This window comes from Sphingomonas sp., from assembly GCF_004799495.1.
Taxonomy (GTDB): domain Bacteria; phylum Pseudomonadota; class Alphaproteobacteria; order Sphingomonadales; family Sphingomonadaceae; genus Sphingomonas.
The window spans coordinates 1-41,498 of sequence record NZ_SSMY01000013.1; the positions used below are offsets into that span (position 1 = coordinate 1).

Sequence of the window (41,498 nt, forward strand, 5' to 3'; positions counted from 1 at the left end):
CCAACAGCTCGAACGCGACCGGGTTCGTGTTCAGCGGCGGCAAGGTCTATTTCTACGCCGACGACGGCGTGCATGGCGCGAACGAGCTGTTCGTCACCGACGGCACCCCGGCGGGCACGCACTTGCTCAATGATTTCAACGGCACGGGTGGCACGAGTTACGGCTCGAACTTCGCGTTCGGCGGCAAATTCTATTTCGCGGCGTACGACGGGAATGACGGCGGCTGGCACACCTATGTCACTGACGGCACGACCGTTCACAAGATAGCGCCGGGCGACAGCAGTTCGACCGGCGGTGCGGGCAATTTCATCGCCGCCGACGCGACGCACTTCTTCTTCACCGGCGACAGCGGGCTGTTCTATTCGGACGGTACCGACGCGGGGACGCATCTGGTCGGCGACACGGCCGGGTTCGCCAACGCCAGCGTCGTCAACGGCGTGCTCTATTACCAGCATTACGATTCGACCAACGGCTACGAGCTGTGGGAATCGAACGGCACGGTCGCGGGCACGATGCGGCTGACCGACACGCAGGTCCCGAACAGTTCGAACCCGGGTAGCTTCTCGCCGATCGACAATTCGCCGCCGACGGTGGCCAACGCGGCGGCTTCCGCGATCACCGATCAACAGACCAATCATCCGTTCCAGAACGTCGTCATCGGCGACGTGGACGCACCGGCGCAGACGCTGACGGTGACGATCACCCCGGACGATCCCGCGAAGGGCGGGTTCACCGCCGCGTCACTGACCGCGTCGGGCTTCGTCGGCGGCGGGATCAACGGGTCGTACACCTTCACCGGTACGGCGGCGCAAGCCACCACGGCGATCGACGCTTTGGTCTATCAACCGACCCCCAACCGCCTTGTCGTCGGCGCGAGCGAGACAATGAACTTCACCATTGCGGTGAACGACGGCGCGGGCGGGTCGGTGGTCAACCACCTGGCCTCCATCACGCAGACCTCCGCCAACGACGCGCCGGTCGGCGCCAACGACGCCGCGGCGGTCAACGAGGACGCGACGGTTACCACGGCGACGCGCGCGGCGGGCGTGCTCGCCAACGACAGCGACGTCGACGTCGGCGAAACGCCCGGCCTTACCGTGACGGGCGCGCATGTCGGTGCGGCCGCCGACACGGCGGTCGCGACGAGCGGCAAGACCACGATCCACGGTCTGTACGGCGATCTGCACATCGCCGCCGACGGCACCTACGACTATACGCCGAACAATGCGACGGCGCAGATGCTGGCGGTCGGGCAGACCGGGACCGAGGTGTTCAGCTACACGGTGACCGACGTCCACGGCGCCAACGGCACCGCGACGCTGACCTTCACCATCGCGGGCCAGGAAGACGGACCGGTCGCGGTGGCGGATGTTCGCTCGACCCTCGAGGACGCGACCTCGTCGTCGGACACCCGCGCGGGCGGGCTACTCGGCAACGACACCGACGTCGATAATGGCGAGGCCGCCACGCTCACGATTACCGGTGCGCACTTCGGCGCGGCAGCCGACACGGTCATAGCCGCGTCCGGCAAGACGACGATCCACGGCGCCTATGGCGATTTCCACCTCGCTGCCGACGGCACCTATGATTACACGCCGAACACCGCGCTAGCCGAGGCGTTGCCGCAGGGTCAGTCGGCGAGTGATGCCTTCTCGTATACGATCGTCGATGCGCAAGGGCAGAGCTCGACCAGCAGTGTCACGTTCAATATCACCGGTACGAACGACGCACCGGTCGGTGCCAACGACAATCGCTCGGTCAACGAGGATGCGCCCGTCAGCGCCAACGCCGCGACGGGCGTGCTCGCCAACGATAGCGATGTTGACACCGGCGAAACCGCGACTCTCCGCGTGATCGGGGCGCATTTCGGTGCCGCCGCCGACACCACCGTCGCCGCATCGGGGAACACGACGATACACGGTGCCTATGGCGACCTCCACATCGCCGCCGACGGCAGCTACGATTACACGCCCAACAGCCCGGCAGCCGAAGCGCTTGCGCTCGGCCAGACCGCGAGCGACGTGTTCAGCTACACCGTCGCGGACGTGCATAACGGCACCGGCACCGCGACGCTGACGTTTAACATCACCGGCCAGAACGACGCGCCGACCGCGACACTGGCCAGCGGGATGAACGCGACCGAACAGGTGACGTACGACCTCAAGGGCAAGGTCGCGATCGGCGATGTCGACAGCGGCAACCCGATAGAGACGGTGACCCTGTCGGTCGGCTATGGGGTTCTGCACCTCGATGCCGGCACCAGCGGCGCGACGATCACCGCCAACGACGCGGCCACCGTGACGGTCAGCGGCACGATCAGCCAGCTGGCGGCATTGTTCGGCAGCGACCCGACCAGCGTGGCGACCTATTATGCCGACACCGACGCCCCGCCGGCGTCGGTCACGCTCAATGTTTCGGTGACCGACGATCACAATGCGAACGGCGCGAGCAGCGCGACGATCGTCATCACGCCGGTCGACGATCCGGCGGTGGCGATGAACGACACCAATGCGGTGATCGCCGATCAGTCGATCATGGCGGCGAGCGTGTTCGGGAACGACCATGATGTCGACGGACCGGCGCTGCAGGTCGCGACGGTCAATGGTGTTGCCGGCAACGTCGGGTCGCAGATCACGTTGCCGTCGGGCGCGTTGCTGACGCTCCGTGCCGACGGAACATACGATTACAATCCGAACCACGCCTTCGATTCGCTGACCGCGATCGGCGGCGCGACCAACCGGACCGGGACCGACAGCTTCACCTACAGCCTGGTCAACGGCAACAGCGCGACGGTGACGATCACCGTGACGGGATCGCCCAACTCGACCGCGCCCGGCTTTGGCAGCAGCGGCAACGACACGATGACGGGCACGACGCACGCCGATATGTTCGACCTGCGCCAGGGGGGCAGCGACACCGCGTCGGGGCTGGACGGCAACGACACCTTCTACATGGGCGCGGCGTGGAACGCGGGTGATGCGATCGACGGCGGCACCGGCACCGATCAGGTGATCGCGCAGGGCAATACCACGCTCACGCTCGGCGCGACCAGCCTGACCGGGGTCGAGCAAGTGACGCTGCTGACCGGTTCGGACCCGAGCTACGGCGATGTCTTCGGCTTCCCCTACAGCTACAACATCACCACCAACGACGCGAACGTCGCGGCGGGCCAGCAACTGATCGTGCAGGGCGGCTCGCTCCACGCCAACGAGACGCTGACCTTCAACGGCGCGGCGGAACTCGATGGTTCGTTCCTGGTGTATGGCGGGCTCGGCAACGACGTGCTGACCGGTGGACACCAGGCCGACACGCTTTACGGCGGCGGCGGCAACGACCAGATCGACGGCGGGGCCGGCGCGGACACGATGTATGGTGGCGCCGGCAACGACACCTTTATCGTCGACGATGCCGGCGATGTGGTGACCGAGAACGCGAATGAAGGCACCGACACGGTACTGAGTTCGGTCAGCTACGCACTGAGCGCCAATGTCGAAAACCTGACGCTGACCGGTACTGGCGACACCGCCGCAACCGGCAACGCGCTGGCCAATGTGATCACGGGCAACAGCGGGAACAACGCACTGGTCGGCGGTGGCGGCGCGGACACGCTGATCGGCGGGTTGGGCGACGACATCTATACGGTCAGCGATGCGTCGACCGTGATCGTCGAAAACGCCGGCGAAGGGAACGACACGGTGAAGTCGTCGGTGAGCTACGTGCTGACCGCGGGCGCCGAGATCGAGACCGCGCGGCTGATCGGGACGTCGAACATCGACCTGACCGGGAACGGCATCCACCAGATCCTGATTGGCAACACCGGCAACAACGTGCTCGACGGCGGGGGCGGCGGCGACCGGATGAAGGGTGGGGCGGGCGACGACACCTATGTCATCCGCAGCGCGTCGGACGTGATCGTCGAGCTCGCGGGCGACGGCGACGACACGGTGAAGGCGGCGGTGAGCTACACGCTGGGCGCGGCCGCGCAGGTCGAGCATCTGTATACGATCGACGCCTCGGCCACGACCGGGATCAACCTGACCGGCAACGATTACAGCCACGACATCCAGGGCAATGCGGGCGTGAACGTGCTGACCGGGGGTAGCGGCAACGACTCGCTGGCCGGGAACGGCGGCGCGGACACGCTGATCGGCGGGGCTGGCGACGACATCTATTCGGTGACCGATGCCGCGACCACGATCGTCGAGGCGGCCGGCGGGGGCAACGACACGGTCAAGGCGTTCGTGAGCTATACGCTGACCGCGGGGGCCGAGATCGAGACCGCGCGGCTGATTGGGAGCGCCAACCTCGACCTGACGGGGAACGAGCTCCACCAGGTGCTGATCGGCAATACCGGCAACAACACGCTCGATGGCGGCGGCGGCGGCGACCGGATGAAGGGCGGCGCGGGCGACGACACGTACATCATCCGCAGCTCGGCCGACGCGATCGTCGAGATCGCCGGCGACGGCAACGACACCGCGAAGGCGGCGGTCAGCTACACGCTAGGCGCGGCGGCGCAGGTCGAACACCTGCTCACGATCGATACGAGCGCGACGACCGCGATTAACCTGACCGGCAACGACTACAGCCACGACATCCAGGGCAATGCGGGCGCCAATGTGCTCACGGGCGGCAGTGGCAACGACGTGCTGCAGGGCTTTGCCGGCAACGACACATTGTTCGGCGGTGCTGGCGCGGACACGTTCGTGTTCGACCATGGCACGGGCCAGGACAGCGTCGGCGACTTCGTCTCGGGCACCGACAGGCTCGACCTGTCGGCGTTCGGGTTCGCGAGCTTCTCCGACGTACAGGCAGCGACGCACGACGTCGGCGGTAATGCGGTGATCGATCTCGGCGGCGGCGACACGGTCACCCTAACCGGGTTCCTCAGTTCGCAGCTCCAGTCGGGCGACGTCATCCTGTCGAACAGCAGCCAGTCGCATCCGCTGCTCAAGATCGGCAGCCTCGTTGAGCATGACGGCCACGGCCACTTCACGGACCTTATTGGTCCGATCTTGCCCTCGGCATACGAACACAGCCTTTGATCGCGGCGCCGGTCGGCAGCTGCAACCTGCCGGCTGCCGCAGCCGCGTCGCGGCTTTTTTCGCCTGACAAGTCGTGCCGTCTGGCGATGGCGCGTTCGCGGGAACCGCGACGCACATCGCTCGTTCGGCAATCCTAACGCGACAATAGTTGGAGGAAGAGGCTGTGGGAAAAGGCATCTTGTTGTGGCTATTGGGCATTCCGCTGCCCATCATCATTCTCCTGCTGCTGTTTTGGCACTGATCATGGCGACAGGATCTTACAGTCAGGTCGATCCCGACCTCTACCCAGCCAGCGCCAGTCCCGGACCATCGGTCTCCGCCGTGGCGTGGTCGGCCGTCACCGCGGGAACGGTCGCGGCCATCGCGCTGACGATCGCGCTGCTGACGCTAGGCACCGCGTTCGGGTTGGCGTCGGCGTCGCCATGGCCCGGGGTTGGGGCGCACCCCACCACGTTCACGATCGGAACGGGAATTTGGCTGATCGTCACGCAATGGGTGTCGGCTGCGGCGGGCGGCTATCTCGCCGGCCGGCTGCGGACGCGGTGGCATGGCCTGCACACCGACGAGGTGTTCTTTCGGGACACGGCGCACGGCCTGCTGACCTGGGCGACCGCGACGGTCATCATGGCAATCGTTGCCGTTGGAGCGACAGCGCTGTCTAGCCTGGCGACCGGGCCAGTCGACGTCGCGTCGTCGAAGGAGGCCGTTGACGAGGCGCGCAAGGTCGCCGCGACGTTCGCTGCCTTCACTGGCCTGTCGTTGATCGTGGGGGCTTTCATCGGCAGCGTCGCCGGCGCGATCGGCGGCCGGCTTCGTGACAGGCATCCGTAATCGGTCGGCCGGGTTCAGGCGACTGTGGCTAACGGCACCTCGCCCGAACCGCGCGGCTCGAGCGACGTCGGTCAGCTGCTGCAAGGCGTTTTCGAAGCGGACAACATTGTTCCGCCGGACACCGCGATCATTCGCCTGATGCTCGAATTGTCGCGGTCGCCCGACAGTGCCCGCCAGCAAGAGGTGGTACTTCCGACGCCCAGAAAGCGATCCTTGCTACTGCTTATGGCGAAGCGAATCCGCTTCAGGCGCCAATAGCCGCGACCAGGCGATCATCCGCCGCCAGCCCGCGCGGCGGCGACCTCGGCATAGCCACCGCAATATTTGGCGCGGGCCGGGTCGCCGCCGACTTGCGCGCCACAATAGGCCCGAGGGCCCATGACCACGTCGTGAAGAACCAGCACACGCCCGTCGTGCAACTCCACCGTCAGCTGTCCGTCGGGCCCCACCCTGACGAAGGCCGTGGAAAGGATACGGCGCCCCAGCGCCTCCGCGGGCGAATCGGTCAGCGGGCGTGGCGCGGTTCGCTCCGCGCCAGACCGGCCAGAACCTTGGACGGCCGTCCCCGAGACCGCGCCGGACATCGCGGCTTTCTGCGGCGACGGAGTGCATGCAGCGAGCAACGACGAGGCTGATAGCAGTAGGCGAAGCATCGCGCGCTCCGGAAAAAACAACACAACTCGTGATACCCGAACCATGGTCCCGTGTCATGAGCCGGGTGGCCATCGCGGTCGAGTCGACGCATCGCCGGTGTCCATGGCGCGGGACTTTCACGACGGCTGCCGTCCGGAACTGCCCAAACCGCAACTTTGAGTATGCAGCACGGTCGCCGCTCGCCCGCGCTGCTGTTATCGTTCGGATAAAAAAGATAATTTCGATACCGAACTGACCGCGCTTTGCCTCTTGACCATAGTCAACGCACCGTAAATACATAGGGTAACAAGCCAATTATCGAGTCTATGCGACGGAAGGGTGCACGGCTTGGCGCGTGCATGTCGCAATTTAGGGGGGAATATCAATGAGCACCTATAATCTCGGCGCGGGCGCGTCGCTCGACGACATGGTTTCGGGCCTGCTGAATCAGATGGCGGATACGCGCGCGTCGACTGCCGTGAAGGAAGTGGCGGCAAGCAGTGTCACGGGGGCCGACTTGAATGGCCTTACTGCCCTCCATACGGGATCCGGCCTTGCCGATTTGCCCCCGATCGCGCCGACCGTGGGCACCTCCACCGGGGTCGCTGTTCCGGAAGCGGCAACGGGTGGTGTCGCGGCCGCCAATGGTTCCGACTCGGACAGTAATCTGGATTTCGGCCCGCTCGGTGCGGGGATCGACATTCCCACCCAGGTCGGCGTGACCGACGACGACGACGTCATTGGCGGCAAGGGTTATATGGGTGGCGGCAGCGACCCGACCGGTGCGAACCCGAGCACGGGCAATATCGGCGTTTTGCTGAACCTCGGCACGAACCCGGACGGTACGCACTTCTTCACCGGCAACCGCAACATCGATGCGACGCTGATCGGTTCGAAGTGGGGTACCACCGACCTGACCTACAGCTTCCCGACCTCGGGTTCGAACTATAACGGCAACAATTACGACCCCAACGGCGTCAGCCTCTACCACGTCGACCTCGGCCCGCAGCAGCAGGCGGCGGCGCGCGCGGCTTTCGCGCAGCTGTCGGCGCTGACCGGACTGACCTTCACCGAAATCACCGACACGGACACCGTCCACGCGGACATCCGCATCTCGCAGACCGCGGACCAGGACGACGTTTCCGCCTACGGCAACTTCGCGTCCGACACCAAGGGTATGGCGGGCGACATCTGGTTCAGCCGCAACAACCAGCCGTATTACGACCTCGCCTATAAGGGTACGTGGGGCTACGCCACCATGATGCACGAGATCGGCCACACGATGGGGCTGAAGCACGGGCACCAGGATTACACCAACAGCGACTTGTCGGGCTATCTCGGGACGTTCCCGCGTTACGGCACCCAGTCGCTGACGCCGGACCGCGACGGCCAGGCCTGGTCGCTGATGACCTATACGCCGGCGCCGTTCACCAACAGCAACTTCGCCGGCGAGAAGATCAACCAGCCGCAGACGTACATGCAGTACGACGTGGCCGCGCTGCAGTATCTGTACGGCGCGAACTACAACACGCATTCCGAGGACACGACCTACACCTTCAGCCAGACCACCGGTGAGGAGTTCATCAACGGCGTCGGTCAGGGCGCGCCGGCGGGCAACAAGATCTTCATGACCATCTGGGATGGGGGCGGCAACGACACGATCGATGCCAGCAACTACACCACCGGCGTGACCATCGACCTGCGTCCGGGCGAGTTCTCCACGTTCGACCAGAACCAGCTGGCCAACAACCTGGCCTATCAGAACCTGACGAACCTGGCGCCCGGCAACATCGCCATGTCGCTGCTCTACAACAACGACACGCGCTCGCTGATCGAAAACGCCAAGGGCGGCGTCGGCAACGACATCTTCATCGGCAACACCGCGAACAACACGTTCGACGGCGGCGCCGGCAGCGATACGGTGCTCTTCACCAACCCCACGGGCGTGACCGTCGTGCTCAACAACACGGCGGCGGACGTCGTCGTGAACCACGACGGCGAGACGGACACGCTGCGCAGCATCGAGAATATCGGCGGCACCGCCGGTAACGACACGATCGTCGGCAACACTCAGAACAACACGCTGACCGGCGGTTCGGGTGGCGCGGACAGCCTGTCGGGCGGCGACGGCGACGACCGCCTCATCGGCGGCACCTTCTCGGTCGTGAACAACGCGATCATCACCAAGGCGCAGGCCACCGCGAACACGAGCGTCGGGACGGCGATCGATCCGCAGGCGCTCAACGCCTATACGTTGCTCTCCGACCCCAACACGACGAACTCGACGACGACGCCGCACGCGACGATCAATGCGACGTCGGCCGGGGGCGGGCTGGAATATTATCGCGTCGACGCCAGCGCGGGCTCGACCGCGATCTTCGATATCGACGGCAGCAGCATCGACACCTGGATCGAACTGGTCGACAGCACCGGCACCACGATCCTGGCGCAGAACGACGACAGCATCACCGATCCGGGCAGCAACACCGGCAACAGCTATCTGACCTACACCTTCGCCAGCGCGGGCACCTATTACCTGCGCGTCGGCCGGTGGACGCAGAATTCGGATACCGTCGCGCAGCCGCTGGCGGCCGGCACCACCTACACGCTCAACATGTCGCTGAGCACGGCGACGGTGAACGCCACGCCGCTGTCGGCCAGCAACACCAGCAGTGCTACCTTGAAGGGCGGCAACGGCAACGATTACCTGCAGGGCACGCTCGGCGACGACATCCTGAATGGCGGCGCCGGCAACGACACCGCGTCGTTCGTGACGGCGTTCAGCAACACTGCGACCGGCGTCACGGTCGATCTGCACACCCAAGGCGTGGCCCAGAACACGGGTGCGGCGGGTAACGACACGCTGATCGGCATCGAGAATCTGGTCGGTTCGCAATATAACGACACGCTCACCGGCGACGCCAACAACAACGTCATCGAAGGCGGCCTGGGCAACGATACGCTGGTGGGCGGCGGCGGCGTCGACACCGCGTCCTACGCCGGCGCCGCGGCGGGCGTGACCGTCAACTTGGGCGGACAGGGCTTCGCGCAAAACACGGGCAGCGCCGGTACCGACACGCTCACCGGATTCACCAACCTGCTGGGCTCTGCTTACAATGACACGCTGACCGGTGACGACAACGCAAACACCCTGTCGGGCGGCGATGGCAACGATACGCTTCTCATTGGTACGACTGCGGGCGGCGGCGCAGACCTGCTAGACGGCGGCAACGGATCGGATACGGCGTCCTTCGCGGCCTATTCGAGCGGCGGAGTAATCGCGACGCTGAATGGCGCGACGGATGGATCGGCGATCAATAATTTCGCCGGCGCGCAGGTCATCGCAACCTTGCACAGTATCGAAAACCTGACCGGGTCGCAGTATGCTGACGTCCTGACCGGTGATGCGGGCAACAATGCCATCGAAGGTGGCCTCGGTGACGACACGCTCGTCGGCGGCGGCGGCATCGATACGTTGGTGTTCAGCGGCTCGACCGCGGTGACCGTCAACCTGGCCACCACGACGGCGCAGGCCACGGGGTGGGGCAACGACACCATCTCCGGCTTCACCAACGTGCGCACCGGTTCGGGCGCGGACAACGTGACCGGCGACGGCAACGACAACACGTTCTTCGACGGCGGCGGCAACGACACCTACAACGGTGCCGGCGGCAACGACACGGTCGACTATAGCAACATCGCGACCGCGGTGACGGTCAACCTGAATACTGCAACGCAGACCGTCAGCACCAGCAACATCGACACGCTGACCAGCATCGAAAATGTGGTCGGCTCGCTGACGGCGAACAACACGTTCACCGGCAATGCCGTGGCCAACGTCTTCACCGGCGGCGCCGGGATCGACACGATCCAGGGCAACAACGGCAACGACACGATCTACGGCGGCGCCGGGAACGACATCCTGCTGGGCGGCACGAGCGCTGCGCTGGACGATGGCAGCTCCGACACGATCTATGGCGGCGCTGGCAGCGACTATATCGCCGGCGGCATGGGCAACGACTTCCTCTACGGGGGCGACGGCGACGACGTGCTCGTCGGCGGCGTCGGCAACACGTCGAAGCAATATTATTCGGGCATCGACGCGGGCATGGACACCTATGACGGCGGCGACGGCAGCGACACGGCGATCATGGTCTACGACACGACCGTCGTGCCGGTCGGGCAGACTGCCGGTATCGCGTTCGATCTCCGCAGCCTCGCCGGGAACAGCGCGATCACCTACGGCGGCGTCAACGTCGGCTCGCTGACCAGCATCGAAACCGTGATCTTCCGCGGCACCACCGCCAACGATACGGTCGGCGGCACGGGCAACGCCGATAACCTGTTCGGCGGCGCCGGCGACGACGTGCTCGACGGCTGGTACGGCAACGACCTGCTCGAAGGGGGTGCGGGCAACGACACGCTGATCGGTGGCGAAGGCGTCGATACCGCGAGCTACTCGACCGCGACCGCCGGGGTGAACGTCGATCTGCGGATCGACGGCATCGCCCAGGATACCGGCGGCGCCGGCATCGATACGCTGAGCGGCATCGAATATCTGACCGGCTCGGCCTATGGCGACACGTTGCGCGGCACAGACGACTTCAACCTGATCGTCGACAGCGGCGTCGGCGCCGGCGCCACCGCGCTCAGCCAGACCGACTCGCTGTTTGCCTACGGCGGCAACGACACCATGTTCGTAACGCGCGCCGCCGGTACCGTGGCGACCAACATCAACATGGATGGTGGCGACGGCGACGACGTGATCGAGCTGCGGTCGGGCACGCTGACCGGCTATACGGCGGCGACGCAGACCTTCGGTCTGATCGGCCAGACCTATGAGCCGCTGGGCGCGACGTCGGCCGATCGCAACCTTGATGTCGTGAATGTCACCGGCGGCAACGGCAACGATCGCATCATCCTGACCGGCGTCGCCAGCGCCACGGTCGATGCCGGGGCCGGCAACGACACCGTCAGCATCAGCATGCGCGGGGCGACCACCGTCAACAACTACAACATCACGCTCGGCGCGGGTGCCGACATCATCCAGCTCGGCGTGGGCGCGACGGCAGCGACGTCGACCGACGTGGCGGCCACCGCCCGCACCAACGTGGTGACCGACTTCCAGGTCGGCGACGCGGGGGACAAGTTCGAGATGACGAGCTTCCTGAACCTCGGACTGACCGGCTACACGGCGAACAGCAACCCGTTTGCCGACGGGCATATACGGCTGGTCCAGTCGGGCACCGACATGCTGCTGCAAACCGACCGCGACGGTGCCGGCGCGACCAACGGCTTCGTGACCATCTTCACGCTGAGCAACACCTACACCGGCGGGTTCACGGCGTATAACTTCGACGGCTTCATGGGCAATTTGACGCTGACGGGTATCGGCGCCGCCAATGAGAAGATCATCGGGGCGACCGGCAACGACACGCTGAGCGGGATGGACGGCAACGACACGCTGGTCGGGAACGACGGCGACGACGTGCTCGACGGCGGCAACGGCGCCGACCTGCTGCGCGGCGGTAACGGCAACGACACGCTCAAGGGCGGCGCGGGCAACGACACGCTGTCGGGCGGCGCCGGTGTCGACAAGTTCGTGTTCGACCATGGCACCAACCAGGACACGGTCACCGACTTCATCTCGGGCACCGATAAGCTCGACCTGTCGGCGTTCGGCTTTGCCGACTTCGCGGCGGTTCAGTCGGCGACGCACGACGACGTCAACGGCAATGCCGTGATCGACCTGGGCAGCGGCGACACCGTGACCTTGACCGGCGTGCATTCGGCCCAGCTACAATCGGGCGATGTCATCATTGCGGCCGGTCCCGCCCAGGTGGAGTCGAAGGGCGTGGATGCTTTGCAAAGTCTGCTGGGGAACGACCATATGATGGCCGGTGTCGGGGCGACTCATTTCCTCGACCATATCGGGCTGAGCGTAGTGCCGGCGTACGAGTACATGCTCTGACGGCTCGATGAAGCCGGCTATTCGATCGAGCGGCGTGCGCTAGGTTCGCACGTCGCTCGATTGGATGGCGCCATTTGTCGGTTGGCGCACGCTTCACGATGGCCGCTTCGGACCTTGATGGCCGGAGCGGCATCGTTGCGTGCCGACCTTTCGCTGTTTCGCCGATTGCCAAGCGTCGGTGACTTCGCCACGGTCGCGTCCCGATGAGGGGCACCGCCCGCCTTGCCCGAGCATTGCGGCCAGGCCATCGCTGGTTGTTGCTGGCGATGGCGTTCATGGCGCTGGCCTGCGTCGATTTCCTGGCGCTCGATACCGGACGGATCGCCGATCGTGCCGGTGATGTCCTGCTGAAGGTGAACGCGCGTCAGCGGCCGGTGTCCGACCGCGTCGTGATCGTCGATATCGACCAGCGCTCGCTCGAGGCGATGAACGACCAGGCGGGTAGCTGGCCGTGGCCACGATCGGTGCACGGCGAGCTGATCGACGCGATCGCCGTGCAGCACCCGCGCGCGATCGTGTTCGACTTGCTGTTCAACGAGCTCGACGTCTACCGCCCCGAGGACGACCGCGCGCTTGCGGACGCGGTCGCGCGGCATCCCGAAACATGGCTGGCGATGACGCTCAACCAGGACGGCCAGGGCGCGTGGATCAGTAAGATGCCGCCCGCGGTCGGCGCGATTCCGCTCAAACGGCCGCCGGTCGACGCGCGCGTGCCGCTGATGCTGCCGCTCGCGATTTTGTCGCGGCCCGAAGCGATGCGCGGCGGGTTGATAAACTTCACCCCCGACGGCGATGGTGTCGGGCGGCGCTACCCGCTCTATCTCGACCGCAACGGCTGGCGCTTCCCGTCGATGGCGGCGCGCGTCGCCGGGCGGTCGCCGCCGGGCCAATCGTCGATCCTGCTCAACTGGCGCGAAGGATGGCGGCACGTTTCCTACGCCGACATCTATCTCGACGCGCTGCGCCAGCATCCGATTCGCCCGCGCGACGAGTTCAAGGACAAGATCGTGCTGATCGGCACGTCGGCGCCGGGGCTGATGGACCTGCGCGTGACGCCGCTCGGCAGCACCTATCCGGGTGTCGAAATCCTAGCGACGGCGATCGACAATCTCGCCGCCGGCGATTGGCTGCGCGAGGTGCCGCGCCCGTGGATGCTGCCGCTGGCGCTCGCAATCCTCGCCGGTCTGGGCATCGGGTTCGCGCGCAACGTCAGTGCCAACCGGCTCGGCTATGCGATGCTCGGCCTGACCGCGATCGGCATCGCGGTCGGCTGGCTGGAACTGCGCTCGGGCTGGTTCGTGCCGCTCTACGCGCCGCTCGCGTTCGGCTGGGTGTTCTACCTCACTGCCAGCGCCATCGCCTATTTCGGCGAGCGCCGGGCGCGGCTGCGCACCGCCATCCTGTTCCGCCGCTTTCTCGACACGCGGATGGTCAACCGCCTGATCGAACGCGGCCAGGTCGATTACCGCAACGAAGCCGAACTGCGCGAGATCAGCGTATTGTTCTCCGACATTCGCGGCTTCACCTCGCTGTCGGAGGAATCGCCACCCGAAGCGGTCGTCGCGATGCTCAACGTCTACTTCTCGAAACAGGTCGACCTGATCTTCGCGCACGGCGGCACGCTCGACAAGTTCATGGGCGACGGCATCATGGCGTTCTGGGGGGCACCGGTCGCGAACCCGACCAGCGCACGCGACGCGGTGAGTGCCGCGCTGGCGATGGCCGATTCGCTCAGCGATTTGCGCGACGAACTGGGCGATCTGGGCAAGGACCTGGCGATCGGGATCGGCGTGCACACGGGCAACGCCGTGGTCGGCTTCATCGGCTCGAACGACCGGCTCGATTACACCGCGATCGGCGACACCGTGAACCTCGCCAGCCGGGTGGAAGGGCTGACCAAGGGTGTCGCGCGCATCCTGGTGACCGAGGCGACGCGCGAGGCGGCGGGCGACGCCTTCGTGTGGCGCGACTGCGGGCTGCATCAGGTGCGCGGGCGTGACCATCAGGTTCGCCTGTTCGAGCCGCTTGCGCCCAACGCGGCATAGCCCGAGGCCGCGACGCTTTTCGCCAATCCCGAACGCGCTGAAGTGTTTACGCCATACCGGTCCGCCGTGTAGGATGGCGGTGTCGGGAGGGATCCCGGCGCGAGAGGGCGAACCGGCGCATGCGCTTGAAATGGACGCTTCCGCTCCTGATGCTCGTGACGCGGCCGGCGACGGCGGCCCCCCCCGAAAGCGCGCTGGTGATCCGCGCGGGCGACCTGATGGCGCAACCGTTCATCGATGCCGCGAAGGTCGCACCGGTGACCGCGAACCAGCCGGTCGTCATCCTCCAGCGGCGCGGCGGCTGGGTCAACGTTCAGGTCGGCGGCAAGACCGGCTGGCTGCGCGCGCTCAACCTGCGGCTAGCGCCCGGCACGTCGGGATCGCTCAGCCGCTCGGCGGCCAACCTTCGCACCGGCAGCTCGGGTCAAACGGTCACCACCGGGGTGAAGGGACTCGACGAAGAGCAGATTCGCAACGCGTCGGTGGATCCCGTGCAGCTTGCGAAGCTCGCCACGCTCGCGGTGCCCGAAAGCACGGCACGCGGCACGGCGGCGCGCAAGAAGCTGGTCGAGAGCAAGGTCGACTATCTCAAGCCGGGCAAGAGCAAGGGTAAGGACAAATGAGCCCCGCCCCTCGCTTCATCCGGCGCTTCGTGGCCGTCACGGCCGGCACCGCCGTCATGCTGGCGCCCGTGCCCGTCGCCGGTCAGTCGGTCGATATCGGCAATATCCTCGGCAAGGCGCGCTCGCTCAAGAAGGTCGGCGACAGCTTCCGGCGCATCGGACAGCCCGAGGAAATCCGCATCGGCAGCGATCTTGCGGGCATGATCCTCGGCGCTGCACCGCTGATCGACGACCCCGCCGAGCAACGGTACGTCAACGATCTCGGGATGTGGCTGGCGCTGCACAGCGAACGGCCCGAACTGCCATGGAAGTTCGGCATCATCGAAAGTCCGGATTTCAACGCGCTGTCGATGCCCGGCGGCTATGTGCTGATCACGCGCGGGCTGTTCGACCGGATGCGCAGCGAATCCGAGCTGGCCGGCGTGCTCGCGCACGAAATCGCGCATGTGGTGAAGCGGCATCACATCGAAGCGCTGCAAGAGGCACTGCGTGGCCAGGGCGCCAGCGACATGCAGAAATATTTCAGCATCGGCGGCAGTGGCCTCGGCGGCACGTTCGCCTCGGCGCTGCTATCGGCGGGAAAGACGCTCTACACGCGTGGCCTCAACAAGGATGCCGAGTTCGAGGCCGACCGGATGGGCGTGGTGATCGCCGCGCGGTCGGGCTATTCGCCCTATGGGTTGATCGGCGTCCTCCAGACCCTCAGCGGCGCCCCCGCCACGCGCGAATATGCGCTCGAGCTCAAGACCCACCCGTCACCGCTCGACCGCATCGAGCGGCTCGATGCTGCGATGGGGACTCGGTTCGACGCGATGACCGGCCTGGCCGACGACGAGCCGTCGTTCCAGGCGCTGTTCGCCGCGCCGCCACCGCCGGCCGCCACGGCGCCGCAGCCGGCGAAGCGCCCGCATCGCAAGCGGCGATAGCGGTTATTCTCGTCACGTCAGGCGCCAAGCGATTCGAGATCGGCGGGGCGGTTCACGTTGATCGGAACGGGCAGGTCGAGCGAGTCGGCGTCGATGTGCCTTGCCCAGGCGCGCATCGCTCGATCCTCGCTGCCGGCAAGATAATCGTCGAGCAAATGGCTCAGACGTGCCGGCCAGAGGCCGATGACGGGGCACGACTCCACGAAGGCGGGGCCGTCGGCCGCGACGAGCGTTTCGAACACCCGCCGATCGATGAACGGCGTATCGCACGGGGCGGTCAGCACGCGGGCAAAGCCTTGCGCGTCGGCGAAGTGCAACGCCGCCGCCAGACCGCCCAGCGGGCCGAGGCCGGGCGCCGGTCGATCCGATAGCATCAGCGGGCTGCCGTCGTTCCTTCCGCACACCGCCACCCGGTCGACCCAAGGCTCCAGTGCATCGCGCACATGATCGATCAGCGCGCGGCCCTGCAGCCGCGCCATCGCCTTGTCGCTGCCGAAGCGTCGCGCCGCGCCTCCGGCCAGGATAGCTCCGAGGATCATGCCGGCACCTTGAGCATGGCGTCGGCACGCACGACCGCGCGTAGCGCCAAGCCCGCTTGTTCTGCCCGGCGAACCGCCAGCGCGGTGGGGGCGGACACGCAGGCCAGCATCGGGCAAGCCGCCAGGGCGGCTTTTTCGACCAGCTCATACGAACAGCGCGACGACAGCAACGCGAACCCGCCGTCCCAGCCGGCGCCACTACGCGCCATCGCCCCGATCAGCTTGTCGAACGCGTTGTGCCGGCCGACATCCTCGCGCACCATGACGATATCGCCCGACCGCGTGCAGCACGCCGCGGCGTGGACGGCGCGCGTCGCCTTGTTGAGCGGCTGGCACGTACCCAGCGCGGACGCGGCGGTGAATACTGCGGCGTCGTCGCCCTGCCATTGCGGGACACGCGGCAGCGGCCGCATCGCCTGCTCGAGATTTTCGATCCCGCAGATGCCGCACGACGAGTCCGAGGTGCGATGGCGCGTTCGTGCCACGATGCGATCGGCGACGTGATCGGCCAGCGTCAAGCGCAGGATGATGCCGTCGGGGACGTCATGAATGTCTGCGTCGATGAGATCGTCGGCCCGGTCGATCAATCTTTCGCTCCGGCAGAAACCATAGCCCAGATCGACCAGGTCGGCGGGCGTCGCCATCAGCACGGCGTACCCGATGCCGTTGAGCTCGATCGCGACCGGGCATTCTTGCGCGAGGATGCGATCTTCGACCTTCCTGTCGCCCACTGCCGCGATCCGTTCCACCGCAATGGCGCACGTCGCGCGGTCGGGCGCGCCGCCAATCAGGGCTCGAGCCTCTGGGACATTTGCCCGTGCATGTCGGCCTCAACGTGTGCACCGCGACGGAGTTGCCATCAACCCGATTGAGCAGGCCATAGCGTAAGCGTCGCGCCGATCGTGGGCTCGGCCGACGCACCGACAAAAATACGCCGCGATAAGTGAACATGCGCTGCTCTCCCTGCGTTGGCGCAGTGGCGTCGGGTCGTTAGGCTAGCTGGGCTTAACCCAGGTGAATGCTGGCCGGCCCTTTGGGGCAATAACATTGTCCGACTCCGCGGTGTCCGACCGAAAGGTATGCTCGATGGCCGACGAAGAAGAGACCGTTCATTACGATGGCGCCGAGGGCGGCTGGGGCTCGCTTCGCGGGATCGTCGAAACCGCGTGGCGCGAACGCTCGACGCCCGCCGCGCTCAACACGCTACGGCGACAGAACAAGGTCAAGGGGTTCATGTGCGTGTCGTGCGCCTGGACCAAGCCGGCGCACCCGCACACGTTCGAATTCTGCGAAAACGGCGCCAAGGCGACGTTGTGGGAACTGACCACGCGGCGCTGCACGCCCGATTTCTTCGCCAAGCACACGGTCACCGAGCTCAAGACGTGGAAGGATCATGATCTCGAGCAGCAGGGCCGGCTGACGCACCCGATGCGCTTCGACCATGCCAGCGACACCTATGTTCCCTGCTCGTGGGAGGAAGCGTTCGAAGGCATCGGTCGTGAATTGAAGGCGATCGATCCAGGGTCGGCGGTGTTCTACGCCTCGGGCCGCGCCAGCCTCGAGACGAGCTACCTCTACGCTTTGTTCGCGCGGCTCTATGGCCACAACAACCTGCCCGACAGTTCGAACATGTGTCACGAGACGACCTCGGTCGCCTTGAAGAAGGTGATCGGGTCGCCGGTCGGCACGTGCGTGCTCAACGATTTCCACCTGTGCGACGCGATGTTCTTCTTCGGCCAGAACCCCGGGACCAACAGCCCGCGGCTGCTCCACCCGCTCCAGGAAGCGGTGCGCCGCGGGGTCAAGATCGTCACCTTCAATCCGATCCGCGAAAAGGGCCTGGAGGTGTTTAAGAACCCGCAAAGCCCGACCGAGATGCTGACGCCCAAGGAGACTAAGATCTCGACGCTCTATCTTCAGGTCAAATCGGGCGGCGACATCGCGGCGATCATGGGGATGATCAAGCATGTGCTCGCCGCCGAGGAGAAGAAATGGGCGGAGGAGAAGCTCCACGTCCTCGATGTCGATTTCATCAAGCAGCACACGATCGGGTTCGAGGAGGTCAAGGCCAAGGCCGATGCGACGAGCTGGGACGAGATCGAGCGCGAGAGCGGCCTGGCGCGCGCCGATATCGAAGCGGCGGCGCAAATCTACATCGAGGCCGAACGCTCGATCTGCCTGTACGGCATGGGCCTCACCCAGCACGTGCACGGCTTCGACAGTCTTGCGATGCTGACCAACCTCTGGCTGCTCAAGGGCAATATCGGCCGCGACGGTGCCGGCATCTCGCCGGTGCGCGGTCATTCCAACGTGCAAGGCCAGCGTACCGTCGGCATTTCCGAAAAACCCGAACTCGTCCCGCTCGACAAATATGCCGAGCAGTTCGGGTTCGAGCCGCCGCGCGAAGAGGGGATGAACACCGTCAAGGCGTGCGAAGGCATCCTGTCGGGCGAGGTCAAGGCGTTCGTCAGTCTGGGCGGCAATTTCGTCCGCGCGATCCCCGAGCGCGAGAAGATGGAGGCCGCGTGGAGCAACATGCGGCTGACCGTCCAGATCGCGACCAAGCTCAACCGCAGCCACCTGATCAACGGCGAGGTCGCGTACCTGCTTCCGTGCCTCGGCCGGTCCGAGGAGGACAGGCAGGAAAGCGGCGCGCAGGCGGTGACGATGGAGGATTCGCTGTCGTGCATCCACGGCTCGCTCGGCAAGAACAAGCCGGCGTCGAAGGATCTCAAATCCGAAGTCGCGATCGTCGCGGGGATCGCCAAGGCGACCTTGCCGCCCAACCCCAAGGTCGACTGGGATGGCTGGACCGCCGACTATGCCAAGGTCCGCGACTTGATCGAGCAAACCTATCCCGAGCAATTCCACGACTTCAACGACCGGGTGTTTACGCCGGGCGGGTTCTACCGCGGCAATGCGGCGCGCGAACGTGTGTGGAAGACCGAGAGCGGCAAGGCGCAATTCACCGTGCCCAAGACGATGCGATCGATCGGGTTCGCGGACAAGGAAGGCCGCTATCGCCTGATCACCTTGCGGTCGAACGACCAGTTCAACACGACGATCTACGGCTATTCGGACCGCCTGCGCGGGATCGAGGGCACGCGCGACGTCGTGCTGATGAACCCGGAGGATATCGCTGCGGCGGGGCTGTCCAAGGGTCAGGTCATCGCGCTGGCCAGCGACGCGGACGATGGTGTCGACCGCCGGGTCGGCGGGCTGACGGTCACGCCGTTCCTGCTGCCGCGCGGCTGCATCGGGGCCTATTATCCCGAAATGAACCCGCTGATCCCGCTCTGGTACCACGACGAGGAGTCGAAAACGCCCGCGGCCAAGGGCGTGCCGGTGCGGATCGTCGCCTGAATGGCGCGCGGGCCGGCTATCCTACTGGTCGCCGCGTGCCTGGGCGGGTGCACCAACGAAGCGCGCACGCTGGGCCCGTCGCTTCCGCAGACCCGCCCGGTGGGTGACGACGACCCGCGGATTACGGCGTACCAGGACAATTATAACCAGGTGTCGCAGGGCGGACGTTATTTCTCCTGGTATGGCTGTTCGGGCTGCCACACTGAGAATGCGAAGGGCGCCGCGAATTTGCCCGACGGGCGCTGGCGATATGGCGGCGGGTTCGCTCAGGTGTTCGGATCGATCGCCGACCGGCACGGCCGGCTGGCTTACGGATCGCGCGTTCCGATCGAGCAATTGTGGCAACTGACGGCCTACGTCCGCGACTTGCCGCAGCATTACCCCGAGAAGCGCCGCCGCGTTCAGAAGGACGCGCAGGCCGAGCCGCAGGGGTTGACCTGGTCGGGGCCGCAATGAAGCGCTCGGTCCTCCTGCCGCTCTTCCTGCTCAACGGGTGCGTCGGCATCCAGTCGCCGCTCGCGCCCGCCGGCGATCAGGCAAGTGCGCTCCACCAATTGCTGGTGCTGATGACGGTCGTTTGCGGCGCGGTCTATCTGATCGTGCTCGGCGGGATCGGTTGGGGCCTGTGGCGCGCGCGGCGGCGGATTCGGTCGGGTGACGAGCAAGCCGCGAACGATCAGGTGCTCGACCGCGGATTGTGGGTAACCGCGGGCGTGATCGTCGTCGGCCTGACGGTGCTGATCGTCGGCAGCTTCGTCGCCGATCGCGCGCTGTTCGTGTCGCGCAGCCAGGAAACGCTCGAGATACGGATCACCGGCCATCAATGGTGGTGGCGGATCGAATATCGCGATCCGGCGAGCGGCCGCTGGATCGAGACCGCGAACGAGCTTCATTTGCCCCGCGGGCGCACCGCGCGCGTGCTGCTCGGCTCGGCGGACGTCATCCACAGCTTCTGGGTGCCCAATGTCGCCGGCAAGATCGACATGGTGCCCGGACGCCGCAACGTCGTCGACCTTACGCCGCGCACCGACGGCTGGTTTCGTGGCCAGTGCGCCGAATTCTGCGGGGCGCAGCACGCGCACATGGCGTTCGACGTCAAGGTCGAGAGCCCAGCCGTGTTCGACGCGTGGCTGGCGGCGCAAGCTGCCAACGCCACCGCGCCCGCCGACGCGGCGGCTGCGCGCGGCCAAGCGGTGTTCGCGGGTCCCTGCGCCGAATGCCATGTCGTGCGCGGCACCGGCGCGGCCGGGCGCGCCGGGCCCGACCTAACGCATTTCGCTTCGCGGCGTTCGATCGCGGCGGGAACGCTGACGATGTCGCGTGGCGGGGTGCAGGGCTGGGTGGCGCAGCCGCAGGGGGTCAAGCCGGGCACATCGATGCCGACCGTGGTCCTCGCCCCAGCGGATCTCAATGCGGTCTCCCGCTATCTGATGACGCTCAAATGACCCCCGACCGGAACCAGATCGAGCGGCTGTCGCTCACGTGGCGCGATGCGCCGGGGCTGTGGGGCTTCCTGACCACGGTCGATCACAAAAGGATTGCCGCGCGCTACGTCGTGACCGCGCTGTTGCTGCTGTTCCTCGCCGGCATGGTGGCGGTCGACATGCGCTTCCAGCTGGCGATCCCCGAAAACACGCGGATGACGCCGCAGGTCTTCAACGAAGCCTTCTCGCTGCATGGCTCGACGATGCTGTTCCTCGTGTCGGTGCCGCTGATGGAAGCGATGGCGCTGTGGCTCGTCCCGCTGATGCTCGGCGCGCGCAACATGGCGTTCCCGCGGCTCGGCGCGTTCAGTTTCTGGCTCTATCTGGGCGGCGTGCTGACGCTGTGGATCGCGCATGTGATGGACATCACGCCCGATCTCGGCTGGTTCGAATATCCCCCGCTCGCCGGGCCGACCTATTCTCCCGGCCACCGTGCCGACATCTGGGCGCAGATGATCACCTTCACCGAAGTCGCGGCGCTCGCCGCCTCGGTCAACGTCGCCGCGACGATCCTCAAGATGCGTCCGCCGGGAATGACGCTGGCGCGGATGCCGGTGTTCCTGTGGGCGATGCTGATCGCGTCGATCATGACGATCCTGTCGATGCCGGCGATCATGCTGGTGACCTCGATGCTGATTGCCGACCGGATGGTCTCGACGCATTTCTTCTCGCCCGCGGGCGGCGGCGACGTGATTCTGTTCCAGCACCTCTTCTGGTTCTTCGGTCACCCTGAGGTCTACATCATCTTCATACCCGCCACGGGGTTCGTGTCGTCGATCGTCGAGACCTTCTCGCGCCGCAAGCTGTTCGGGCACAGCGTGCTCGTCCTGTCGATCATCGCGATCTGCGCGCTCGCGTTCGGGTTGTGGGTCCACCACATGTTCGCGGTCGGGTTGCCGCGGCTCGGCAACGATTTCTATACCGCGGCGAGCATGGCGATCGCGGTTCCGGCGGGGCTGCAGATCTTCTGCTGGACCGCAACGATGTGGAACGGGCGGCCGTGGCTCGCGACGCCGATGCTGTGGGTGATCGGGTTCATCGCGACCTTCGTGATCGGCGGGCTGTCGGGGGTGATGACTGCGTCGGCAGCGCTCGACCTGCAACTGACCGACACCTATTTCATCGTCGCGCACCTGCACTACGTCCTGATCGGCGGCGCGCTATTCCCGTTGTTCGGCGCGTTCTGCTACTGGTACCCGAAGGCGACGGGCAGATTGATGTCCGAAGGATGGGGCCGCATTGCGTTCGGCCTGATCGTCGGCGGGTTCAACCTCGGCTTCTTTCCGATGCACTTCCTCGGGCTGATGGGGATGCCGCGGCGAGTCTATACCTACCCCGCCGGGATGGGGTGGGACACGCTCAACCAGGTCGCGACGGCGGGGAGCGTCATCGCGGTCTTGGGCGGGCTGGTGTTCGTCGGCAATGCGGTGATCAGCTACTGGCGCGGCAAGCCGTCGGGCGCCGACCCGTGGCGCGGATCGACGCTCGAATGGGCGAGCGAGTCGCCGCCGCCGCCCTGGAACATCGCCTATACGCCGGTGGTCGACAGCCTGACGCCGATGTGGGACGACCGGCCTGCGTTGCGTGCGATGGACGGGCTGTCGGCCGATATGCGCGAAGTGCTGGTGACGTCGGTCACCGATGCGGCGCCGCTCTATCGCCAGAAGAGCGTCGAACCATCGGTCTGGCCGCTGGTCACCGCGCTCGCCGTGTCGGCGATGTTCATCGGCAGCATCTTCACGCCCTGGGCGATCGTGGCAGGCGCAATCCCGATCGGCGCGGCGCTGACCGGCTGGTTCTGGCCGGCGCCCCGGCCCGAGGCCGGCTCGCAGCGGGAGGCATCATGACGGCGCCGCGCGAATTCGAGCTGGTCGGCGACCTGAAGAGCCTGCCCGTCAGCGAGACCGGCGCGCGCCACCTCGTGTGGTGGGGCAATATCGGCTTCATGGTGATCGAGGGCACGGGGTTCCTGCTCGCCGCAGCGGCGTATCTCTATCTGATGACTCAAGCGCCGGCGTGGCCGCCCAAGGGCGATCCGCTGCCCGGGCTCACGTGGAGCGGTGTCCTGACTGCGATGCTGTTGCTCAGCGAGATTCCGAACCTGTGGGTGCTGCGTTGCGCGCGCGCCAAGAAGTTGGCGGGGGTGCGCTGGGGCGTGCTCGCGATGGCAGTGATCGGCGTGCTCATCCTGATCCCGCGCGGGCTCGAGTTCGCGACCATCGGCCCGCCTTGGTACGCGGACGGCTACGGGTCGATCCTGTGGGCGCTGCTGATCCTCCACACGACGCACATCGTCACCGACCTGGGCGATACGATCGTGATCAGCGCGTGGCTGTTCACGCATCATGTCGACGACGACCGCTTCGCCGATGTCGAAGACAATTCGAACTATTGGACCTTCGTCGTGCTGGTCTGGGTGCCGATCTATGCCCTGATCTATTGGGCGCCGAGGCTGGCATGAGCATCCGCGGGCGTGCCTGGACCGCATTGCTGCTGCCGCCGGTCAGCTGGTTCGTGTTCGAACAAGGGCTGTCGACCCTGCTCCATGCCGATTGCACGCAATGGGGCATCGGCTTGGCCTGGGGCATCGTCAGCTTGACCCTGTGCGGCGTCGCGTTCCGCATCGCCTGGCCGTTGCGGCAGCCGCGCGAAGGCCTAGCCGACATCTGGCTCGCGCGGCTGGCGCTGGTGACGGCGGGGCTGTTCGCGCTCGCCATCGCGTTTCAGACGCTGGCGATTTCGATGGTGCCGGCATGCCTGCGCTGAGGTGGCCGGCGGGGCTGGCGCTCGGCCTCGGCCCGGCGGGCGCCGCATGGGCGCACGATACCGGCGCCAGCCATCAGGAGCCGCCCGGTTGGACCTTGGATCCATGGATCGTCGTTCCGTTGCTGATCGTGCTCGCGTTATTTGCGATCGGTTGGAAGCGGCTGAGCGCGCGAGCGAACCTAGGCGCCGACCGCCTCGCGCATCGGGCACGGCTGTTCGGTGCCGGGTGGCTGGTGCTCGCCGCCGCGCTGGTTTCCCCGCTCCACGAAGCAGGCGAGCGGTCGTTCGCCGCGCACATGTTCGAGCACGAACTGATCATGCTTGCCGCCGCGCCGTTGCTGGTCCTGTCGGAACCGCTGGCGATCATGCTCTGGGCGTTTCCTGCGGGCGGGCGCCGCGGTATCGGCGCGGTCACCACTGCACGGCTGGTTCAGGCGACGTGGCACTTCCTGTCCGCGCCGCTCGTCGCCACGCTGGTGCAGGCCGCTGCCTTGTGGCTGTGGCATGCGCCCCCGCTGTTCGATCTCGCGCTGGCGAGCGACGGCTGGCACGCCGCGCAGCATCTGTCGTTCCTGGTCAGCGCCCTGTTCTTCTGGAGTGCGATGCTGAGCCGGCGCACCCCTGTCGGCGTGGCGGCGCTGTGCCTCGTCGCGACCTCGGTGGTGTCGGGCGCGCTCGGGGCGCTGATGGCGTTAGCGACCAGCCCCTGGTATGCCGGCTATGCGCGGCTCGGCCTGTCGCCTTATGGCCTGACCCCGGCCGAGGACCAGCAAGTCGCGGGGCTGTTGATGTGGGTGCCCGGCGGGCTCGTCCACGCGGGCGCCGCGCTTCTCGTCATGCGCCGTTTGTTGAGGCCTGCTCATGCCTAGCCGCCCGCCGTCATCCAGCATGATATTCCTGGCCGGTTTGATCGCGCTGTCGGTCGGGGCGGCGATCGTGTCGGGTATGGTCCTCTACACCGAAACCAGCCGCAAGACGGAGACGCAGGCCGATGCGATCACGCGCGGTGACTGGCGCGCGGGCAAGCAGGTCGTGACGCGGTACAATTGCGGTAGCTGCCACAAGATCAGCGGGATCGATGGCGCCAGCGGGATGGTCGGGCCCGATCTGGCGGATATCGGCAAGCGCGTGACGATCGCCGGCAGCCTGCCCAACGATCCCGAGACGATGGTGCGCTGGCTGATGCACCCGCAACAGCTTCACCCCGGGAGCGGCATGCCGGAAATGGGCCTGACCGAAAAGGAAGCGCGCGATGCCGCAGCGTTCCTGTACGCGAAACAGTGAGCGCTACGCCTTGGCCTCGTCGGCGGCGGGGCGTGGCGCTCCAGAAGCGGCAGGCCATCTCGCGACCGTAATCATTTGCCGCGATCGGCAATGATCCGTTCTTTTTCGACACGCCTCACTTGAGCCCAAGGCAGACGCTTGCCCCGCCCCTTGCCGGTAAACCGTTCCAGCAGGGTACCGCGGCCAAAATAGAGCGCATCCACGACCCCGTCCGCCACGCGGATTTCGTGAACAACGCCGAGTTTTTGTCCGGAGATGTCGTAGATGGGTTTGCGGTAGAGATCCGATGCGTTGATCATAATGCTCCTCGGCGCGGGACATACGAACGGGCTCTATCCTCGGCCGTGGTCAGCCCGAGACTTCGCCCCGAAGCCCGGAGCTTGACGACGCTGGTGACGCTTTCGACCTGCGCCCAGGGAACGCGCACCGCGCGTTCGCCCGCGAGCGCTATGACGATCTTGTATATCCAGGCGGAAAGGCGCGAGCGTAGCGCACCGGGGCCGACGACAAGGTTAGCGATCGCAAGCCGCTTACCCGGCTCGCCATCGAACTCGATCTCGTCGACGATGCCGCATTTCACGCCATCGGCATCGACGATTTGAAGATCGCGAAGCCCGCTGAGGAGCTTGAGCGAGCCGCTGGCCTTCACAGCTGACCTCCCTTGGTGAGAAGAAACAGGGGAAGCGCGGCAATCGCGGCGATCACGATGATGCAATAATATGCCCACCCCAGCGTTTTCGCGATCGATCCGTTGGAATGCTCGCGCATGTAGGCCTTGTCGCTGGCGAGCAACAGCAGCGGCAGGTACGTCATCGGCAGCACCAGGATGGAAAACAGGACGGCGTATTCGACGAGTTCGATCGGATCGATGCCCGTCAGGACGATCAGGAGCGACAAGAGGAACACGGCGATCCACGCGATCGTGAAGCGCGGCGCGGCCCACGGCTTTTCGTACCGTCCCCATTCCCACCCGAAGAACTGGGCAAGACTGTAAGCGTTCGAAAGACAGGTTTCCACGGCGGCGCCCCCGATCGCGAACAACATGCCGAGCAATGCCAGCAACAGTCCTGTCTGACCGAAGGGTATCGCCGCTTCCATGGCGACGGTCCCCGGCATCCGAGGGTCGATGTGGAGCGGGCCGAAGAGTTGCGCCGAATTGGCCAATAGCGAAATCGCGAGCAGCGACCCGAGCGCCATACCGACGATCGTGGTCAATCGATTGATGCCGAGGTCCTTCGGTCCCCATTTCTCCTCGATCCCACCCGAGGAATAGAAATAGGTTTCGTAGGGAAACATGACCGCGCTGACGATGGCGACGGCGAAATAGGCGAAGGCCAACGTATCGCGGGCGCTCATGCGTTGGGGGATTTGCGGAATCGCGCCGCGGGCGACATCCGCCCAGGTCGGATGGATTGCCACCAACGCGGCCGCGAAGACGAGCATGAACAGGCCGAGAAGTCCGTATGTCCGCTCGATCCACTTGAAAGGCAAGACCCAGACGGACGCGATGAGCACGGCCGTCGCGATCACGGCCAGTGGCGCGTAGCCGATCCCCGTCAACAGATGGAGGACCAAGGCGATCCCGCCAATTTCCGCGGCGCAGGTGATGAGGTTGCTCAACAGCGAGGCGAGCAGCGTGAAGAGGCCAGTCCGCAGACCAAGCCGATGCCTCATCAGATTGAATACGGGTTGCTTTGCGATGGCCGCGACCCTGCCGCTCATTTCCGCGAACACCATGATGCCGATCGTCGAGAATACGAATACCCAGATCAGGGCATATCCAAATCGCGATCCGGCTTGAGCGGCAAAAACAAGCTCGCTGATGTCGACGAAACCGCCGACCGCAGTCATGATGCCGAGGGTGAGCTCAACGATCTTCAAGTTGATGTTCTAACCGGATTAGGGTGGCTACGTCCTTTCGGAGCGGGCCCGGTTCGGAACGCCGCAACACCCCTGCCACCGCTGTCGCAGCAGGGGAGTGCGGATCGGCGAAGGCATGCAGCGTGGTGGTCAGCTGCGTTCGCGCTTCGCGCTGCATCAGCGCGGCGTACCGCTTCGAAACGAGGCCCGCGGCGACGCTTCGATCGATCAGATCCCACTCCGCGACAACCGAGCGCGCGGCCTTGATGTTCGCCAGGTCTTCTGGTCTGTCGGCAGGAACAGTGCCGCTCGACAGCAGTGCAGATGCTAAAAGCGCGGCGGTTCGCATAGGCCCCATTTGCAATGCGGCCTAACGCTGGCCGAGCTGCCGGGTTCCCGTCTGAAATCGTGGCCTCGCTCGTGACCATTCCACTGCCAACGCGGACGAGTGCCGCACAAACGATCAAGCGCCGATACTGCGCCCCTCGATCATCTCGACGATCTTGTTCGCCAATTCCGTCATGACGAAAGGCTTGGTGATCACGGCCGTCCCCGCGTCCAGCTGACCATTCCCCACCGCTGCGTTCTCCGCGAAGCCGGTGACGAACAACACCTTCAGCGCTGGTCGGCTCAGCCTGGCCGCGTCCGCGACCTGACGGCCGTTCATGCCGCCGGGCAGCCCGACGTCGGTGATGAGGAGATCGACCCGCGCGTCCGACTGAAGCAGTTTCAGGCCGGACGGGCCGTCTTCGGCCTCAAGCGCAACGTAGCCGGCCTCCCGAAGCACCTCGACGATCAGCATCCGCACGGTCGGCTCGTCATCGATCACCAGGACTGTCTCGCCCGCACCCATCTCGGTAACGCCCCGCTTTGCTGGTCAGGCCGTGGAACTGCAGACCGGATGGCGGTGCTGTCAGTCTAAAGTGAACTCGTCTCTCCACGATGGAGCTCGCTCTTTGAGAGCGGTTGCCTAGCTCGCGGCCATTTGCACTCGGCCAGTGCAGCCGAGCGGCGTTCCTTGTCGATGCCGCGTTCGAACAGCAGATCCTCGACGTTTCGCAGCGACAGCGGGAACCGGACGTACATCATCACCACCAGGCGGATCATCTCAGGCGATGAGTTGAAATAGCGAAATGGGCTTGCTGGCTTACGAGGGCGAGGCATTCCCGCGCGCTATCGCTGAGTTCCTAAGGAGCGGTGCATTTGGTCTGACAGACATCGTGGCCTATGGCGCGGGCGAGCTTCCGCCACTCTGCTCAATCCGATTAGCACGCTCCCAAAGGATCAGGCGAACTTACGACTTTGAGTCCATTGCGCAGTCGGGTCGATAGGATCAGCAACGTTCAGCAGCATAACAAGAAGTCCGGCATCAGCGACAGATCTCCAGAAACCCCGCCGCCATGAACGACGCCATGCGTTCCTTGACCGCGCCGAAATCTTCCGACCGGCAAATCCCGCCCGACAATTTGTCGATCCGCCCGGTGCGCGCGAGCGTCAGCATCAGCGCGCCGGTGACGAAGTGATAGCCCCAGAAGATGTCTGCCTCGCGCGCATCGGGCAGCGCCCTTTTGAGCAAGCCGATCAGCCGCAACACGACGGGGTCGAAATGCTGATCCATCATTTCGGCGCCCCAGGCTGGAGTGTTGGCGACTTGCGCGCCGAGCGCGGCGTAGTTTCGCCAGCCATCGCCGCCGGTGATGTAGAGATCGAGGTCAGTGTCGAGAAACGCGCGTAAGGCCCCCTCGACGGTCGGCTTGCCGTTCGACGCCTTCTCATAATCGTCGAGCGCCTTCATCCGCCGTTCGTTGGTCACCGCGGCGCGGCGCGTGAACACCGCGTCGAACAGCGCCTTCTTGTCCGCGAAATAGTAATTGAGCAACGTATGATGGACGCCGACGCGCTTGGCGACTTCCTTCAGCGTGACGCCGTACAGCCCGTGTTGCGAAAACAGTTCCTCGGCGGTGTCGAGAATCTGCTCTATCGTTTCGGCGCGTTGTTCGGCTTTACGCGATTTTACTGGCTTGGTCACGCCTGCGTCTTCCGGCTTGAGTGGCCGAGCGTCAAGCCAGTACCGTGGCTCCAAAGACATTCACACTCGTGAGAGTGTCAATTGACAGCTTCGCGTTTTTACCCGCATTGTCCGGCTCGGCGATGTCGAAAAATCGACGCTGGGAGGATGCATGCAGAGCTTGGCGGCTAACGGGTCGAATGTGCCGCGCGGCGCTGGAATGCGCGGCGGCGTGGTGCTGGTCGCGCTGACCTTCGTCTACGTCCTGAATTTCCTCGACCGTCAGTTGCTGGGTATTCTCGCCAAACCGATCCAGGACTCGCTTCACATTACCGACGGCCAGCTCGGGCTGATCGGCGGGCTGTATTTCGCGTTCTTCTATTGCTTCATCGCGATCCCGGTCGGCTGGTTCGCCGACCGCACCAACCGCGTGACGGTGGTATCGCTGGCTTGCGCGATCTGGAGCGGGGCGACGGTCGCGTGCGGGCTGGCGGTGACCTATCCGCAGCTCGTCGTCGCGCGCATGACCGTGGGCTTCGGCGAGGCGGGGGGCGTGCCGCCGTCCTATGCGATCATTACCGACAGCTTTCCGCCGGGCACGCGCGGGACCGCGCTCAGCATCTATAATTGCGGGCCGCCGATTGGCGCGGCGATCGGCATCGCGTTCGGCGCCGCGATCGCGGCGAGGTTCGACTGGCGCGACGCGTTCATCGCGATCGGCGCGGTGGGCATCGTGACGGCGATCCTCGTGCGAGTGGTGCTGCGCGAGCCGGCGCGCGGCGCGCTCGACGCGGCCGCTGGCGCACCGCCGGTGGAGAAGGCTGAATTCTGGCCGACGGTCGGCGCGTTCATCACCAACCCCGTGCTGCTGCTCGCCGCGCTCGGCAGCGGCGCGACGCAGTTCGTGACCTATGGCCTCGGCAATTTCGCGGTGCTGTTCCTGATTCGCGAAAAGCATATGACGCTCAATCAGATCTCGGTCTGGTACGCGATCGTCGCGGCGGTCGGGATGGGCGGCGGGATGCTGATCTCGGGGCGCGTGATCGACCATTTCGTCAAGCGTTCGCGCCAAGTCTATGCGATCGGTCCGGCGCTGTCGCTCGCACTCGCGCTGCCGTTCTACCTCGCCTTCGTCTGGGCGCCGGCCTGGCCGCTGGCGCTTGCGCTGCTCACCATCGTAATGCTGCTCAACTACTTTTATCTCTCGGCTTCGGTCGCGCTGGTGCAGGAGGAAGTGCAGCCGAACCGGCGCGTGCTGTCGGGGGCGCTGCTGCTGCTGGTGATGAACTTCATCGGACTCGGGCTCGGTCCGACCTATGTGGGGGCGGCGAGCGACTGGTTTGCCGCGCACGGATCGGCGCATTCGCTCCAGGTCGCGCTCTATACGCTCGCGCCGGCCTACCCGGTCGCCATTCTCCTGTTCCTCTGGCTCGCCCGCGTGCTGCGCCGGGATGACCCCTCAGCCGCAAAGGGTTTCGCATGATGCTCCGCCACCTCACCGCCATCGCCGGTCTGATGCTCGCGCTGCCGCTGGCAGCGCAACCGGCCGATCCCGGGCCGGTCGTCGCGGCGCCGTCCGGCTCGGTAAAGGGGACGACCGACGGAGGCGTCCGCATGTTCAAGGGCATTCCCTACGCGCAGCCGCCGGTCGGCGGATTGCGCTGGCGCCCGCCGGTTGCGCTGCCGAAATGGCTTGGCGTGCGCACGGCCAGCGATTTCGGCTCGGCCTGCGTCCAGCCGCAGAGCAAGACGCCCACCTCGGTCTATTCGCCCGCATCTCCGATGCCGGTCAGCGAGGATTGCCTGACGCTCAACATCTGGACCCCCGCCAACGCGAAGAATGCGCCGGTGTTCGTATGGATCCACGGCGGCGCGCTGGTCGGCGGGTCGAGCCGCGAGCCGATCTACGACGGCAAGCGGCTCGCCGATCGCGGCATCATCGTCGTGTCGATCAACTATCGTCTCGGCGTGCTCGGCTGGCTCGCGCATCCCGGGCTGAGCGCCGAATCGAAGGCGCACGTTTCGGGCAATTACGGCCTGCTCGACCAGATCGCGGCGCTGCAATGGATACGCGCCAATATCGGCGCATTTGGCGGCAATCCCGGCAACGTCACGATCGCCGGTGAATCCGCGGGCGCGCTCAGCGTCATGTACCTGATGGAATCGCCGCTCGCGCGCGGTCTCTATGCCAAGGCGATCGCGCAGAGCGGGTACATGGTTTCGATGGCCGAACTCAAGAAGAGCGTGTTCGGCGCGCCGTCGGGCGAGGCGCTGGGCCAGATGGTCGCGGGTGGTCTCCAGGCGCCCGATGTCGCCACGCTGCGCGGGATGGATGCGCAGACGATCACCGACAGCGCGGCCAAGCTGGGGTTCGCGCCGTTCGGCAATGTCGACGGCCTCGTGCTCCCGCAACAGATGACGACCGCGTTCGATCAGGGGAAGCAGGCGCCGGTGCCGCTGCTCGTCGGGTTCAACCAGGGCGAGATCCGCTCGCTGATGATCCTGGCGCCCAAGCCGCCGGCCAGCGCGGCGGATTATGAGAAGGCGATCCGCGACCGCTACGGCGACCTCGCCGACGAGTTCCTGCGGCTCTATCCCTCGGCCGATTACAAGCAGAGCATCCTGGCTACGACACGCGACGCGCTGTACGGCTGGACCGCCGAGCGCATGGCGAGGAAGCAAACCGCGATCGGCCAGCCGGCGTTCCTCTATATGTTCGATCACGGCTATCCCGCGATGGACGACGCGGGGCTGCACGCGTTCCACGCCAGCGAATTGCCGTTCGTGTTCGGGACCTACGACCGCACGCCGCCGCTCTGGCCGAAGGTGCCCGACGCGGCGTCCGAACGCGCCCTGTCCGATGCGATGCTCGATTATTGGGCGAGCTTTGCGCGCGATGGCCGCCCGTCGTCCGCCAATGCCGCGGCCTGGCCTGCCTATGGATCGGCGCAGGCGTACATGCACTTCGCGGCGACGCCCGTCGCGGAGGCCAGGCTGATGCCGGGCATGTTCGTGCTCAACGAAGCGGCGATGTGCCGAAAGGCGTCTGCCGGCGCTGGCTGGAACTGGAACGTCGGGCTAGCCTCGCCGAAGCTGCCGTCCCGGTCCGCCGCCTGCCCCTGATCGGTCAGCCGACCCGCGCCGAGGCGATCGTACCAGCGGCGTAATCGGCGCGCAGCCGCATCTTGTCGATCTTGCCCGACGCGGCGAGCGGCATTGTACGCACGCGCGCGACGCGATCGGGGATCCACCACGCCGCGACCTTGCCGCGCAACAGCTCGATCAGCGCGCGCGGGTCGCCCACCTCGCTCTCGGTCTCGACGATCAGCACCGGGCGTTCGCCCCATTTGTCATCGTGACGCCCGATCACCGCGACGTGGCGGACGTCGGGATGGCGACCGACGATCGTCTCGATCTCGTTGGGATTGATCCATTCGCCGCCCGACTTGATCAAATCCTTGGCGCGGCCGCGGATCGTGAGGTTGCCGTCGGCGTCGATCGTCGCGAGGTCGCCGGTGTCGAAATAGCCTTCCTCATCGAGCGCGTCCTCGTCCGCCTTGAAATAGCGGTCGATCACGCTCGCGCCCTTGACCTTGAGATGCCCGAGCGTGCCGATCTGCGACGGCAGCGTGACCCCTTCGGCATCGGTGAGTTTGAGATCGACCCCCATCGACGGGCGGCCCGACGACCCGCCGGGCTTGGCCGGCCTGTACGGTGGCGCGATCGTGCCGACCGGCGACAGTTCGGTCATCCCCCAGCTGGTCTGGACGTGCGCGCCGAGCCGATCCTCCATCCTGCGGATCAGCGAATCGGGACAGGGCGACCCGCCGATCACGATCCGCTGAAGCGCGGGCAAATCGCCGCCGGTCGCGTCGAGATGGTCGACGACGCCCAGCCACACCGTCTGGACACCGACCGCGACCGTCACGCCTTCGTCGCGCATCGAGTTCGCCAGGCTCGCGCCGTCGAGCGCGCGCCCGGGCAGGACGAGCTTGGTCCCCGCCGCGGGGGCTGCGAAGGGCAGGCCCCAGCCATTGGCGTGGAACATCGGCACACCGAGCAACAGCACGTCGTCGGCGGTCAGGCCGAGCGCATCGGCCTGAAGCGCGCGCAGCGTGTGGAGGTAGTTGGAGCGGTGCGTGTAGACGACGCCCTTCGGGCTGCCCGTCGTCCCCGACGTGTAGCAGAGGCCGGCGGGCGCGTTTTCGTCGAAATCTCCCCAAGCGGTGGGGGCGCCATGTTGCTCGAGCAAGGCGTCATATTGCCAAGTCGGCACGGTGCCGACCGGGCCCGCCGCGCCGTCGATGACGATCACCTGTTCGACCGCGCGGCACAGCGGCGCGACTTGGCGCCACAATGGCAACAGGTCGGCCGAAACCACCAGCACGCGGTCTTCCGCCTCGTCGATCATCGCGGCGAGATGTGCGGGGGTCAGCCGCGGGTTGAGCGTGAGGCACACCAGCCCCACGCCCATCGCGGCATAATAGACTTCGAAATGCCGCTGCGTGTTCCAGGCGAGCGTGCCGATCCGGTCGCCCGGTCGGAGGCCCAGTGCGATCAGCGCGCCGGACATCCGGTTGCTGCGCTCGCGCAGCGCCGCATAGCCGATCCGCGCCACGCTCTGCTCGCCCGCCTCCACGACCTCGCGGTCGCGAAACCATTTCGCGGCATGGTCCAGGAACTTGTCGACGGTCAGGCCGTACGCTTGCATGACGATGGACTCTTTGGATCAGGGCAAAAATCGGCTGGCCGCCGGCCTTTCGGGCGGTGGCGGCCAGCCAGGAGAGAGGTCAGAAGACCTTGAGCACCTTGATCCCGTACTGACGCGGCGCGCCGGCGAAATAGAGCCCGCTGTTGAGCGCCGCGACATAGTGCTGATCGGTCAGGTTGGTCCCGTAGGCCGTGATCGTCAGCGTCTTGTGCGTCCAGGCGAGCTGCGCGTTTAGGATTTTGCGCGCATCGAGCAAGTCGCCGCGAGAGACGTTCTGGAACAACGTCGCCCACTGGCTGCCGACGTATCCGAAGTTGGCGCGCGGCGTGATCGTGTCGCCATTGCCCATCTTGAAATCATATTCGGCGCTGACGTTGAACGTCACGTTGGGCGCATAGGTCTGGCGACGGCCTAGCAGGTTGATGCAGTTCGTCGCCGCCGCGTTTCCGCCGGTCAGCGGGTCGCACGCACCGGTCGCCGCGATGCGTGGATCGCTGGCGTAGAACTGCCCCAGCTCGCTGTGCAGCACGTTGAGGCCAGTGCCGAACTTGAACCCGCCCAGGCTGACGTCCATCTCGGCCTCGAACCCGTAGATCTTGGTCGAATGCGGCACGTTCAACTCGATCCCGAAGGTCGGGAAGGTCGGATAGCCGATGATGACCTGGAAATCGCGATAGTCGTTGTAGAAGCCTGTCACCGTCGTGCGGACATGGCCGCCTGCCCAGTTCGCCTTCCATCCCGCCTCGTATGAGGTGATCTTTTCGGGTTTGAACGGCGCCGGGTTGCCGAGCCCGACCGGCACGTTGAGCCCGCCGGGACGGAAGCCGGTCGCGACGAAGCCGTAGAGATACTGGTCGTTGCTCAGCTTCCAGCCGAGCGACGCCTTGTACGAGAAATTGTCCGACTTGACCGTCTGCGTCTGGCTGATCAGCGCGCCGTACTGCTGGACGTTGACGTAGTTGGTCGACCGGCTGGCCGTGTAGCGGCCACCCAGCTCGAGCTTCAGGTTCGGCGTGATCTGGAACCCGACTTGCCCGAACGCCGCGAGGTTGCGCTCCGGATTGCGCCCGTACAGCTGATAGAGACAGGCGTTGACCGTCGTCACCGGATAGCAAACGTTGATCGTGAAATTACTGAACGGCGCCGGGAACTTGTAGGTGTTCCACATTCCGAACGCGCCCAGCAGCCAGGTGAACCGCTTGTTATCGGGCGAGATGATGTTGAATTCCTGGCTGAACTGCCGCTCGTTGACGGTGTCGTAGAAACTCCAGTTCTTAGTCGTGCCGGCAGGCAGGGCCGCCGTGATCGTCGTGGGATCGCCGTAGTTCGAGCCGTAACCGTCGAGGTCGGCGCGGTACATCGTATTACCGGTCTGGTATCCGGTGACCGAACGGAACTTCACGCCGCCATTGGTGTCGTATTCGAGCTTGAGCACCGAGCGGATGAACTTGTCGCGCGCATCCTGCGGCGCGTTCAATTCGATATTGTAGAGGTCGCGGCGGTAGGTCGGGTAAAGACTGCTATGCTGCCAGAACGGCGACGCGGGATAAGCGCCCGAATCGAGGTAATCGAGATCGGTTTTCCATAGCGCCGAGAAATTGTTGCTCGGCTTCCACAGCAAGCTCACGCGCCCCGCGAGATAGCCCATTTTCCCGCTATCGTACGGATAGGCCGTGCCGCCCGGTCCCTTGACATGGAAGAAGCTGTCGCGGCGGTCGAAGAACCCTGCGAGGCGCACCGCCAGCGTGTTGCTGATCGGGATGTTGATCCCGCCCTGGAAGCCGAAATCGTTGTAATTGCCGTAATTGGCGTTGGCATAGCCGTGGATGCCGCCGTTGATGATCGGGTCGTTGGTGTTGACGAACACCGCGCCGCCCGTCGCGTTCTGGCCGACGATCGTTCCTTGCGGGCCGCGCAGCACCTGGATGTTCGCGATGTCGTAATAGGGCTCCATCTGGAAATAGCCCGGGAAGGTCGGCACGCCGTCGCGATAGGTAATAACGCCCGTCGTCGTCTGCGTATTGTGCTCGGCCTTGCCGATCCCGCGGACGTTAAAATCATTCCCCTGGCCGAAATTGTTGACCACCACCGACGGCATCGCGAACTGCAGCGCGTCGACATTGGTGACGCCCTTGTTCGACAGATCGTTCCCGGTCAGCACCGACGCCGAGACCGGTGTGGTCATCAGGTTTTCGGAACGGCGCTGCGCCGTGATCACGATGTCCGGACCGGCACCGGCGTCATCGGAGGTCGCCGCAGTGTCGCTCGCCGGGGGCGTAGTCTGCGCCATCGCTGGACTGCACCAACCCACCGCGAGCACCGATGCGCTCAGCAAAACGGCCAGATTCTTCATAACCCCTCCCACGACTACATAACGCTCTGCGGCGCCGATTGGGGGAATGTGCCGCAATGGACGACAAACTTCAACGCTAATTCTCACAAGAGTGAATGAAAGGCGTCGGGCGGAGCTACCAAGGCGAGTCAGCTCCGTGCGGCTGCGACCTGCCACGCCCAGGATCAGCACAGCCACCCGACCGGCGAAGCCGAACGCGGCGACGATAATCACGGCCCCGATCACCGCGGCGACCAGAAGTGAATTTGCGAGAGAGCGTCGATCGTTCACAGCAATCGACTAGCTGTACCCAAGCTCGAAATTATCGGCATAGCCGGTTATCAGCGCCACACGAGTTGTAGGCGCCCGGACGCTCGCCTCTCGCAATCGTCGATCCCCGGCATGGCGAGGCCGTTGAGCTGATCGACCATGACGTTGATCGTGTTCTTCAGCTCGAATCGGCGCAGCCGGGCGGTTCCTTTCTATCCGCCCGCCTGGGACGCACCGTGCGGCTCCGACAGACCTGAGGCGCGAGAGCTAGACTTGGCACCGGCCATTGAGCTACGCCCTTAATTCGGCCGTTTAGCGTTGATGGCCGCTCGCCCAAGAGCTGTCGTTCCACGATCGGTCCCGGAACGCCCCTTTTTTAGCGAGAAGCAGACGCTAATACGTGCGCGCATCGATCCGATCGCTGCAGAACTCCGATCAGTCGTACGAGCTCACGTGTAACCTTTTGAAACGTCTCGTTCCATTGCACACGCCTCAGCGGCAGCTCCTTATTCGACGAAAGATAGGGTTCCCCCACGGACTTGCATGATGATATGGGGCGCGGGTCGGTTGGCGCGGGGGCGCCGGCCGCTGAGGGGGGATCTATATGGCTACAGTTGCCGGAAGGGGCTTCTCGCGACCGCATGAGTCGGACAATCTGTCCGGGACGGCGCGAGCGCATTCGATCGATCGCTGGATCTTTGTGGGGATGGCGGTCTGGTTCATCCTGATCGTCCTCGTTGGTTTCGTGCCGGATTCGATGATGAAGACTGCGATGGTGAAGGCCGGCGCGCGGGCGCCGTTCCCGGCAAGACTTCACATCCATGCGGTGCTGATGGGATCTTTCCTTCTGCTCTTGCTGGCCCAGACGTTGATGGTGGCCACGGATCGGTGCTCGCTTCACAAGCGAGTCGGCATCGCGGCGTTCGTGCTGGTGCCGGCGCTGGTGATCGCCGGACTGATCTTGGCTCCTACCATGTTCCACCAGGTCTGGGGCGGCGCCCATTTCGGGCCACCGGCGGCGCAAAAGGCACTGATGCCGATGGTGCCAGTAATCGAGAACATCTTGTTGCTGCAGATCAATGCCGGCGTGCTGTTTGCCGTATTCATCGGCGTTGCGCTTCGCGCGCGATCGACCTTGCCGGGCATGCACAAGAGAATGATGTTCTTGGCAACAGCCGTGCCGCTTGGTGCGGCAATCGATCGGATGTTGTGGCTGCCCTCGAGCATGCCAGCATCCCCTTGGGCGACAGACGTCTACATCCTGTTGGCGGTATCGCCTATGTTTGTGTGGGACCTCGTGCGCAATCAACGTGTGCACGAAGCGTACAAGGTGTGGCTGATGATCTACTTGCCCGCGGCGGCGTTGGTCGCGTTCGCTTGGGACAAACCGTGGTGGCATTCGACCGCGGAGCGGCTGATGGGGGTCTAGCGCGAGCAAGATCGATCGGAATGGTCGCCCGTCGTTGCCTCGGCCTGCTGTAACGGTCGAGCAGATGTCGGCTTTTTGAGAGACGAACTGCCCTTCCGCATCCCGCTAATTCGAGTGGCAGCAGCGCGCCCTAGTTCAAGCCGTTCGGTTCAGCGGGCCGCTCGCCCGAAAGCGGCCGTTCGAAAAGGCATCGCAGCATTTGCTGTGCGCGCCGGGTCAACCTGCGGCGCGCGCGAACTTCCCCGGCGGGCAGCGGCTGCGGACTTTGCTGGCGATACCAGCTGCCTGCGGGTTCTGCCGCTCGACGTCACCGATGAAGCGAGCATAGCGGCGCTGCTCGAAACCGCTGATCCGATCGACGTACTGGTGAACAATGCCGGCATCGGGGCGGTCGGGGCTTTCGAAGCGACGCCTATGTCGCTGGTACGCCAGCTGCTTGAGACCAACACGATCGGCACGATGGCGATGTGCCAGGCAGTAATTCCCCAGATGCGGGCGCGACGCTCGGGCATCATCGTCAATGTGACCTCGAGCGTCACACTCGGCGCTTTCCCGCTGGCTGCCGCCTACACCGCGAGCAAACAGGCGATCGAGGGCTTCACGGGCTCGCTTGCTCATGAGCTCGCCTATTCGATATCGCGGTGAAGCTCGTCGAGCCCGGCTACGCGCCGACCACAAACTTCGGCGCGAACGCCATCATTCCGTTCGATCAGCCGCTACCGGGCGAGTACGCCGATTTCGCCAAGCCAATCATGGAAGGCTTCGCTGCTCCGGCGCTGACCATTCGTGAGACCGACGTGGCTGAGGGTGTGTGGAACGCCGTGCAGGACACCAAAGGTCGGCTCCGCTTCCCGGCGGGGCCTGATGCCGTTGCACTCGCGGAAGCGCGCTGAAGACCGTTCCGTGCCGCCGACTATCCCCAGAAAAGCGCGTTTATAAGAACTCGACGATCAAACGATTGTTGTAATGTTGGATTTCGAGGTGCCCATTGCTTCCGAGGAGTCATCCACACGACTCGCGGGGGAATTGTTATGCTCACGAGATCAAGAGTTGCCATTGTTGCGGGTTCGGGCCTGGCCGCTTTGATCGCGCTCACGGGCGTGGCGGGTGGTTCCGAGACCCAGAACTATACCTATGACGCCAAGGGGCGCCTGGTGAAGGTGGAGCATTCGGGCAGCGTCAACAGCAACGTCGTCGCGAACTACACGTTCGATCACGCGGACAACCGAACCAACCTCAACGTGAGCGGGGCGCCCTGACCCTTTTTTCCGACTGCTTGCCATCTGCACGGAAAAACGGGGGTTTCATGTTCGCTCAGAAGATTTTGCGCGTCGCCTTGGCTTCCACGGCACTCGTCGGAAGTTGTTATGCGGTACCGGCCTCGGCCCAGCTAGCCGATCCCGCGCCCGTGCGGGAATCGATCGACGGCAACGGGATCGATCTGTTTCTCGGCACCTTCAACGTCAACGCGCCGGCGCTGACGATCGGGGCTTCGCAAGGGTTGAGCTATTACAAGCTTAGTCGCGGCGGCGGCTGGTTCGACAATCTCACCGGTTCTATGGACCTAACTGGCACCACGATGACCGTGATCTTGGGCGGGAAGACCGATACGTTCACGGTGTCGGGGAGCACGTATACGCCGACCGAGGGCAATGGCGCGACGCTGACCTATAACGGTACGACGCTGGTTTACACTTATACGACCAGTGACGGCACGGTCGCGCATTTTAACAAAAACCAAGCAACGCCATTTCCCTACCATGCGAGCGATGGGCGAGTTACCGACATCATCAGCCCGTCCGGCGAGAAGCTGACATTTACCTATTCGAGCCTGCACTACTGCTCACAAAAGACATCCAGCGGGCTCGCCTGCGCGCATTGGGCAGACGCCTATCGGGTTTCGACCGTCCGCAACTCCTACGGCTACCTGATGACGCTGGCGTACGACGATGAATATATGTGGGACCCGGACGATATCGACCTGCCCGATTTCAACGTGTGGGGGACTCCGCTTGGTGTCACCGCGTCCAACCTGGCGGCGTCGGGCGGAGCGACGCCTGGCCAGAGCTTCGCTGTGACCACGAGCGGCGGCGACACGTTGTTGACGGTAACCGACGCGATGAGCCGCGCGACGGTCTTCCGCAGCACCGCCGGCGTGCTGATGGGCGTCAAGCTGCCCGGAGCTCGAGCGAGGACGCGACCGTCACCTACAGTTCCGGCAAGGTGTCGTCGATCACCACGCCGATCGGCACGACGACGTACGCTTATAGCGATGCGAGCGGGGTGCGCACGGTGACGGTCACCAACCCGGCGTCGAAGGTCACGACCTATACGTTCGACATCCTGTCGGCACGGATGAAGTCGATGACCGACGCCACCAGCCGCACGACGAGCTGGGATTACGACACCAGCGGTCGCTTGACCAAGACGACGGCGCAGGAGGGCAATTACACGCAGCTGACGTACGACGCGCGCGGCAACGTGACGCAGACCGACACGGTCGACAAGGCGGGCACGTCGACGATCTCGACCTACGCGGGCTACGACTCGACCTGCTCCAACCCCGTCACGTGCAACCGGCCCAACACGACCACCGACGCGCTCGGCAACGTCACCGATTACACCTACGACGCGACCACCGGGAATGTACTGACCGTAACGGCGCCGGCACCGACGAGCGGCGCGACGCGGCCCAAGACGACCTATGGCTACACCTCGCTCCAGGCGTATTTCGATACGGGCAGCGGGATCGTCGCGTCGGGAGAGCCGGTCTATCGGCTGACCAGCACTTCGGTATGCCGCACCACGGCGAGCTGTTCGGGTACCTCCGACGAGACGGTAACCACCGTCGATTACGGCCCGCAGACCACGGGCACGGGCAACAACCTGCTGCCCGTCTCGACCACGACCAAGGCGGGCGACAATTCGCTGTCGGCGACGACGAGCGTGGCGTATGACTCGGTCGGCAACGTGACCAGCGTGGACGGTCCGATGAGCGGCAGCGACGACACGGTGACCTATCGCTACGACGGCGACCGCGAGCGCGTGGGGACGATCGCGCCCGATCCCGACGGGTCGGGGAGCCTCGCGCGCGCCGCGACCCGGACGACCTATAACGCGAAGGGCCAGGTGACCGAGACCGAGCTCGGCACGGTTGCCAGCACCAGCGATACCGACTGGGCGGCGTTCGCTTCCGCGCAACAGGTCACCGCGACGCTCGACGCGGCGGGACGGACGACGCGCAGCGTGCTGACCGCGGGCGGCACGACCTATGGCGTCACCGAATACAGCTACGACAGCGCCGGGCGCCCCGATTGCGTCGCGGTGCGGATGAACGCGAGCGCGTGGGGCACCGCGACCGCCGCGTGCACCGCGACC

Annotated in this window: 32 protein-coding genes and 2 pseudogenes; 22 read left to right on the top strand and 12 right to left on the bottom strand. The window is 65.3% G+C overall.

The features are described from left to right. A partial coding sequence (locus tag E7773_RS14680) for an Ig-like domain-containing protein (RefSeq protein ID WP_293992747.1) occupies nucleotides 1-5,045 on the top strand: 5,045 nt, incomplete at its 5' end. A 243-nt stretch (nucleotides 5,046-5,288) separates the two neighbouring features. Further along, entirely contained in the window at nucleotides 5,289-5,876 is a 588-nt protein-coding gene (locus E7773_RS14685; RefSeq protein ID WP_293992749.1) for a hypothetical protein, read from the top strand. A 272-nt stretch (nucleotides 5,877-6,148) separates the two neighbouring features. On the opposite strand, the gene E7773_RS14690 is transcribed toward E7773_RS14685, so the two are convergent. After that, entirely contained in the window at nucleotides 6,149-6,325 is a 177-nt protein-coding gene (locus tag E7773_RS14690; RefSeq protein WP_293992751.1) for a hypothetical protein, read from the bottom strand. A gap of 569 nt (nucleotides 6,326-6,894) precedes the next feature. On the opposite strand from E7773_RS14690, the gene E7773_RS14695 reads away from it, so the two are divergent. From E7773_RS14695 to E7773_RS14710, 4 genes are all read left to right on the top strand, one after another. Then, nucleotides 6,895-12,480, top strand: coding sequence for a M10 family metallopeptidase C-terminal domain-containing protein (locus E7773_RS14695; RefSeq protein WP_293992753.1), 5,586 nt, complete (start codon nucleotides 6,895-6,897; stop codon nucleotides 12,478-12,480). 266 nt (nucleotides 12,481-12,746) lie between these two features. Next, entirely contained in the window at nucleotides 12,747-14,525 is a 1,779-nt protein-coding gene (locus tag E7773_RS14700) for an adenylate/guanylate cyclase domain-containing protein (protein ID WP_293992811.1), read from the top strand. A 119-nt stretch (nucleotides 14,526-14,644) separates the two neighbouring features. Then, nucleotides 14,645-15,148 (top strand): hypothetical protein, encoded by a 504-nt coding sequence (locus E7773_RS14705; protein ID WP_293992755.1) that lies wholly within the window; start codon nucleotides 14,645-14,647, stop codon nucleotides 15,146-15,148. After that, complete coding sequence (locus tag E7773_RS14710; RefSeq protein ID WP_293992757.1) at nucleotides 15,145-16,074, top strand: M48 family metalloprotease; 930 nt, start codon at nucleotides 15,145-15,147, stop codon at nucleotides 16,072-16,074. The genes E7773_RS14705 and E7773_RS14710 overlap by 4 nt, the downstream gene beginning before the upstream one ends. Nucleotides 16,075-16,091: 17 nt before the next feature. Here the strand turns inward: E7773_RS14710 and E7773_RS14715 are convergent, their stop codons facing one another. Together E7773_RS14715 and fdhD are read right to left on the bottom strand one after the other, a co-directional pair. After that, entirely contained in the window at nucleotides 16,092-16,613 is a 522-nt protein-coding gene (locus E7773_RS14715; protein ID WP_293992759.1) for a molybdenum cofactor guanylyltransferase, read from the bottom strand. After that, complete coding sequence (gene fdhD / locus E7773_RS14720; RefSeq protein WP_293992761.1) at nucleotides 16,610-17,362, bottom strand: formate dehydrogenase accessory sulfurtransferase FdhD; 753 nt, start codon at nucleotides 17,360-17,362, stop codon at nucleotides 16,610-16,612. The genes E7773_RS14715 and fdhD overlap by 4 nt, the downstream gene beginning before the upstream one ends. 337 nt (nucleotides 17,363-17,699) lie before the next feature. Here fdhD and E7773_RS14725 point away from each other — a divergent pair, with 337 nt between their 5' ends. The 8 genes from E7773_RS14725 to E7773_RS14760 are packed head-to-tail and all read left to right on the top strand — an operon-like array spanning nucleotide 17,700 to nucleotide 25,510. Further along, on the top strand, nucleotides 17,700-19,976 hold the full coding sequence (locus E7773_RS14725; protein WP_293992763.1) for an FdhF/YdeP family oxidoreductase: 2,277 nt from the start codon (nucleotides 17,700-17,702) through the stop codon (nucleotides 19,974-19,976). Then, complete coding sequence (locus E7773_RS14730; RefSeq protein WP_293992765.1) at nucleotides 19,977-20,432, top strand: hypothetical protein; 456 nt, start codon at nucleotides 19,977-19,979, stop codon at nucleotides 20,430-20,432. Further along, on the top strand, nucleotides 20,429-21,421 hold the full coding sequence (gene coxB, locus E7773_RS14735; RefSeq protein ID WP_293992767.1) for a cytochrome c oxidase subunit II: 993 nt from the start codon (nucleotides 20,429-20,431) through the stop codon (nucleotides 21,419-21,421). Before E7773_RS14730 ends, coxB begins: the two co-directional genes overlap by 4 nt. Next, nucleotides 21,418-23,307, top strand: coding sequence for a cbb3-type cytochrome c oxidase subunit I (locus tag E7773_RS14740; protein WP_293992769.1), 1,890 nt, complete (start codon nucleotides 21,418-21,420; stop codon nucleotides 23,305-23,307). Before coxB ends, E7773_RS14740 begins: the two co-directional genes overlap by 4 nt. Further along, on the top strand, nucleotides 23,304-23,921 hold the full coding sequence (locus tag E7773_RS14745) for a cytochrome c oxidase subunit 3 (RefSeq protein ID WP_293992771.1): 618 nt from the start codon (nucleotides 23,304-23,306) through the stop codon (nucleotides 23,919-23,921). Before E7773_RS14740 ends, E7773_RS14745 begins: the two co-directional genes overlap by 4 nt. Continuing rightward, nucleotides 23,918-24,226, top strand: coding sequence for a hypothetical protein (locus E7773_RS14750; protein ID WP_293992773.1), 309 nt, complete (start codon nucleotides 23,918-23,920; stop codon nucleotides 24,224-24,226). Before E7773_RS14745 ends, E7773_RS14750 begins: the two co-directional genes overlap by 4 nt. After that, nucleotides 24,214-25,095: a cytochrome c oxidase assembly protein gene (locus E7773_RS14755; protein ID WP_293992775.1), complete on the top strand. Its 882-nt coding sequence runs from the start codon at nucleotides 24,214-24,216 to the stop codon at nucleotides 25,093-25,095. The genes E7773_RS14750 and E7773_RS14755 overlap by 13 nt, the downstream gene beginning before the upstream one ends. Before the next feature lie 19 nt (nucleotides 25,096-25,114). After that, on the top strand, nucleotides 25,115-25,510 hold the full coding sequence (locus tag E7773_RS14760; RefSeq protein ID WP_293992776.1) for a c-type cytochrome: 396 nt from the start codon (nucleotides 25,115-25,117) through the stop codon (nucleotides 25,508-25,510). Nucleotides 25,511-25,581: 71 nt separating this feature from the next. On the opposite strand, the gene E7773_RS14765 is transcribed toward E7773_RS14760, so the two are convergent. The 7 genes and pseudogenes from E7773_RS14765 to E7773_RS14795 form a co-directional block, all read right to left on the bottom strand. Continuing rightward, nucleotides 25,582-25,809 carry a PRC-barrel domain-containing protein gene (locus E7773_RS14765; protein WP_293992777.1) on the bottom strand — a complete coding sequence of 76 codons (228 nt, stop codon included), beginning with the start codon at nucleotides 25,807-25,809 and terminating at the stop codon, nucleotides 25,582-25,584. Then, entirely contained in the window at nucleotides 25,806-26,159 is a 354-nt protein-coding gene (locus E7773_RS14770; protein WP_293992778.1) for a PRC-barrel domain-containing protein, read from the bottom strand. The genes E7773_RS14765 and E7773_RS14770 overlap by 4 nt, the downstream gene beginning before the upstream one ends. Beyond that, nucleotides 26,156-27,391 (bottom strand): divalent metal cation transporter, encoded by a 1,236-nt coding sequence (locus E7773_RS14775; RefSeq protein WP_293992779.1) that lies wholly within the window; start codon nucleotides 27,389-27,391, stop codon nucleotides 26,156-26,158. The genes E7773_RS14770 and E7773_RS14775 overlap by 4 nt, the downstream gene beginning before the upstream one ends. Then, nucleotides 27,378-27,719, bottom strand: a complete 342-nt coding sequence (locus tag E7773_RS14780) for a hypothetical protein (RefSeq protein WP_293992781.1) — start codon at nucleotides 27,717-27,719, stop codon at nucleotides 27,378-27,380. The genes E7773_RS14775 and E7773_RS14780 overlap by 14 nt, the downstream gene beginning before the upstream one ends. Before the next feature lie 114 nt (nucleotides 27,720-27,833). Further along, nucleotides 27,834-28,217, bottom strand: a pseudogene (locus tag E7773_RS14785) (response regulator); the annotation flags it as partial. A gap of 71 nt (nucleotides 28,218-28,288) precedes the next feature. Then, complete coding sequence (locus E7773_RS14790; protein ID WP_293992783.1) at nucleotides 28,289-28,477, bottom strand: hypothetical protein; 189 nt, start codon at nucleotides 28,475-28,477, stop codon at nucleotides 28,289-28,291. A gap of 262 nt (nucleotides 28,478-28,739) precedes the next feature. Next, entirely contained in the window at nucleotides 28,740-29,399 is a 660-nt protein-coding gene (locus tag E7773_RS14795) for a TetR/AcrR family transcriptional regulator (RefSeq protein ID WP_293992786.1), read from the bottom strand. 151 nt (nucleotides 29,400-29,550) lie between these two features. On the opposite strand from E7773_RS14795, the gene E7773_RS14800 reads away from it, so the two are divergent. Both E7773_RS14800 and E7773_RS14805 read left to right on the top strand, forming a co-directional pair. Continuing rightward, on the top strand, nucleotides 29,551-30,861 hold the full coding sequence (locus tag E7773_RS14800; RefSeq protein WP_293992788.1) for an MFS transporter: 1,311 nt from the start codon (nucleotides 29,551-29,553) through the stop codon (nucleotides 30,859-30,861). Next, nucleotides 30,858-32,501: a carboxylesterase family protein gene (locus E7773_RS14805; protein ID WP_293992790.1), complete on the top strand. Its 1,644-nt coding sequence runs from the start codon at nucleotides 30,858-30,860 to the stop codon at nucleotides 32,499-32,501. Before E7773_RS14800 ends, E7773_RS14805 begins: the two co-directional genes overlap by 4 nt. 4 nt (nucleotides 32,502-32,505) lie before the next feature. Here E7773_RS14805 and E7773_RS14810 read toward each other — a convergent pair whose 3' ends face one another. After that, on the bottom strand, nucleotides 32,506-34,089 hold the full coding sequence (locus E7773_RS14810) for an AMP-binding protein (RefSeq protein WP_293992793.1): 1,584 nt from the start codon (nucleotides 34,087-34,089) through the stop codon (nucleotides 32,506-32,508). Nucleotides 34,090-34,168: 79 nt separating this feature from the next. After that, the gene (locus tag E7773_RS14815; protein WP_293992796.1) at nucleotides 34,169-36,442 is read right to left on the bottom strand and encodes a TonB-dependent receptor; all 2,274 of its coding nucleotides are present in this window, start codon (nucleotides 36,440-36,442) and stop codon (nucleotides 34,169-34,171) included. A 955-nt stretch (nucleotides 36,443-37,397) separates the two neighbouring features. Between E7773_RS14815 and E7773_RS14820 the strand changes: the two genes are divergently transcribed. From E7773_RS14820 to E7773_RS14845, 6 genes and pseudogenes are all read left to right on the top strand, one after another. Beyond that, nucleotides 37,398-38,120: a hypothetical protein gene (locus tag E7773_RS14820; protein WP_293992798.1), complete on the top strand. Its 723-nt coding sequence runs from the start codon at nucleotides 37,398-37,400 to the stop codon at nucleotides 38,118-38,120. 75 nt (nucleotides 38,121-38,195) lie between these two features. Then, nucleotides 38,196-38,765 (top strand): SDR family NAD(P)-dependent oxidoreductase, encoded by a 570-nt coding sequence (locus tag E7773_RS14825; RefSeq protein WP_293992801.1) that lies wholly within the window; start codon nucleotides 38,196-38,198, stop codon nucleotides 38,763-38,765. Then, on the top strand, nucleotides 38,762-39,013 hold the full coding sequence (locus E7773_RS14830; RefSeq protein ID WP_293992803.1) for a hypothetical protein: 252 nt from the start codon (nucleotides 38,762-38,764) through the stop codon (nucleotides 39,011-39,013). The genes E7773_RS14825 and E7773_RS14830 overlap by 4 nt, the downstream gene beginning before the upstream one ends. A 207-nt stretch (nucleotides 39,014-39,220) precedes the next feature. Next, nucleotides 39,221-39,379, top strand: coding sequence for a hypothetical protein (locus E7773_RS14835; RefSeq protein WP_293992806.1), 159 nt, complete (start codon nucleotides 39,221-39,223; stop codon nucleotides 39,377-39,379). A gap of 47 nt (nucleotides 39,380-39,426) precedes the next feature. After that, nucleotides 39,427-40,416 carry a hypothetical protein gene (locus E7773_RS14840; protein ID WP_293992809.1) on the top strand — a complete coding sequence of 330 codons (990 nt, stop codon included), beginning with the start codon at nucleotides 39,427-39,429 and terminating at the stop codon, nucleotides 40,414-40,416. Next, nucleotides 40,344-41,498: pseudogene (locus E7773_RS14845) on the top strand (hypothetical protein); the annotation flags it as partial. The gene E7773_RS14840 and the pseudogene E7773_RS14845, both read left to right, overlap by 73 nt.

What these genes read in the sequence shown, in the direction of transcription:
- E7773_RS14685 (WP_293992749.1), top strand. Translation starts at nt 5,289, where the DNA reads ATGGCGACAGGATCTTACAGTCAGGTCGATCCCGACCTCTACCCAGCC.
- E7773_RS14695 (WP_293992753.1), top strand. Translation starts at nt 6,895, where the DNA reads ATGAGCACCTATAATCTCGGCGCGGGCGCGTCGCTCGACGACATGGTT.
- E7773_RS14700 (WP_293992811.1), top strand. Translation starts at nt 12,747, where the DNA reads ATGGCGTTCATGGCGCTGGCCTGCGTCGATTTCCTGGCGCTCGATACC.
- E7773_RS14705 (WP_293992755.1), top strand. Translation starts at nt 14,645, where the DNA reads ATGCGCTTGAAATGGACGCTTCCGCTCCTGATGCTCGTGACGCGGCCG.
- E7773_RS14710 (WP_293992757.1), top strand. Translation starts at nt 15,145, where the DNA reads ATGAGCCCCGCCCCTCGCTTCATCCGGCGCTTCGTGGCCGTCACGGCC.
- E7773_RS14715 (WP_293992759.1), bottom strand. Translation starts at nt 16,613, where the DNA reads ATGATCCTCGGAGCTATCCTGGCCGGAGGCGCGGCGCGACGCTTCGGC.
- E7773_RS14725 (WP_293992763.1), top strand. Translation starts at nt 17,700, where the DNA reads ATGGCCGACGAAGAAGAGACCGTTCATTACGATGGCGCCGAGGGCGGC.
- E7773_RS14730 (WP_293992765.1), top strand. Translation starts at nt 19,977, where the DNA reads ATGGCGCGCGGGCCGGCTATCCTACTGGTCGCCGCGTGCCTGGGCGGG.
- coxB (WP_293992767.1), top strand. Translation starts at nt 20,429, where the DNA reads ATGAAGCGCTCGGTCCTCCTGCCGCTCTTCCTGCTCAACGGGTGCGTC.
- E7773_RS14740 (WP_293992769.1), top strand. Translation starts at nt 21,418, where the DNA reads ATGACCCCCGACCGGAACCAGATCGAGCGGCTGTCGCTCACGTGGCGC.
- E7773_RS14745 (WP_293992771.1), top strand. Translation starts at nt 23,304, where the DNA reads ATGACGGCGCCGCGCGAATTCGAGCTGGTCGGCGACCTGAAGAGCCTG.
- E7773_RS14750 (WP_293992773.1), top strand. Translation starts at nt 23,918, where the DNA reads ATGAGCATCCGCGGGCGTGCCTGGACCGCATTGCTGCTGCCGCCGGTC.
- E7773_RS14755 (WP_293992775.1), top strand. Translation starts at nt 24,214, where the DNA reads ATGCCTGCGCTGAGGTGGCCGGCGGGGCTGGCGCTCGGCCTCGGCCCG.
- E7773_RS14760 (WP_293992776.1), top strand. Translation starts at nt 25,115, where the DNA reads ATGATATTCCTGGCCGGTTTGATCGCGCTGTCGGTCGGGGCGGCGATC.
- E7773_RS14765 (WP_293992777.1), bottom strand. Translation starts at nt 25,809, where the DNA reads ATGATCAACGCATCGGATCTCTACCGCAAACCCATCTACGACATCTCC.
- E7773_RS14780 (WP_293992781.1), bottom strand. Translation starts at nt 27,719, where the DNA reads ATGCGAACCGCCGCGCTTTTAGCATCTGCACTGCTGTCGAGCGGCACT.
- E7773_RS14790 (WP_293992783.1), bottom strand. Translation starts at nt 28,477, where the DNA reads ATGATCCGCCTGGTGGTGATGATGTACGTCCGGTTCCCGCTGTCGCTG.
- E7773_RS14800 (WP_293992788.1), top strand. Translation starts at nt 29,551, where the DNA reads ATGCAGAGCTTGGCGGCTAACGGGTCGAATGTGCCGCGCGGCGCTGGA.
- E7773_RS14805 (WP_293992790.1), top strand. Translation starts at nt 30,858, where the DNA reads ATGATGCTCCGCCACCTCACCGCCATCGCCGGTCTGATGCTCGCGCTG.
- E7773_RS14810 (WP_293992793.1), bottom strand. Translation starts at nt 34,089, where the DNA reads ATGCAAGCGTACGGCCTGACCGTCGACAAGTTCCTGGACCATGCCGCG.
- E7773_RS14815 (WP_293992796.1), bottom strand. Translation starts at nt 36,442, where the DNA reads ATGAAGAATCTGGCCGTTTTGCTGAGCGCATCGGTGCTCGCGGTGGGT.
- E7773_RS14820 (WP_293992798.1), top strand. Translation starts at nt 37,398, where the DNA reads ATGGCGGTCTGGTTCATCCTGATCGTCCTCGTTGGTTTCGTGCCGGAT.
- E7773_RS14840 (WP_293992809.1), top strand. Translation starts at nt 39,427, where the DNA reads ATGTTCGCTCAGAAGATTTTGCGCGTCGCCTTGGCTTCCACGGCACTC.